This is a genomic window from Ancylobacter defluvii (genome assembly GCF_018390605.1).
GTDB classification, from domain to species: domain Bacteria; phylum Pseudomonadota; class Alphaproteobacteria; order Rhizobiales; family Xanthobacteraceae; genus Ancylobacter; species Ancylobacter defluvii.
The window spans coordinates 1-55,797 of the sequence record NZ_JAHBGD010000028.1; the positions used below are offsets into that span (position 1 = coordinate 1).

A 55,797-nucleotide genomic window follows, 5' to 3' on the forward strand; every position below is an offset into this window, starting at 1 on the left:
TCGTTCATCTCGCTGGCGCCATGATCTGGCTCAAATGAATGTCGATCCGACCTAAGCGAATCGCGCTTGATACACTCGCGCTTGGTTGGACATTCATGCCTCTCCACCGGATGGACGACAGTCCATCCTAGGGGTTCGCAAGAACCCTCCATTCTCGGGGGTCAGCCGCTGCTGCATGGTTCGCCGTGCCCGCGCCCGACCGCCGCGATAGGCGCGTCTCGAAAGGCTCGAGACGCGCTGGGGCACTTAGAGGTCCTTCCGTTCGAGATGTCCTTTCTCAAAGGCACCGCTGTCAGAAGCCGGAATTTTCCGGTCAGATTAGTCGGTGAGAAAGGAAAAGATCATGTCGACAACGACTGATCCCCCGAGCGACGAACGGAAGTATGCCGGTTTCTGGAAGCGGATGCGAGGCTTCGGCCGCAAATTCGTGAATAGAAAGACGTTCATTGCTGCGCTCCAGATCGTTCTTTTGATGACGAGGATCGCAAAGGCCTTGAAGCAGTTGGTCGGAGACCTCTAAGTCATTTCCCCTCTAAGGAAAATCACGCAAGCCGATGTATCATCGAGCACTAAAACTAATTCGGCAATACCATCGGCTTTCGCAGGTCGATTTGGCTAACGGTATAGGTTTGTCGAGATCGTTTATTTCTGAAATTGAGAAAGATGGTGGAAAGAGACCTAGTGTCGACGTTCTCGAACGATATGCAGCGTATTTTTCAATTCCTCTTTCATCGTTGTTGATTTTTGCCGAACAAACTGAGTCTAACGATCTAGGAGAACGTTCCAGAGTATATGCCGCAACTAAGGTGCTTCGAATGCTGGAGTGGCTGGAGGAGACCACAAGGGTGAATGATTCGACGGATGCAGCCTAATGGCACCTAAAAATAAGGCTTCTTTGAGAATTGAAGATTGCTGGCTCTTCGCCGTCGCGTCGAAGGAAGATTTGGCGCGCCGTCTGTCTACAGACAGGCAAAAAATTTCTGTCTCAGATTTGGAACGACTCTCTGCCGACGCTGGCAATTATAGGCTATTCAGCATACGCCAAGGTACTAAAGAGCGACCTGTTCAGGAACCCAAGCGAGAGCTTCAACAAATACACGCCCGCATACATCGACTCTTATCAAGAGTTGTTGTGCCTGAATATCTGCATTCTGCCGTAAAAGGTAAATCTTATCTGACAAATGCTAGAGAGCATGGTCACGGTATTTCTATTATTAAGATAGATGTGAAGAAATTTTTTCCGTCCGTGCCTCGTTTTCGTGTTTTCACATTCTTTAAAATTGTCATGAAATGTCGGAAAGATGTATCTGGTCTTCTTGCTGATCTGATTACGTTTGACCAACGGCTTCCCACCGGAAGCAGCGCAAGCCCAATAATCGCTTACTACGCATTCAAGCCGATGTTCGATGAAATATCGCGATTCGCTGAGAGTGCTGGACTTAAGATGAGTTGTTACGTGGATGACATGACTTTTAGTGGATCCAATGCAAATAGATTTAATCTTTACGAGATTCACAAAATTATATCAAAGTATGGATTGAAATCTCATAAAATGAAATATTTTGTGGATCAAGAACCTAAAATTATTACGGGTGTGTGTAACACACCCAGCGGCGAGCGCGTGCCGAACAAATTGCATCTTAAGATAAGTATTGGCTTCGAGGAACTTCGCGCCGCAAAATCTCATACTTCGGCGGTCAAGTTATTGCGCCCACTCTTGGGACGCCTTGACGCCGCAGGGCAAATTGATCCTCGCTTTCGAGCGAGAGCGCTAACATTGCGTTCGACATTCAAAACTAAGAGCCGCATCTCGAATGGCGCTATCAAGGGTCGCGTCTGACAGGCTCCCTTCCCTCCCTTGCCTCCCAACCTCTTTGGCGCTATATGCACGCGCATCCGGGTGTCCCTTCAACGGGCGGTTCCGGGGTGGGCCGGCGATGCGGGAACCGTGTCGTCGTGCGCAGGAGGCTCGCCCGCCCTCACCGTGCGTCGGACGCCCGTCCAGAGACCTGACCCGAGCGCGCTCAATGCCGCGCCAGGGCAAATGTCTCGCCCCTTCTGACGAAGATCTCGATCGCCACGGCCAATGCGCCGGGCCTTGACGTGGAAACGTCGGGGCTGCGCCGGAATGCCAGCTTCCGGTGCCCGTGGACATCGAGAGACCCTCAACCCCGTACCGGCGCTTTTGGCACCAGGAGCTTTTATGTCCGCTACTCAAACCGCACTTGCGTCCCGCGACGATTTCGCCGCGATGCTCGAGGAGAGCTTCTCCGTCGCCGAGCCCGCCGAAGGCTCGGTCGTCAAGGGCATCGTCGTCGCCATCGAAAAGGACCTCGCCATCATCGACATCGGTCTCAAGACCGAAGGTCGCGTGGCGCTGCGTGAATTTGCCGGCCCCGGCCGCGACCAGCAGATCCAGGTCGGCGACGAGGTCGAGGTCTATCTGGAGCGCGTCGAGAACGCGCTCGGCGAAGCCGTCCTCTCGCGCGACAAGGCGCGCCGCGAAGAGAGCTGGGTCCGCCTCGAGAAGGCCTTCAACGACCAGCTGAAGGTCACCGGCGTGATCTTCAACCAGGTGAAGGGCGGCTTCACCGTCGATCTCGACGGCGCCGTGGCCTTCCTGCCGCGCTCGCAGGTCGACATCCGTCCGATCCGCGACGTCGGCCCGCTGATGCACAACCCGCAGCCGTTCCAGATCCTGAAGATGGACCGTCGCCGCGGCAACATCGTGGTCTCGCGCCGCACGGTTCTCGAAGAGACCCGCGCCGAGCAGCGCCACGAGCTGGTGCAGAACCTCGAAGAGGGTCAAGTCATCGACGGCGTGGTGAAGAACATCACCGATTACGGTGCGTTCGTCGACCTCGGCGGCATTGACGGCCTGCTGCACGTCACCGACATCGCCTGGCGCCGCGTGAACCACCCGACCGAAGTGCTGAACATCGGCCAGACGGTCAAGGTGAAGATCATCAAGATCAACCACGAGACCCACCGCATCTCGCTCGGCATGAAGCAGCTGCTCGGCGATCCGTGGGAGGGCATCGAGGCCAAGTACCCGGTGGAGGCCCGCTTCAAGGGTCGCGTCACCAACATCACCGACTACGGCGCGTTCGTCGAGCTGGAGCCGGGGATCGAGGGCCTCATCCACGTCTCCGAGATGAGCTGGACCAAGAAGAACGTCCACCCCGGCAAGATCGTCGCCACTTCGCAGGAAGTGGAAGTGGCGATCCTCGAGGTGGATCCGGTCAAGCGCCGCATCTCGCTCGGTCTCAAGCAGACCCTGCAGAACCCCTGGGACGCCTTCGCCGAGAAGTATCCGGCCGGCGCCGTGGTGGAAGGCGAGGTCAAGAACAAGACCGAGTTCGGCCTGTTCCTCGGCCTCGACGGCGACGTCGACGGCATGGTGCATCTGTCGGACCTGGACTGGAACCGTCCGGGCGAGCAGGTCATCGACGAGTTCAAGAAGGGCGACGTGATCAAGGCGGTCGTCCTCGACGTGGACGTCGACAAGGAGCGCATCTCGCTCGGCGTGAAGCAGCTGGCCGGCGACCCCTTCGCCGATGCCGGCGAGCTGAAGAAGGGCGCGATCGTCACCTGCGAAGTCATCGACGTGAAGGATGGCGGCGTCGAGGTGAAGATCATCGGCTCCGACATGACCACCTTCGTGAAGCGCTCGGAACTGGCCCGCGACCGCGGCGACCAGCGTCCGGACCGCTTCGCCGTCGGCGAGAAGTTCGATGCCCGCGTCACCCTGTTCGACCGCAAGGCGCGCAAGGTGCAGGTCTCGATCAAGGCGCTCGAGATCGCCGAAGAGAAGGAAGCCGTGGCGCAGTTCGGCTCGCAGGATTCCGGCGCTTCGCTGGGCGACATCCTCGGCGCCGCGCTGAAGAAGGCCAACGAGAAGGCCGACTGAGCGACCTCCGCTCGATCGCCTGATCGATGAAAACGGGACGGCCTCCCGTCTTGCTTTTTGGGCAACGTCGCGGGGCACCGGCCGCGCCCGGCGTCAGATCGCGGGCGGCGGCTCGATCTCCGGCGGCAGGCTGTCGGGCGGCAGCTCCTGCGGGATGTCGCCGGGGCGGATATCCGGCTCGCCGCGGCCGGGCGGGGGAATATCGGGGCCGGGATCGGGCGGATTGGGATCCTCGACCGGCGCCGGCGGGCTGTCGGGGTTGTCGGCCGGGACGGGAATGTCCGGCCCGCCGGGCTGCGGGGTGCGCGGCGGCTCCGGCAGATCCGGGGCCGGCGGCGTCGGGATGTCGGGATCGGCCATGCTCTGTCCTCCTCGGCTGCGAGGAGAACGGGCGCCGGCGTCTTGTGGTTCCGGTCGTCTTGCCGTGGCTCGCCGCGTCAGGCCGACAGATGGTGCCGCGCCGTCACGACGACCTCGCGGGTGAGCGCCGCCAGCCGATCGGCGACCAGGCGGTTGATCTGCCAGTAGAGGGGAATGTCCAGCGCGGTATCGGGGATCAGCTCCACCAGCCGGCCGGATTGCAGATGCGGCCGCACCAGCTGGATGGGGTTCATCCCCCATCCCATGCCGGACAGGCTGGCCTCGATGAAGCTCTGCGTCGATGGCAGCCAATGGGTGGGATAGCCGAGATCGACGCCGAGCGCCTGCCGCAGCCAGCGGTCCTGCAGCCCGTCCTTCTGGTTGAAGGTCAGCGCCGGGGCGTCGAGGATCGCCTCCGGGGTCACGCCGTCGGCAAAATGCCGGGCGATGAAGTCGGGGCTCGCCGTCGCAACATAGCGCAGCGCGCCGAGCGACGTCCGGCGGCAGCCCTGGATCGGCTTTTCCACGCTGGTGACGGCGGCGATCACCCGCCCGCGCTGCAGCCAGTCGGCGGTGTGATCCTGATCGTCGACGGCGATGTTCAGAAGATAGGGCGAGTGCCGGGCGAAGGCCGACATCGCCGCCACGAACCATGTGCCGAGGCTGTCGGCATTGGTGGCGATGTGCAGCGTCACCCTTTGCCTGGTCGCGGCCGGGTCGATCAGCGCCGGCAGATGCGCGAGCAATTCGCCTTCGAGCATGCCGACCGTCTCCATGTGCCGGCACAGCCAGTCCCCGGTCTCGGTCGCGGTGCAGGGGCTGCCGCGCGCGATCAGCACCACGCCCAGACGCTCCTCCAGCTGCTTCACCCGCTGCGAGACGGCGGAAGAGGTGACACCGAGCTGGCGCGCCGCCCTGTCGAAACTTCCGGTCTGGACCACCGCCGCGACGGCGCGGAGCGCGGAATAATCGAGCATGGATCAGTTCTGCTTAATTGGGGCCAGCAAGATTAACTCGTCTGAACCCGATCGTCGCGCTATCGCACGCGCATCTCATCGGGAAAGCGCCGCGCCTGACATGAATGTTTCGGTTTTTGTAACAGGCCTGCTGATGGGGCTGAGCCTGATCGTCGCCATCGGCGCGCAGAATGCCTTCGTCCTGCGCCAGGGACTGCGCCGCGAGCATGTGTTCGCCGTCTGCCTCGCCTGCGCCCTGTCCGATGCCGTGCTGATCGTGCTGGGCGTCACCAGCTTCCGGCAGATCGCCGCGCTGCTGCCCTGGCTCGATCCGGTGATGCGCTATGGCGGCGCGGCATTCCTGATCCTCTATGGCGCCCGGAGCTTCCGCTCCGCCCTGCTCTCCTCCGGAACGCTGGCCGCCGCCGAGGCGAACCCGTCGAGCTTTCGCCGAACGCTTGCCACCTGCCTCGCGCTGACCTGGCTCAATCCGCATGTCTATCTCGATACCGTCATGCTGCTCGGCACCGTCTCGACCCGCTTCCCCGGGGGCGAGGCGTCGTTTGCGGCCGGCGCGGCGAGCGGCTCCTTCCTGTTCTTCTTCGCGCTCGGCTATGGCGCGGGCGGGTTGCGGCCGATTTTCGCCAATCCGTCGGCCTGGCGGGTGCTGGAGGCGCTGATCGCCGTTACCATGTGGATGATCGCCTACCGGCTGGTAAGCGGGGCGTGACCGGCAGCGGCGGTATGGCTGCCGTTGCCGCCCTGTCGAACGATGTGAGGAGCCTCTCGTGCAGTTGTTTCGCGGCCTATCCGGTTTTTCGCTCACCCCGACCGATGCGGAGGGGCGGGTGCAGGCCGACCTGCTCGGCCGCCTGCTGCAACGCATCCAGGCGGCGGGGGTGGATTCGCTCGGGCTGCTGGGCAGCACCGGCGGCTATGCCTATCTCGCGCTCGCCGAGCGGCAGCGCGCCGTTCGGGCGGCGGTGGAGGCCGTCGGCGGACAGATGCCGATCATCGTCGGCGTCGGCGCGCTCAGAACCGACGAGGCGCTGGCTCTCGCCCGCGACGCCCGCAAGGCCGGAGCCGATGGGCTGCTGCTGGCCCCGGTCTCCTATACGCCGCTGACCCAGGAGGAGGCGTTTCAGCACATTGCCGCCGTTGCCGAAGCCGGCGAGCTGCCGCTGTGCATCTACAACAATCCCGGCACCACCAAATTCATCTTCGGCGAGGATCTGATCGCCCGGCTGGCGTTGGTGCCGAACATTGCCGCCATCAAGATGCCGCTGCCCGCCGATGGCGACTTCGCCGGCGAGCTGGCGCGGCTGCGCGCGCGCACGCCGGACGGTTTTGCCATCGGCTATAGCGGGGACTGGGGCGCGGCGGAGGCCCTGCTGGCCGGCGGCGACGCCTGGTACAGCGTGGTGGCCGGGCTGTTGCCGGTGCCGGCGCTGAAACTGCTACGCGCCGCCCAGGCCGGGGATGCGGCGGAGGTCCGGCGCCTCGACGCCGCCTTCCAGCCGCTCTGGCACCTGTTCCGGGAGTTCGGCAGCTTCCGCGTGATGTACGTCATCGCGGAACTGCTCGGCCTCTGCCAGCTCGAGCCGCCGCGGCCGATCCTGCCGCTTGCCGGCGAGGTCCGGCCGCGCGTGGAGGCGGCATTGCAGGGGCTCTGAGGGCGAGGCGCCCTATCGCGGGCGCTGCGTCGTCTGAACTCGGCGGGCGTCGGCCCTAGTCCCGCACCCGCGCCGGATTGCCGACCGCCTTGGCGCCGGCGGGGATGTCCTTGGTCACCACCGCGCCGGCGCCGATCAGCGCGTCGTCGCCGATGGTGACGCCGGGCAGGATGATCGCCCCGGCGCCGATCCAGGCATTGCGCCCGATCGTCACCTTGCGGCCGAATTCGAGGCCGCCGCGCCGTTCGTCCGGGTCGCGCGGATGGTCGGCGGTGAGGATCTGCACGCCGGGCCCGATCTGGGTGCCGTCGCCGATGCGCACCTCGACCACGTCGAGGATCACGCAGTTGAAATTGAGGAACACCCCGGCGCCGAGCCGGATGTTGAAGCCGTAATCGCAATGGAATGGCGGGCGCACCACCGTGCCGGCGCCCACCTTGCCGAGCCGCTGGCGCAGCAGATCGCCGCGCGCCGCCTCGGAAAGCCCGAGCGAGGCATTGTAGCGCGCCATCCACGCGAAGGCGGCGGCGGCGCAGGCCTGGATCTCGGGATCGGCGGCGCTGTAAAGCTCGCCGGCCAGCATCTTCTCGAATTCGCTCGGGGGCATGGTGTCGTCGTACAGCTTGAACGCGGTCTGCGCCATCGGGATCGTCCATCGTGAGGACGTCCGACTAGCGGAGAACCGCGATAGCCGGAAGCAACGGCGCCATCACGTTTCGCGACGCTCTGAATCGTGGGGATGACGGGGATGGGTGGCGGATTTCCACGCAATGGCCGCGATCCGGTGCCGGCGTCAGAATTCGACGTCGAGTTCTTCCATCTCGTCCGGCTCCACCCGCGCCGCCTCGCTCCATTCCTGCATGGCGGGAAAGCCCAGCATGGTGGCGCAATAGGCGGCGCTGATCGGGTCGAGCGGCACGTCATAGGTGGTGAAGCGCGAGCAGACCGGCGCATACATCGCATCCGCCATGGTGGGGGCGGCGCCGAACAGATAGGGCCCGCCATGCGCGGTGAGGCATTCGTTCCAGATGGCGACGATGCGGGCGATGTCGGCCTGCGCCCCGGTCCATATCTTGAAGCCGGGATGATGCGCCTTGATGTTCATCGGCAGTGCCGAGCGCAGATTGGCGAAGCCGGAATGCATCTCGCCGCAGATCGAGCGGCAATGCGCCCGCGCGGCCCGATCCTTGGGCAGCAGCCCGGCCTCTGGCGCGATTTCATGCAGATATTCGCCGATGGCGAGGGTGTCCCAGATGCGCAGCCCGGCATGGTCCAGCCGCGGAACCAAGAAGGAGGAGGCCTGCAGCAGCAGCTCGGCGCGGATCGAGGGATCGTCGGCGGAAAGCTGGGCCTCGGCGAAATCCAGCCCGGCCATGCGGCACAGCAGGAAGCCGCGCAGCGACCATGAGGAATAGTTCTTGCTACTGATGGTGAGGATGGTCTTCGGACGGTGAGTGGGGCGCTGGGTGGATTCGGGGCTGGACGAGGCTGATTTGCGGGAGGGCGCCGGTTTGCCGGCCGGTGCTTTGGCGGGTGCTTTTGCCGGGGCCTTGGCGGTTTCGTTGCCGGGGACCGCGCCTTGCCGCGTCGCGGCGGCCTCGGCATGCGAGGGAACGGATGTCCGCGACGGACGGCGTTTCGGGGCGGCCGGGGCGGGCATGTCAGCTGGTCCTGTGTTGACGCAACGGGGTTTGGGCGGACTGCATGTAATCACACTTCGTGCCATCGCGAATGACGTGCGCGATCTGCCGCAGCGTCAAGACCCTTCGTCGTATCGTGCCAGGCCCGGCTTTGCTCTAGCGTGCGGGATGGACCGGGCAGCGGCGCTCCGCCCCGCCGCGCACCGGGCCGGTCAGCCGTGCCGTCCGGGAGCCCGCCGCGCATGATCTACGCCGCCTATCAGGCCCAGGCCGACCTGCTCGACCCGTTGCGTACCATGGCGCGGCTGTCGCGCCGGATGATCGAGACCGCCATGGGCGGCAGCGCCATGGCCGGGCCGCCGCTGGCGGGCCTCGCGGCGGCGGGGCCGGGTGCCGGGGCGATGATGCGCAACATGGTCGCGGCGCTGGAGATGTTCGAGCGCTTCAGCCTCAGCCATCAGCGCCCGGCCTTCGGCATCGACACCGTGACGGTTGGCAATCGCGAGGTGGCGGTGACCGAGGAGGTGACGGCCAGCCTGCCCTTCGGCTCGCTGCTGCATTTCAAGAAGGATGTCGAGCAGCCGCAGCCGCGCGTGCTGGTGGTGGCGCCGCTCTCCGGCCATTTCGCCACCCTGCTGCACGGCACGGTGAAGACGCTGCTGCCGGAGAACGACGTCTACGTCACCGACTGGCATAATGCCCGCGACGTGCCGCTCAGCGCCGGGCCGTTCGGCTTCGACGACTATGTCGAGCACGTGATCCGCTTCCTGGAGATCGTCGGGCCGGGCGCGCACGCGCTGGCGGTGTGCCAGCCCTGCGTGCAGGTGCTGGTGGCCACCGCGGTGATGAGCCAGCAGGACAATCCGGCGACGCCGCATTCCATCACCCTGATGGCCGGGCCGGTCGACACCCGCGTCAACCCGACCAAGGTCAACGAACTCGCCACCTCCAAGCCGATGGACTGGTTCGAGAAGAACCTGATCTCCACCGTGCCGGCCGGCTTTCCCGGCGCCGGGCGGCGGGTCTATCCCGGCTTCGTGCAGGTCGGCGCCTTCATGGCGATGAACATGGACCGGCATGTGAAGGCGCATGTCGAGCTGTTCGAGAACCTCGCCATGGGCGAGCACGAGAAGGCGGCGACCTCGAAGAACTTCTACGACGAATATTTCGCCGTGCTCGACCTTGCCGCCGAATTCTATCTCGAGACCATCCGCATCGTGTTCCAGGAGCACGAGCTGCCGCGCGGGGTGCTGACCTATCGCGGCGACACGGTGGATCTGCGCGCCATCCGCCGCACCGCGCTGCTCACCGTGGAGGGCGAGCGCGACGACATCTGCGCCGTCGGCCAGACGGTGGCGGCGCAGGATCTGTGCTCCAGCCTGCGCCCGCACCGCAAGCGCCACCACATGCAGGCCGGCGTCGGCCATTATGGGGTGTTCTCCGGGCGGCGCTGGCAGTCGCAGGTCTACCCGCTGGTGCGCAACCACATTCTCGCGGCGGATTGAGCCGGGCCCGCGCAACCGGCCGGCTCCGTCCGCGCCGGGGTGGAATCCGAAATAGATGCCTGATTTGCGGCGGCAGGATCCGTGGAGCCTGCTAGATTCGCCGCATGCTGTTCGATCTGCCCGACCACGACACGCTTTATCGCGCGCTCATCGACCGCGACGACCGCTATGAGGGTCGCGCCTTCGTCTGCGTCGCCACCACCGGCGTGTTCTGCCGGCTGACCTGCCCGGCCCGCAAGCCACTGGCCGGCAATTGCAGCTTCCACGCCACCATCGGCGAATGCATCGAGGCGGGATTCCGCCCCTGCAAGCGCTGCCATCCGCTGCAACCGGCCGCCGCGGCCGACCCGGTGATCGCGGCGCTGCTGGCCGCGCTCGACGAGCGGCCGGAGCGGCGCTGGAGCGAGGGCGACGTGGCGCGCCTAGGCTTCGACCTCTCCACGGTGCGGCGCAGCTTCAAGCGGCATTTCGGCATGACCTTCATCGAGATGGCGCGGCAGCGCCGCCTGCGCGAGGGTTTCGAGACGCTGGCGCTGGGCGGCTCGGTGATCGCTGCGCAGCAGGAGGCCGGATTCGAATCCGCCAGTGCCTTCCGCGCCGCCTTCGCCCGGTTGATCGGCCGCGCGCCGGGCGAGCTCACCGGGCGCGGGCTGCTGCTGGCCGACTGGATCGCCACCCCGATCGGCGACATGCTCTCTTTGTCGAGCGCCTCGCAGCTGCATCTGCTCGAATTCATCGATCGCCGGGCGCTGCCGACCGAACTCGGCAAGCTCGCCGCGCTGGCCAAGGGCGAGATCGGCATCGGCTCTTATGCGCCGACCGAGCAGATCCGCGCCGAGCTCGGGCGATTCTTTGCCGGCAAATCGGCGGAATTTGCCACACCGCTGGCCTTGCACGGCAGCGCCTTCACCCGCGCGGTGTGGGCGGAGCTGCGGCAGATCCCGCCCGGCGAGACCCGCTCCTATGGCGAGATCGCCCGCCGCATCGGCCAGCCGGCGGCGGTGCGCGCGGTGGCGCGGGCGAACGGCGCCAACCAGCTCGCCTTGATCATCCCCTGCCACCGGGTGATCGGCGCCGACGGCGCGCTCACCGGCTATGGCGGCGGGCTGTGGCGCAAGCAGAAGCTGCTCGACATCGAGCAGCAATTCGCCCGCGCCGCGCCGGCGGCGTGAGGAGGACGGTGATTGTGTTTTGCCCCCTCTCCCCATTGGAGAAAGGGGTAGGGCGAGGGGCTCTACGGCTCCGCAATGGTGTCGCCCCTCACCGACCCGCTGCGCGGGCCACCTCTCCCCAATGGGGAGAGGAAAGAAAGAGACGTCACCAAGCGCAGCGATAGGCGCCCGCCGAAAGACCGGGAGCCATGCCCCGTCATCCGGCACGGCCGAAGGCCGAAGCGGGAGCGCAGCGACATTGGCTGATGATCCCGGCTCTCCGCTACGCTCCGGGGATGACGAGAACCGGAGGCGTTCGGCCGCCCGGGTGCAATCTCACCCCAGATCGGCCCAGCCGGCGAGCTCGCGGCGGATCACCGCCTCCAGCACATCCAGCCCCGGCTCGCTGTCGTTGAGGCAGGGGATGAAGTGGAACTGCTCGCCGCCATTGTGATGGAAGATCTCGGCATTCTCGCCGGCGATCTCCTCCAGCGTCTCCAGGCAATCGGCGACGAAGCCGGGCGTGATCACCGCCAGCCGCTTCACGCCGGATTTGGCCAGCGCCTCCACCGTCTTGTCGGTATAGGGCTGTAGCCATTCCGCCTTGCCGAAGCGCGACTGGAAGGTGAGGCGGAGCTTGTCCTCCGGCCAGCCGAGGCGCTCGCGCACCAGCCGCGCGGTCTTGTAGCAATAGCAGTGATAGGGATCGCCCTTCTCGAAATATTCCTTCGGAATGCCGTGGAAGGAGGCGAGCACCAGCTCCGGCTCCCAGTCGAGTCCGGCGAGGGACTTTTCGATGGATGAGGCGATGGCCTCGATATAGGCCGGCTCGTCCGGCCATGGGGGCGCGACGCGCAGCACCGGCTGCCAGCGCATTTTCTTCAGGGCGTCAAAGGCGGCATCGCAGACGGTAGCCGAGGTCGCCGCCGCATATTGCGGATAGAGCGGCACCAGGAGAATGCGGTCGCAGCCCTGCTTTTGCAGGGCGTCCAGCCGCGAGGCGACCGACGGATTGCCGTAGCGCATCGCCCAATCGAAGACCAGGCGGGCGTCCTTGCCGCCGAGGCGGGCCGCCAGCTTGTCCGACTGCGCGCGGGTGATGGTGCGCAGCGGGCCCTCGTTCAGCTGCTTGTTCCAGATCGTCTCGTAATCCTTGCCCTTGGCCTGCGGGCGCTTCGACAGGATGACGACGTTGAGCAGGAACCACCACAGGACCCGGTTGACCTCGATCACCCGGCGGTCGGAGAGGAATTCCCCGAGATAGCGCCGCATCGACCAGTAATCGGTGCCGTCCGGCGTGCCGAGATTGACGATGAGCACGCCGATCCTGCCGGATTTCACCGGCGGATGGTCCTTGGGCAGCGGCGCGGCGGCCGCGCCCGGCGGCGTCACGGTCTGGTTCATCGCAGGTCCTTGTCGTTCTCGCCCGCTTATAGGCGAAATCGGCGGCGCTGCCACCACGCCGGGTCGGGCGCGGCGGCGCGTCGCATCGAGGAGCGGGGGCCTTGTCAGGGCATGCGGATTAAGGGCGCAGCCTCACGGGCGCGGCGGGATCTCGATGCCGCGCTGCACCGCCGGACGCGCGAGCCCGCGCTCCAGCCAGGCCGGCACGTTCTTCAGCTCGTCATAGCCGACCAGTTCGCCGGCGCCGTAGAAGCCGATGAGGTTGCGCACCCAGCCGAGCGAGGCGATGTCGGCGATGGTGTAGTCGTCGCCCATGATCCAGTCGCGGCCCTCGAGCCGGCTCTCCAGCACCCGGATCAGCCGGGCGCTTTCCTTGGCGTAGCGGTCGCGCGGGCGCTTGTCCTCATATTCGCGGCCGGCGAATTTATGGAAGAAGCCGAGCTGGCCGAACATCGGCCCCAGCCCGCCCATCTGCCACATCACCCACTGCACGGTCTCGTAGCGCCCGGCCGGGTCCCTGGGCAGCAGCTGGCCGGTCTTCTCGGCGAGATAGAGCAGGATGGCGCCGGATTCGAACAGGGCGAGCGGCTTGCCGCCGGGGCCGTCGGGATCGAGGATCGCCGGGATCTTGCCGTTGGGGTTGAGCGACAGGAATTCCGGCGTCCAGCTCTCGTCCTTGCCGATATTGACGGCGTGCGCCTCATAGGGCAGGCCGGTTTCCTCCAGCATGATCGACACCTTCACCCCGTTGGGGGTGGGCACCGAGTAGAGCTGAAGGCGGTCGGGATGTTTGGCGGGCCAGCGGGCGGTGATCGGGAAGGTGGACAGATCGGTCACGCAGGAGCTCCTCGACGGCTGCGATGGTGGCGCGGCGGGCGGATGCGCGCCGGGTTGGCCTCTAGCTAGGCACGCCAAGGCCGACATGCCATGCTCCGGCGGCATTTCCTGCGAGGTTTTGCGTTCCATCGCGGCGGGATCGGCGGGGCCGCCGGATCGGGGGACGGCATGGGCGGCGAAAGGCTGGGGCTGGTCGGCTGCGGTCAATTGGGCGGAGCGATCGGCCGGGCGCTGCTGCGTTCCGGCGCTTTCGCTCCCGCGCCGCTGCTGATCTGCAACCGTTCCGGCCCGGCGGCCGGTTTTTCCGACGTCGCCGATATCGCCTGGACCACCGACCCGCAGGAGGTGGCGGATCGCTGTACGGTCGTGCTGCTGGCGCTGCCGCCGGCGGCGGGGCGGGCGCTACGCATCCGTGCACCGGACCGGCTGGTGGTCTCGGTGATGGCCGGGGTCACGGCGGCGCAGCTCGGCGGCATCAGCGGGTCGGCGCGGGTGGTGCGCGGCATGTCGAATCCGGCGGCCGAGATCGGCATGGCCTATTCGCCGTGGTTCGCCGCACCGGGGGTGACGGCGGCGGACCGCGCCACGGTGCGGGCGCTGTTCGCGGCCTGCGGCAGCACCGACGAGGTGCCGGACGAGGGCCAGATCGACGTGTTTACCGCGATCACCGGGCCGGTGCCGGGCTTCGTCGCCTATTTCGCCCAATGCGTGCAGGATTATGCCCAGGGACAGGGCGTCGAAGCGGATGTGGCGCGGCGGGCGGTGGCGCAGCTGTTCCATGCCGCCGGGCGGATGCTGGCCGCCACCGATCGCCCGGCCGCCGATTTCGTGCAGGAGATGATCGACTATGCCGGCACCACCGCGGCCGGGCTCAACGCCATGAAGGCGTCGCCGCTCGCCGAAGCGGTGGCGACCGGGCTGGAGGCGGCGCGGCGGCGGTGCCTCACCATCGGCCAGCCGCAAGGCTGAACGGAAACGCCGCCGGGCGCGGCCGGCGGCGTTCAGGCGATCACGATTCGCGCTGCGGGAGCGGGCCGTCCGTCCGACTCACCGCACCAGCACGTTGCGGAACTGCCAGGGGTCGCTCTCGTCGATGTCCTCGGGGAACAGGCCGGGACGGCCGTCCAGCGGCGTCCAGTCGGTGTAGTAGCCCTTCAGCGTGCCGAGATAGGGCCGCTGGATCTCGAGGCAGCGCTTGTAGTCCATCTCGTCGGTCTCGACGATGCCGGCCTCGGGGTTCTCCAGTGCCCACACCATGCCGGCGAGGATGGCGGAGGTCACCTGAAGGCCGGTCGCGGTCTGGTAGGGCGCGAGGTCGCGGGTTTCCTCGATGGTGAGCTGCGAGCCGTACCAGTAGGCGTTCTTGGCATGGCCGAACAGCAGCACGCCGAGCTCGTCGCGCCCGTCGACGATCTCGTGCTCGCTCAGGATGGTCCATTCGCCCTGGAACTTGCCCTCATTGCCGAACATCTCGTGCCACGACAGCACTGCGTCGTTGCAGGGGTGATAGGCGTAGTGGCAGGTCGGGCGGTAGGCGACCGAAGCGCCTTCGCGCACGGTGAAGTAGTCGGCGATCGAGATCGATTCGTTGTGCGTGACGAGGAAGCCATGCTGGGCGCCGAGCGAGGGGCACCAGGTGCGCACCTTGGTGGCGGCGCCGGGCTGCATCAGGTAGATCGCCGCGCCCGAGCCCTGATTGTGCGAGCGGGCGGTCTCCGGCTGCCAGGTCTCGTGGGTGCCCCAGCCGAGCTCGGCCGGCTGCAGGCCCTCGGAGACGAAGCCCTCCACCGACCAGGTGTTGATGAAGTGGCCGAAGGGGCGCGGGGCGCTCGCGCGCTGGGTGTCGCGCTCGGCGATGTGGATGCCCTTGACGCCGAGCGTCTGGGCAAGGCGCGCCCAGCCCTCGCGGCTGGTCGGCTCCTCGAAGGCGGTACCGGTATCGGTGGCGATGTCGACCAGCGCCTGCTTGACGAACCACGACACCATGCCCGGATTGGCGCCGCAGCAGGAGACCGCGGTCGGCCCGCCCGGATTGGCGCGCTTGGCGGCCAGCATGCTCTCGCGCAGCGCATAGTTGGAGCGGCTCGCCGGGGTGGCGTTCTTGTCGAAATAGAAGCCGAGCCAGGGCTCCACCACGGTGTCGATATAGAGCGCGCCCAGCTCGCGGGCGAGCGTCATCATGTCGACCGAGCCGGTATCGACCGAGAGGTTGATCACGAAGCCGCGGCCGCCAGTGGTCAGCAGCGGCGTCAGGATTTCGCGGTAGTTCTCCTTGGTGATCGCCAGCTGCAGAAAGGTGATGCCGCGCTCGTCGAGGAGGGCGCGGTTGTCGTCGACCGGATCGATGACGGTGAGACGGTCCTTGTCGAAGTCGAAATGCCGTTCGAGGAGCGGCAGGGTACCACGCCCGATCGAGCCGAAGCCGATCATCACGATGGGACCGTCGATTTTTCCATAGACCGGCCAGACCGACATTCTCAGGGACACTCCTTTGTTGGCCTCAATACTTTTAGGTGGGGGCACCATGGTGGGGCGGGGATGCAACGTCAATAGCGACGCCGCCCAGGGTGGGGCAAGCCTGCCGCGCCGGTGATGACGCGCGCGTGACGTCGCGGCGAAAGGCGGCGGACGCCGCCCCGGGGGACCGCATGCGAACGGTCTGCGCACCGGGGCGGCGCCGGAGCATGTTCCGCGCCGGCCGCGCCACGAAGGCCCGGCCGTCGGAACATGCGTCAACCCGTCGAACCGAAAGCGCCTCCCTGCCGGTCGGACCTTAGTCCGAGGGGAAGGCGCTCATGCCTCACGCCGAGCGCTTGAGCGCGGCGGGCACGGATTCGCGGGCGATCAGCTCGCTGAGGCTGGGGGCGGCGAGGAAATCGCCGGTGGGGCTGACGAGGCCGCGCGCGCCCTTCAGCGCGCCGGACCGCAGCTCCAGGCCGAGGAAACGCGCGCGCTCGAAGGCGCCGGGCAGCCACAACCCATCGGTGAGCCCGCGCTCGAAGCCGAAGCGGGCGTAATAAGGCGCGTCGCCGACCAGCAGGATGGCGCCATGGCCGAGGCGGGTCGCCTCGTTGATGGCGGTGACCATCATCGCCTTGCCGAGGCCGCGGTCGCGGAACCACGGATGCACCGCCAGCGGGCCGAGCAGCAGCGCCGGCCGCGCCGGGCCCGCCGTGACGTGCCACATCCTGAGCGTGCCGACCACCCGGCCATCGGCGCCATGGGCGGCGAAGGCGAGGCCGTCCGCCGGCATGCGGCCCTCGCGCAGGCGCTCGCTCGTCTTGGCCAGACGCGCGGCGCGGCCGAAGGCGAGGTCGAGCAGCGCCTCGCGCTGGGCAATGTCGGCCGCGCGCTCCAGCGAGATCGCCGGCGCGGGACCGGCGAAATCGACCGGCGCGGGGGCGGCGGCGTTGACCAGAGCGGACTGGACCAGAGCAGCGTGGGCGAGATCGGCGACGGCACGTTCCATGACGGCCTCCAACACCCGGACCACCGGGCAAAAGAGGTGAAAAGGAATTGTGAAAGGCCCGGTGCGGCGGGATGGTTCCGCTGCGGCGGCGCGAGGACCGCCCGACACGACGCCCCGGGATGACGCCCGGAGAGCTCCGTTCCGCCGCGCCGGCATGCCGCGCAGCAGCGTTGCCACCGCCGAAGCGGCGGCCGCGGGGAGCGTCCCGAACCAGGTGTTTTCCGGTTCGGGCCTTCGAAGGTGAGCCGGCTTGCGCCCGGCTCAGATCACATATGAGCGCAGCGGGTCGAAGCCGTTGAACGCCACCGCCGAATAGGTGGTGGTGTAGGCGCCGGTGGCCTCGATCAGCACCTTGTCGCCGATGGCGAGCGAGATCGGCAGCTCGATCGGGGTCTTCTCGTAGAGCACGTCGGCCGAATCGCAGGTCGGGCCGGCCAGCACGCAGGGCTCGGTCGCCTCGCCGTCCCGCGCGGTGCGGATCGGGTAGCGGATCGCCTCGTCCATCGTCTCGGCGAGGCCGCCGAACTTGCCGATGTCGAGATAGACCCAGCGCATGGTGTCGGTGTCGGCCTTCTTCGAGATCAGCACCACCTCGGCTTCGATCAGGCCGGCGGCGCCGACCATGCCGCGGCCCGGCTCGATGATGGTCTGCGGGATGGCGTTGCCGAAGTGCCGCGACAAAGCGCGGAAGATCGCCTCGCCATAGGCCTCGGCGGCCGGCACGTCCTGCAGGTACTTAGCCGGGAAGCCGCCGCCGAGATTGACCAGCGACAAGGTGAAGCCGCGCTCGGCGCACTCGGCGAAGATCTTCGAGGCGGACGCGAGAGCGGCGTCCCAGGCCTCGACGTTCTTCTGCTGCGAGCCGACATGGAACGAGACGCCATACGCCTCGAGGCCGAGGCGATGGGCGTGCTCCAGCACGTCGACCGCCATTTCCGGCTCGCAGCCGAACTTGCGCGACAGCGGCCATTCGGCGCCGGCGCCGTCGCACAGGATGCGGCAGAACACCTTGGCGCCGGCGGCGGCGCGGGCGACCTTCTCGACTTCCGCCTGGCAATCGACCGAGAACAGGCGCACGCCCAATTCGAAGGCACGGGCGATGTCGCGCTCCTTCTTGATGGTGTTGCCATAGGAGACGCGGTCCGGCGTGGCGCCGGCGGCGAGCGCCATCTCGATCTCGGCGACCGAGGCGCAATCGAAGCAGGAGCCCAGCTCGGCGAGCAGGGAAAGGATTTCCGGCGCCGGGTTGGCCTTCACCGCATAGAAGACACGGGTGTCCGGCAACGCATGGGCGAAGGCGCCGTAATTGGCGCGCACGACGTCGAGATCGACGACGACGCAGGGACCATCCTCTCGTCGATTGCGGAGGAACTCGCGAATACGGTCGGTCATGGCGCTCTCCCACTGACCCGAAGCTGCGACCCGTGGAGACGATCCCTCGCCCGCGCGGCGCCAATGTGCCGCGTCGGTGGCGAGAATGCGCCTCCGTTCGCCGTCCGCACGGTTTTTGCCGCTTGGCCGGAAGAAGTGGAGCCGTGGCAGCGATGCGTTCGGCGCGCATGTGGAGAGCGCGACCGTTCGATCGATGCCTTCGCTTGGTACGGGAAACCCGACCGCACGCCCGGCAAGAAGTAGTGCCTCTTCAGTTTCCCGACCTTTGGAGGGCCGACAGAGACCAAAAAAGCCCGCTACGTCGTTGCTTCAAGTCACGTTCCCAGCTGAGAGCTGAGTGCGCCGGTTTCGCCTCCGGCTACCGATCTTCCTGGCGACTTTCCGGCCTCTTGTCCGGACTTCCGCCGACCGGCACGCGACCACAGGCACGTGCGAATATTGGGCGAGGGGTGATGTAGGGACATTCGCCGTCACATGCAAGCGGGTTTTTGCAGGAATTTGCCACCCCGCCGAACCATGGCCGAATCGACAGCCGCGGCGGAGCTCTGCCCGACAGGCCGCTCCCGGCCGGAGCCGGTGCTTGTCAGGGGCGGGGGAGTGTGTTCTGTTTTCGTTCCAGTTCGGTCGAGGAGGCGGCGATGGCGGTTCAGCCCGCTCTGCATATCGGCATCGGCATTGCGCGGCCCTATGAGAAGGTGCGGGCGTATCTTTGCGAGCCGGCGAATTTTCCGGCGTGGGCGGAAGGGCTCGGCAAAGGATTCGCGCCGCTCGGCGGCACCGACTGGCAGGTGGAGACGCCGCTCGGGCCGATGCGGGTGCGTTTCACGCCGCCGAACCAGCATGGCGTGCTCGACCACACGCTGATCCCCGAGAACGGCGCGCCGATGTACAACCCGATGCGGGTGGTCGCCAATGGCGACGGCAGCGAGGTGGTGTTCAGCCTGTTCCGGCGCCCGGGCGTAAGCGAGGCGGCGTTCGCCGCCGATGCCGACTGGGTGCGCCGCGATCTCGCGCGGCTGAAGGCGCTGCTGGAAACAGGGCCGGCGCCGGATCGCGGGTGAGGGCGGCCGAGCGTTCCCAGGCCATTGCGGCGCGTGCCGGCCCGGCCGTCGGGAACGATGGCCGGGTGGGGGATCTCGCGTCGCCGGCGCGCTGCGACGGGAGGCAGGGTGCGCCGCCGGAGGGCGCTCAGCCCTCGACGAAGGGCTCGACGCTCTTGGCCTTCATGATGAAGCGGTAGATGCCGTAGGTGGCGAGCAGGCCGAAGGCGACCTCGAAGATCAGCTCGGTCACCCAGCCGGCATTGAACAGCGCCGCCACCGCCCAGCCGGCGGCGAGGCCGGCGCCGATGAGCTCGGCTCCCAGCAGAATGGCGGCGCTCACCACCGTGCTGACATGGTCCCAGCGGATGCGACGGCCCGTGCTCATCAGTCTTCCTAGCCTTGGCTTCTTGCCTTAATCGACGGCGCGCAACCTGCTATGCCCGGCCGCGCCGGTCAAGTCGCCGCACGCGAGCGTGATTCGGCGCCGCGCGGGAGGTTGGGGGCACGGGAGGTCGGGGACATGGATCGCTTCACCGCACATGAGAGCCGCCACGGCGGCCGCGGCGTGATCGCCACGCCGCACCGGCTGGCCTCGCTCGCCGGCCGCGCGGTGCTGGAAGAGGGCGGCAACGCCGTCGAGGCCATGCTCGCCGCCGCCGCCGCCATCGCGGTGGTCTATCCTCATATGAACCAGATGGGCGGCGACGGCTTCTGGCTGATCCGCGGCCCGTCCGGCCGGGTGGCCTATATCGAGGCGGCCGGGTTCGCCGGCGCCCGGGCGACGCGGGCCTTCTACCGCGATGCCGGCCATGACGCCGTGCCCGCGCGCGGCCCGCTCGCCGCGCTCACCGTGCCCGGACAGGTCGGCGGCTGGATGCTGGCGCTGGAGATGGCGCGGGGGCTGGGCGGAAAGATGCCGCTGAAGCGGCTGTTGGAGAGCGCGATCGCCCATGCGCGCGAAGGCACGCCGGTCTCGGCCTCGCAGGCGCGGCTGACGACCGAGAAGCTCGGCGAGCTGAAGGACGTGCCGGGCTTCGCCGGCGCCTATCTCGCCGAGGGCAAGCCGCCGGAGGCGGGGACGCTGCAGCGCGCCGGGCGGCTCGCCGACACGCTGGAGCATCTCGCCGGCGCCGGCCTCGACGATTATTACCGCGGCGATGTCGGGCGCGAGCTCGCCGCCGATCTCGAGCGCGTCGGCTCGCCGGTGACCCGCGCCGACCTTCAGGCCTATCGCGCCGTCGAGCGCAAGCCGCTGGCCGCGACCTTGCGCGGGATGAAGCTGTGGGGATCGCAGCCGCCGACGCAGGGGCTGGCCAGCCTGATGATCCTCGGCATCTTCGAGCGGCTGGGCGTTGTCGAGCCCGAGGGCTTCGCCCATGTCCACGGTCTGGTCGAGGCGACCAAGCGCGCCTTCCTGGTCCGCGACAAGGTGGTGACCGACTATGCGCGCCTGACCGCCGATCCGGCCTCCTTCCTCACCCCGGCGACGCTGGAGCGCGAGGCGGCGGCGATCGACGGGCGCCGCGCCCTGCCCTGGCCGCAAAAGGCCGCACGCGGCGACACCGTGTGGCTGGGCGCCACCGACAAGAGCGGCGTCTCGGTCTCCTACATCCAGTCGATCTACTGGGAGTTCGGTTCCGGCGTCGTCTCGCCGGCGACCGGCGTGCTGTTGCAGAATCGCGGCGCCTCCTTCTCGCTCGACCCCAAGGCGGTGAACCCGCTGGAGCCGGGGAGGCGGCCCTTCCACACGCTCAACCCCTGCATGGCCGAGCTGGCGGACGGGCGCGTGGTCGCCTTCGGTTGCATGGGTGGCGAAGGCCAGCCGCAGAGCAATGCGGCGGTGATGAGCCGCTACGGGATGTTCGGCGTGCCGCTCGGCCAGGCGGTGGCGCGGCCGCGCTGGCTGCTCGGGCGCACCTGGGGCGACGACACCATCGGGCTCCGGGTCGAGGGCGCCTTCGATTCGCGCGTCGCCGACGACCTGTCGCGCGCCGGCCATGAGCTGAGCGTGCTGCCGGAGGCCTATAGCGACACGATGGGCCATGCCGGGGCGGTGGTATGGCACCCGAAGGGGAATGTCGAAGGCACGCACGATCCGCGTTCCGACGGCGACGCCGAGGCGGTGTGAGTCGAGAAAGGCCGGCGCGGCAACGGTTTCGCGCGGGTTCATCGAATGGTCACGGCAACATGCGAGACGCGCGGCCCATGGAAACGATTCTCACCAATGCCCGAATCGTCCTCGATGACGCCGTCGTCGCGGGCACGCTGGTCGTGGAACGCGGCGACATCCGCGCCGTCGACGAGGGGCGCTCGCATCTCGCCCAGGCGATCGACTGCGCCGGCGCCTATCTGGCGCCCGGCCTGATCGACCTGCACACCGATGCGCTGGAAAGCCATTTCGTGCCGCGCCCGAAGGTGATCTGGCCGGATGCCCGCGCCGCGGCGCTGGCGCATGACGCGCAAATGGCCGGCTCCGGCGTCACCACCGTCTACGACGCCATCTGCGCCGGCGGCTTCGACCAATCCAAGGCCGACCGCCGGGCGCTCTACACGGTGATGCTCGACGCCGTCGACGAGGGCACGGCGCGCGGCATGTTCCGCGTCGAGCACCGGCTGCACCTGCGCTGCGAACTCACCGACCCGACGCTGGAAGAGCTGGTGGCGCAGGCCTCGGGCCGGCCGACGCTGGCGCTGGCCTCGCTGATGGACCACACGCCCGGCGCCCGGCAGTGGCGCAATGTCGAACACCTCAAGACCTATCTCTCCGGCATCGGCAAGACCGCCGAGGAGATGGACCGCGAGCTCAATGAGCGCGCCGCGCGCGGACGGGCGGCGGTGCCGGGCAATTTCGCCAAGATGGTCGGGCTGTTCGCCGGCTCCGGCATCGTGCTGGCGAGCCATGACGACACCACGCCCGAGCATGTCGCCGACGCCAAGGCGGCGGGCTGCACCATTTCCGAATTCCCCACCACGCCGGAAGCGGCGAAGGCGGCGCGGCAGGCGGGCCTCGCCACCATTGGCGGGGCGCCGAACGCGGTGCGCGGCGGCTCGCATTCCGGCGGCGTCTCGATGCGGGTGCTGGCGGCGCAGGGGCTGATCGACGCGCTCGCCTCCGACTATGTGCCGGCGAGCCTGTTGCAGGCGGCGCTGGCGCTGACCCGCGATCCCGGCCTGACGCTGCCGGCGGCGCTGGCGCTGGTGACCTCGCGGCCGGCGGCGCTGGCCGGGCTGGCCGACCGCGGCCGGCTGGCGTCGGGGCTGCGGGCCGATGTGCTGGCCTTTCATGTGATCGACGACACGCCGGTGGTGCGGGAGGTCTTCCTCGCCGGCCGGCGCATCTTCTGAACGACGGGACTTCGCGCGCGAAGCTGTTCTCGGGAGGACGCATGACGACGATACTTGGTGATGCGCGGCCGCATGATTTCCGGCTGAGCGATTTCCGGCCGGCCGACGCGCCGTCCATCGACCTCAAGGCCGCCGCCGAGGCCGACCCGCGCCCGGCCGAGGCCCGGCCGGCCGACCGGCGCTATGCGATCTATTTCGCGCCGCCGGCCAAGAGCCCGCTGTGGCGCTTCGGCTCCTCGGTGATCGGCTACGACGCCGAGAGCGGGCGCGAATTGCCGCAGCCGTCCCTGTCGCGTTTCGCGCCGGAGCGCTGGCGCGACATCACCTCCGAGCCGCGCCGCTACGGCTTCCACGGCACGCTGAAGGCGCCGTTCCGCCTGGCGCCGGACAAGGACGAGGCGAGCCTGCGCGCGGTGTGCGCCCGCTTCGCCGCCGACCGGGCGAGCTTCGCCTGCGCCGGGGTGATGCTGGCCTCCATCGGCCGCTTCTTCGCGCTGAAGACGGTATCGACCTGTTCGGCGCTGAACCGGCTTGCCGCCGGCGCGGTGGCGGCCTTCGACGATTTCCGCGCCCCGATGACCGAGGCCGAGCGCGAGCGCCGGCTGCGGGCGCCGCTGACCGAGCGGCAGAAGGATTATCTGGCGCGCTGGGGCTATCCCTATGTGCTGGACGATTTCCGCTTTCACATGACGCTGACCGGCCCGCTCGACGACGACGCCGACCGCGCGGCGGCGGCGGAGGAACTGGCCGAGCTGTTCGCGCGGAGCGGGGCGGACGGGCCGCTGATCGTCGGCGGCATCGCGCTGTACCGCCAGGAGGCGCGGCAGGACGGCGCCGGCGGCGAGCGCTTCCGGCTGATCGAACGCTTCAGCTTCGGGAGCTGAGGCGTGACCCAGCCGCCCACCCGGCTCGGGCCGGAGCCCGTCATCGATGCCAGCGCCGAGCTCAACGCCTCGACGCTCGGCCGCTACACCGAGGTCGGCGAGCGCACGCGGCTGGTCGAGGTCGAGCTCGGCGACTATTCCTACGTGGTGAACGACAGCGACATCGCCTACACCACCATCGGCAAGTTCACCTCCATCGCCGCGATGACCCGCATCAATCCCGGCAACCACCCGATGGAACGGGCCAGCCAGTCGCACTTCACCTATCGCGCCGGCGATTATTTCGCCGGCGAATCCAACGAGGCGAGCTTCTTCGACCGCCGCCGCGCCCAATGGGTGACGATCGGCCATGACGTCTGGATCGGCCACGGCGCCATCGTGCTGCCGGGCCGCCGCATCGGCGACGGCGCGGTGGTGGCGGCCGGGGCGGTCGTCACCAAGGACGTGGCGCCCTACAGCATCGTCGGCGGCAATCCGGCGCGACCGATCCGCGCGCGCTTTCCCGCCGCAATTGGCGAAAGGCTGCAGGCGCTCGGCTGGTGGCACTGGGAGCATGCGCGGCTTCAGGCCGCGCTCGCCGATTTCCGCGCGCTGCCGGTCGAGGCCTTCCTGGAGAAGCACGGCGGCTGAACGCCGCGCCGTGGCCGTATGGCCTCCGGCGCGGCGACCTGACAGCCTTGCGCCCGCCACGCTTGGGCTCTACGTCAGGGGCTCGGCTTTGAAGACGGAGCGGCCCGGAACCGATGCTCGGCACTGCAATGGACGTCGATTCCCTGCTGGAGCGCCGGCGGCTGCGCCGCAAGCTCACCTTCTGGCGCGTGGCGCTGCTGCTGGTCATCGCCGGCGCCGCGGCGCTGGCGGCGGTGTGGTGGACCGATGGCGGCTTCACCCCGCGCTCGGCGCCGCACGTGGCGCGGGTGTCCATCGGCGGCATCATCCGCAACGACCGTGAGCGGCTGGAGATGTTCGACGACATCGCCCGCTCCGGCGCCCGCGCGGTGATCATCGCCATCGATTCGCCCGGCGGCACCGTGGTCGGCTCGCAGCAGCTCTATGACGGGCTGCGGCGGCTGGCGGAGAAGCTGCCTGTGGTGGCGGTGGTCGACGGCATGGCGGCGTCGGGCGCCTATATCGCCGCCATGGGCGCCGATCACATCGTGGCGCCGCGCAACGCCATGGTCGGCTCGATCGGCGTGATCTTCCAGTACCCGAACTTCACCGATCTGATGAAGACCGTGGGCGTCGCCTACGAGACCATCAAGTCGAGCCCGCTCAAGGCGGTGCCGAACGGCTTCGAGCCGACCAGCCTCGAGGCGCGGGCGGCGGTGATGTCGCTGGTGACCGACAGCTATGACTGGTTCCGCGGCCTGGTCGCCGAGCGGCGGACCATCGCCGGCGAAAAGCTTGACCTCGTCGCCGACGGCCGGGTGTTCACCGCGCATCAGGGCCTGCCGCTGAACCTCGTCGACGAACTCGGCGACGAGCGCACAGCGCGGGCCTACCTCGCCCGCGAGCGCGACGTGGCCGAAAGCCTGCCGGTGCGCGTCTGGCGTACCGGGCGCTCCGGCGAGGAATTCGGCTGGCTGCGGGCGGCGGGGGTGCGGCTGATGTCGCTGTTCGGGCTCGGGGACGTGGCCTCGGTGCTGATCGGCCCGGCTTTCGACGCCGCGACTCAGTCTCGCCTTGACGGTCTGTTGGCCCTCTGGCACCCTCGCGATTAAGCTTTCGGGGGGAGCCAACAGTTTCGAGAATAAAGTGTTTTCGGATTTACGACGAGCCGAAGACGAACTAAGGGGCCGGGGCGTCGATGATCAAGTCGGAACTAGTCCAGCGTATCGCGGAAGCCAATCCGCATCTCTATCAGCGCGACGTCGAGAATATCGTGAATGCGATACTCGACGAGATCGTCGGAGCTCTTGCCCGCGGAGACCGGGTGGAGCTGCGCGGCTTCGGTGCCTTCTCGGTGAAGGCGCGGCCGGCGCGCACCGGGCGCAACCCGCGCACCGGCGCCCATGTGGCGGTCGACGGCAAGGCGGTGCCGTATTTCAAGACCGGCAAGGAGATGCGCGAACGCCTGAATGGCGGGGTGGATCTCGAATAGCCGGACGTGCCAAGCAGGAGTGTCAAGGCGTGCTGCGTCGCATCCTATCGATCGTGCTGATCCTGCCGATCTCCATCGGCCTCATCATGCTGGCGGTGGCCAACCGCCATCCGGTGGCGCTGGTGCTCGATCCCTTTGCCGGCGTCCTGTCGGTGGATCTGCCGCTGTTCGTGGTGGTGCTGGCAAGCCTCATCATCGGCGTGGCGCTGGGCGGGGTCACGGTGTGGCTGCGGCAGGGACGCTATCGCCGGGCGGCGCGCAGCGCCGGCCGCGATGCGCGCCGGGCCAATGCGCAGGTGGATAATTTGCGCGCCGCGATGTCGGAGCGGGCGCCGCGCGGGCCGATGGCGCCGGGCGGCGGCATGGGGCCGATCGCCCCGGTGGCCCTGCCGGGCCGGCGCGACGCGGCATAAGCGCCGCGCCTTCCGGCACGACGCGAGGCGCACAGCCGGAGCGCGACCTGATGCCGGGTGACGGCGCGGCTCGGCTCTGCGGCTCACGGCTGTTCAGCAATGAGGAATTAAGGCGTTCGCCCGGCCGCGCCGGCATGCGATAGCGCTCGCGCGCGAGGTCAGCATCGCGATGAGGCGCGCGGCGTCGTATTGTTTCATCCAGCAAATGGCCGCGACGGACGACGTCATGCCCGGCACAGGCCGGGGCATGACGCTTCTGCCGGTGCGGAGGCCGCCGGTCACTCGACGGCGAGTTCGACCGGAATGTTGCCGCGCGTCGCCTTGGAGTACGGGCACATCTGGTGCGCGGCCTCGATCACCTCCTGCGCTTGCTCCTTTGAGAGCGCCGGCGCCTTCAGGGTGAGCTTCACCGCCAGGCTGAAGCCGCTGTCGCTCTTCTGCAGCGAGGCGGCCACCGTGACCGAGGCGTCGGAAACGTCGAGCTTCTTCTGGCCGCCGACCGCTTCCACCGCCGAGCCGAAGCAGGCGGCATAGCCGGTGGCGAACAGATGCTCGGGCGTGGTCTTGCCGGGCTCCAGCACGCCGTTCTTCGGCATGCCGAGATCGACGGAGACCGAGCCGTCGCTGGTGGCGGAATGGCCGTGGCGGCCGCCCTTGGCGGTGGCGGTGCCGGTGAAGAGCGTGGTCGCGGTCATGAAAAATGCTCCTTGGCGCTTTCAGATGTTGCCGATCATCGACGGGCGCCATGAAGATAGGGCGACGGTGCCGCCCGGCAACGTCGATGGTCGCCGTTCCGCCTTCGCACGCGTGCGAAGCCGACAGTCCCGCTACCCGTCCCGCGGCGTTGTCGCAAAGCCGGAGGGCCGTGGCCGGGCGGCACAGGCAGCCGCGCCGCGAACGGGGCGGGAGCCTGCCATGCCGGGGGCGGCCTTGTGCCGTGGCGGCGGACATGGCAGTTGGACCCGTGGGTTCCGCCGTTCCCGCATCGTTGCCGGCGTGATCCTTGCCGGCGTTATCGTTGCCGCCTTCCGCCCTGCACGCTCCCAGCCGACGAGGTCGCCTTGCCCATGTCGTCTACGTCCACGCCGCTCCCCTCCGCCGCTGTGCCGCCGATTCCCGTCCTGCCCTTCGCCGAGCTGGCGCCGCGCTACGACGTGATCCTGTGCGACGTCTGGGGGGTGCTGCACAACGGCGCCAATGCCTTTGCCGCGGCCTCGGACGCATTGACGCGGGCACGCGCGGCTGGCCGCACGGTGATCCTGGTCTCCAACGCCCCGCGGCCGAACGCCGATGTCGGCATCATCCTCGACCGCTTCGGGGTGCCGCGCACCGCCTATGACGCCATCGTCACCTCCGGCGACGTCACCACCGGCCTGCTGCGCCAGGGCGGCATCGGCAAGGTCTGGCATCTGGGACCGGAGCGCGACCTCGGCATCTACCAGGGCGCCGGCGTCGAACTGGTAGCGATGGAAGCGTGCGAGCGGGTGGTCTGCACCGGCCTGTTCGACGACACCACCGAGACACCCGATACCTATCGCGACACGCTGGCGGCGATGCACACGCGCGGGCTCACCATGATCTGCGCCAATCCCGATATCGTGGTGGAGCGCGGCGGCGAGCTGATCTGGTGCGCCGGCGCGCTCGCCGAGGCCTATCAGCAGATCGGCGGCGCGGCGATCTGGTGCGGCAAGCCGCACCGCCCGATCTACGAGGCGGCGTTCGCCAAGGCGGTGGAGCTGCGTGGCGTGCCGGCCGAGCCCGGCCGCGTGCTCGCCATCGGCGACGCGTTGCGCACCGATCTCGCCGGCGCGCTCGGGGTCGGCATCGACTGCCTGTTCATCGCCGGCGGCATCCATGCCGGCGAGCTCGGGCTGGAGCGCTCGGGCACCATCGACCCGCGCGCACTCGCCCGGCTGATCGAGGACGGGCCCGGCCGGCCGGTCGCCGCCGCGCCGCAGCTGGTCTGGTAGCGTCCCGCACGCCAAGCCGCTCGCGTCACGCCGCTCACGCCGAGCCAAGGCGCAGCCTGTCGAACTGATAGCTTATTCGTATCGGCCGGCCGGTTTCGCGGGGCGCGGAAAGCGGCTAGGGGTTTGCCGGGTTGACGCGCCGGCTGCGCATCCGCAGTTTTGCGCGCGATCCGTTACGCAGGTTCCGACGGTGTTGCCCCGATGAGTGCTTCCCCCGCTTCCCGACCCTTCATCGTGCTGCGCGGCGGCGACGCCGTGCCGGCGTCCCTCGCCGATCCGGTGGTGGCGATCGGCAATTTCGACGGCGTGCATCGCGGCCACCGGGCGGTGATCGGCGCGGCGGTGCGGCGGGCGCATGCCGCCGGCAAGCCGGCGCTGGCACTGACCTTCGAGCCGCATCCGCGCGCCTATTTTCGCCCCAACGAGCCGATGTTCCGCCTCACCCCGGAACCGCTGAAGCTTGCCATGCTCGCGGCCACCGGGCTCGACGGCGCGGCGGTGCTCGCCTTCGACGCGCTGCTGGCGGCAAAGGACGCCGAGAGCTTCGTCACCGAGATCCTGGTCGAATGGCTGGGGGTGGGCTGCGTGGTGGCCGGCTTCGACTTCCATTTCGGCCGCGCCCGCGGCGGCTCGCCGGCCTTCCTGCGCGAGGCCGGCGCGCGCCATGGCTTCGCGGTGGAGATCGTGCCGCCGCTGCTCGACGACGGCGCGCAGATTTCCTCCAGCGCCATCCGCGCGGCGCTGGCGCAGGGCCGGGTCGAGCAGGCCGCCCACATGCTGGGGGCGCCGTTCACCGTCGAGGCCGAGGTGATCCATGGCGACAAGCGCGGCCGCGAACTCGGCTACCCCACCGCCAATATGCGGCTGGATCCTGCCACCGAGCTTGCGCATGGCATTTACGCGGTGAGCGTGGAGATCGACGGGGTGGAGCGGCCGGCGGTGGCGAGCTTCGGCCGGCGGCCGACCTTCGACGACGGCGCGCCGCGGCTGGAGACCTTCGTCTTCGACTGGTCGGGCGACCTCTATGGCCGGCGGCTGAAGGTGGCGTTCCACGCCTATCTCCGGCCGGAGCTGAAGTTCGCCGGCATCGAGCCGCTGATCACCCAGATGGACGAGGACAGCCGCCGGGCGCGGGCGATCCTCGGTGCCCGGCTCAGTGAGGGCTGACGCGCCGACCCCTTCAAACCCTTGCACGGCCTCGCCGCTGCGCTTACACCGTGCCCGATAGCGTAGGGAGCCGGTCAATGACGAACCGAAACAGCGATGGTCGCGAGCCGAAGACCCCCGATACCGAGGGTGGCGAGGCGCACGACTATTCGGCGACGCTGTTCCTGCCGCAGACCGAATTCCCGATGCGCGCCGGCCTGCCGCAGCGCGAGCCGGAATTCCTCGCCCGCTGGGAACAGATCGGCCTCTACCAGCGCCAGCGCGAGGCCGGCGCGGGCAAGCCGCGCTTCGTGCTGCATGACGGCCCGCCCTATGCCAATGGCAACATCCATATCGGCCACGCGCTCAACAAGATCCTGAAGGACGTGGTGGTGCGCTCGCAGGGCGCGCTCGGCCACGACTCGAATTATGTGCCGGGCTGGGACTGCCACGGCCTGCCGATCGAGTGGAAGATCGAGGAGCAGTACCGCGCCAAGGGCCGCAACAAGGACGAGGTGCCGGTCGTCGAGTTCCGCCAGGAATGCCGCGCCTTCGCCCAGGGCTGGATCGACGTACAGCGCGCCGAGTTCAAGCGGCTCGGCGTCGGCGGCGACTGGGACCATCCCTATGTGACGATGAGCTTCGACGCCGAGGCGCAGATCGCCCGCGAAATCATGAAGTTCGCCGCCAACGGTCTGCTCTATCGCGGCTCCAAGCCGGTGATGTGGTCGGTGGTCGAGCGCACCGCGCTGGCCGAGGCGGAGGTCGAGTATCACGACCACCAGTCGACCACGATCTTCGTGAAGTTCCCGGTCACCGGCTATCGCAAGAGCGCGGCGACCGCCGGCGGCCTGCCCAAGGGGCTCGACCCGGCCGCCGCCGCCGCCGACATCCACTTGTTCCCGTCCTATGAGGGCGCCTCCGTCGTCATCTGGACGACGACGCCCTGGACCATCCCCGGCAACCGCGCCATCGCCTTCGCCGAGAACGTCACCTATGCCGTCTACGAGGTGACCGAGGCGGCGGCCGACAACTGGGCCAAGGTCGGCGAGCATTTCATCATCGCCGACAAGCTGGCGGCCGACGTGTTCAAGGCCGCGCGCGTCACCGGCTATGAGCGCCATAAAGAGGTGGACCCGACCCATCTGGTCTGCGCGCATCCGCTCGCCGGCGTTGCCGGCACCAAGGGCTATTTCGACTTCGCCGTGCCGGTGGTGGCCGGCGATTTCGTCACCGACGACACCGGCACCGGCTTCGTGCATATCGCTCCCGGCCACGGCGCCGACGACTTCAACCTCTATGTCGCCGAGCGCCTCGGCGAGGTGCCGCATACCGTCGGGCCGGACGGGCGCTATTACGATCATGTGCCGCTGTTCGCCGGCCATCGGGTGATGGACGACAAGGGCAAGGACGGCGATGCCAACGACGCCGTCATCAAGGCGCTGATGGCGGCCGACCGGATCATCGCCCGCGGCCGGCTGAAGCATCAGTACCCGCATAGCTGGCGCTCCAAGGCGCCGATCATCTTCCGCAACACGCCGCAATGGTTCATCGCGATGGACAAGGACATCGCGGCGGCGGACGGCTCCTCGACGGTCGGCGACACGCTGCGGGCGCGGGCGCTCGGCGGCATTGCCGGCGTCGACTGGGTGCCGGCCTCGGGCCAGAACCGCATCAACGGCATGATCGAGAACCGCCCGGACTGGGTGGTGTCGCGCCAGCGCGCCTGGGGCGTGCCGATCGCGGTGTTCGTGAAGGACAAGGGCGATGGCACCGTCGAAATCCTGCACGACGACGCGGTGAATGCGCGCATCGCCGAGGCCTTCGCCACCGAAGGGGCGGACGCCTGGTACAAGGAGGGCGCCGCGCAGCGTTTCCTCGGCACCGATTACAGCGCCAATGAATGGCACAAGGTCGACGACATCCTCGACGTCTGGTTCGATTCGGGCTCCACGCATGCCTTCACGCTGGAGGTGCGCGAGGACCTGAAGGTCGACCGCGCCTTCAATGGCGGGCCGGACCGGGTGATGTATCTCGAAGGATCGGACCAGCATCGCGGCTGGTTCCACTCCTCGCTGCTGGAGAGCTGCGGCACCCGCGCGCGGCCGCCTTATGACGTGGTGCTGACCCACGGCTTCGTGCTCGACGAGCAGGGCCGCAAGATGTCGAAGTCGATCGGCAACGTCGTGGCTCCGCAGGAGGTGATCAAGGCCTCCGGCGCCGACATATTGCGCCTGTGGGTGTGCGCTTCCGACTATTCCGACGATCTGCGCATCGGGGCGGAGATCCTCAAGACCACGGTCGAGACCTATCGCAAGCTGCGCAACACGCTGCGCTGGCTGCTCGGCTCGCTGCACCATTACCGCGAGAGCGAGCGCATCGCCTATGCCGACATGCCGGCGCTGGAGCGCATGGTGCTGCACCGGCTGGCCGAACTCGACAAGGTGGTGCGCGAATCCTACGCCAGCTTCGACTTCAAGCGGGTGAACGCGGCGCTGACCCAGTTCATGACCGCCGAGCTGTCGGCGTTCTATTTCGACGTGCGCAAGGACGCGCTCTATTGCGACCCGATCTCCTCGGTGACGCGCCGCGCCTGCCTGACCGTGCTCGACGAGGTGTTCCGCCGGCTGGTGATCTGGCTGGCGCCGATCCTGCCGTTCACCGCGGAGGAGACCTGGCTGGCGCGGTTCCCGTCCGCCGACGGCTCGGTGCATCTGGAGACCTTCCCCGACACCCCGGCGAAGTGGCGCGACGAGACGCTGGCCGACGAATGGCGCAAGATCCGCCTCGTCCGCCGCGTGGTGCTCGGCGCGCTGGAGCTGGAGCGCGCCGCCAAGCGCATCGGCTCCAGCCTGGAGGCGGCGCCGGTCATCCATGTCTCGGATCCGAACCTGTTCGCGGCGGTGAGCGCGGTCGACCTCGCCGAGGTGTGCATCACCTCCGACGCGCATCTGATGCCGGACGAGGGGCCGAAGGACGCCTTCCGCCTCGACGACGTGCCGGGCGTCAGCGTGGTGCCGTCGCGGGCGGAGGGGCATAAATGCGCCCGCTCGTGGAAGATCTCGCCGCTGGTCGGCACCGATCCGGACTATCCGGATGTCACCCCGCGCGACGCCCAGGCGCTGCGCGAGCGCGCGAGCGCCCGGCGGGCCGCCGAATGAGGCTGAGCCTCACCGGCCCGTTCACCGGGCTCGGCGCGCGCTTCGCGCTGCTGGCGCTGGTCGTCGACCAGGCGTCGAAGCTGGCGGTGCTGCACGGCGTCGATTTCGGCGACGACGGCAAGGTGACGGTGCTGCCGTTCTTCGACCTGGTACGGGCGTGGAACACCGGCATCAGCTACGGCATGTTCTCCGGCGGCGCCGATGGCTGGTGGCTGCTCGGCGGGCTGAAAATCGCTGCCGCGGTGCTGTTCTGGTTCTGGCTGGCGCGCACCGGGCGGCGCATCGAGGCGATCGCTCTCGGGCTTTTGATCGGCGGGGCGCTGGGCAATGCCATCGACCGCGTGGCCTATGGTGCGGTGTTCGACTTCATTTCGCTGCACGCCTTGGGCTTCTACTGGTACGTCTTCAATCTGTCGGACGTCGCCATTGTTGCCGGCGTGGCCTTGCTTTTGTATGACTCCTTCTTCGGCGGCGCCGTAAAAACGCCGTCCTGAGGTGAAAACTGCGTTCGAGCCCTGCGTGTCCGACCTTCCTGCGTCGGCCGCAGGCCGGCAGGAGACGACCGGATGACGACATCGACCTTTGCGCCGCGCCATTTCCTCGCGCGCGGTCTTGCCATCGCCGCGTTCGCGTCGGGCCTGATGGCCCTGACGCTGTTCAGTGCCGCACCCGCCGCCGCCCAGGAAGACAATTTCACCGAGCAGGTGCTGACCAGCCTCGGCCTGGTGGCGCCGCAGGGTCCCGAGATCGATTATCGCGAGCGCGCGCCCATCGTGGTGCCGCCGTCGGGCGACGTGCTGCCGCCGCCGCGCGACGGCGCCGCCATCACCCAGAACCCGGCCTGGCCGAAGGACTATGACGACGAGCGCAAGAAGAAGGAGGCGGCGGCAGCGGCGAAGGTGAAGGTCTTCACCAACGACAACGCCCAGACCCGTGCGCTCGGCCCGGCCGAGATGGCCAGCACCCGCACCAACATTCCTTCCAACAACCGGGCCCAGGGTCGCAACGCCGCGGCGCGCGAGGATTGGCTGAAGCCTACCGGCTACGGCCTGTTCAGCCTCGGCCAGAAGCAGGAAGAGAAGCCGATGGTGTTTGCCGGGGAGCCGGAGCGCCAGTCGCTCACCGAACCGCCGCCGGGCTTCCAGACCCCGGCTCCCGGCGCCGCCTTCGGCGTGGTCGCCGACCGGCCGGAGGACAAGGCCTGGAACCCGCTGAGCTGGTTCGATCAGACCCAGCGCAACAAGGACCGCAACTGAGCGCGTCTTCTTCAAGGCCGGCGATTGCCGGCCTTTCGCTTTCAGTGCCTGTCGCTTTGATGGCCTTCGCTTTCGGGCCATGCGCGGCGTGTTCACGGGGGATTGAAGCCGCCGGCGGTCCAGCCGCGGCTGGTTCCGTGCCACCCTTACGCCGATTTAATCAACCAGAGCATGTTCTTGTCGCCGAACTCGTGCGACGGTCGCGGAACGTGCTCAGGGCACGCCCGATGCGCTGCCGCCTGTCGGACTCGCCGCGCGGGGACTCTTGCCGCGTGGGGATGCGCCGGCGGCGCGGCGTGCCCATATGACCCAACCGGATGCCGCTATGTCGACTGGAAAGCTCATGCCCGCTCTGTTGCTTGCCGCCGCCACCGGGGCCGCGGCCCTTGCCGCCCCCCGCCCCGCCGATGCCGCCGACGTGGCGCAGTACACGCTCGACAACGGCATGCAGGTGGTGGTGGTGCCCGATCATCGTGCCCCGGTGGTCACCCATATGGTGTGGTACCGCGTCGGCTCGGCCGACGAGCAGCCCGGCAAGTCCGGCATCGCGCATTTCCTCGAGCACCTGATGTTCAAGGGCACGGCCAGCCACCCGGCCGGCGAGTTCTCGCAGGTGGTGTCGAAGATCGGCGGGCAGGAGAACGCCTTCACCTCCAACGACTACACCGCCTATTTCCAGCGCGTCGCCAAGGAGCACCTGAAGACGGTGATGGGCTTCGAGGCCGACCGCATGACCGGGCTGGTGCTCACCGACGAGGTGGTGCTGCCCGAGCGCGACGTGGTGCTGGAAGAGCGCCGCATGCGCACCGACAACGACCCCGGCTCGCAGCTCTCGGAAGCGGCGCAGGCGGCGATGTACACCAACCACCCCTACGGCCATCCGATCATCGGCTGGGAAGACGAGATCCGTCAGCTCAACCGCGAGGACGCGCTCGCCTTCTACAAGCGCTTCTACACGCCGAACAATGCCATCCTGGTGGTGGCCGGCGACGTCGAGCCGGAAGCGGTGAGGGCGCTGGCGCAGGAGACCTACGGCAAGGTCGCCCGCCGCGCCGAGACCGCCGAGCGCGAGCGCCCGAAGGAGCCGATCCCGCGCGCCGAGCGCCGCCTGGTGCTGGCGGATGCCCGCGTCGGCCAGCCCAGCCTGTCGCGTGCCTATCTGGTGCCGGCCTATCGCAACGAGAAGAAGGACAGCGTGGCGCTCGACGTGCTGGCGCAGATTCTCGGCGGCGGCTCGACCGGCCGGCTCTACCGCGAGCTGGTGGTGGCGCAGGGCCTCGCCGCCGGTGCCGGCGCCTGGTACCAGAGCACGGCGCTGGACGACACCCGCTTCGGGGTGTCCGCCTCGCCGCGCCCGGATGTCGACATGGCCAGGCTGGAGGCGGCGCTGGACGCGGTGATCGCCAAGCTGGCCGCCGACGGGCCGGAGGCCGGCGAGCTGGAGCGCGCCAAGACCCGGCTGGTCGCCGAAGCGATCTATGCCCAGGACAACCAGGCGACGCTGGCGCGCATCTACGGCGCCGCGCTTGCCACCGGCACCACCGTCGAGGACGTGAAGAACTGGCCCGACGAGGTGAAGCAGGTGACCGCCGACGAGGTGAAGGAGGTGGCGCGGCGCTATCTCGTTCCCGCGCGGGCGGTGACCAGCCAGCTGCTGCCGGCGCGCGACGCTAGCGCGGCACCGGCCGCGCCGGAGAAGCGCTCGTGAGCCGCTTGATGAGCGCCTTGTCGAGCGGCTTCGCCGCCATGCATCCCTCTGCCCGTAACCTCGCCGCAGGCCTTATCGCCATGACCGCCCTCGTTTCCCTCGCCCCGACCTCGCCCGCCCAGTCGCAGACCACCCGCATCCAGAAGGTGGTGAGCCCCGGCGGCATCGAAGCCTGGCTGGTCCACGACACCACCCTGCCGCTGGTGGCGATGGAGATCGCCTTCGTCGGCGGCGGCGCCCAGGACCCCGCCGGCAAGCCGGGCGTCGCCAGCCTCGCCGCCTCGCTGCTTGACGAAGGTGCCGGCGATCTCGATGCCCGCGCCTTCCAGGACGCGATGGCGGAGAAGGCGATCGAGGTGCACTTCGACGCCTCGCGCGACATGGTCGGCGGCTCGCTGCGCACCTTGTCGGAGAATGTCGAGCCTGCCTTCGAGCTGATGCGGCTCGCAGTGACCGCGCCGCGCTTCGATGACGAGGCGGTGGAGCGCATCCGCCAGGGCCAGCTCGCCAATCTGCGCCGTCGCGCCAACGACCCCTCGACCCAGGCCAGCCTCGCCTGGTCGGCGCGCGCCTTCCCGAACCACCCCTATGGCCGCCCGCTGTCCGGCACGCTGGAGAGCGTGCCCGCCATCACCCGCGGCGATCTGGCCGGCTTCGCCAAGCGCACGCTCGCCCGCGACAATCTCAAGATCGCGGTGGTGGGCGACATCACCCCGGAGGCGCTCGGCCCGGCGCTGGACAAGATGTTCGGCGCCCTGCCGGCCAAGGCCGAGCTGACGCCGGTGCCCGACGTGGTGCCGCAGGGCCTCGGCGCGGTGGAGGTGAAGACGCTCGACGTGCCGCAGACCTCGATGGTGTTCGGCGGCATCGGGCTGAAGCGCAACGATCCCGATTTCATCCCCGCCTTCGTGCTCAACCACATGCTGGGCGGCTCGGCCTTCTCCTCGCGGCTGTTCCGGGAGGTGCGCGAGAAGCGCGGCCTCGCCTATTCGGTCTACAGCCATCTCGCCCCGCTCGACCATGCCGGGCTGATCCTCGGCGGCACCGCCACCAAGAACGAGCGCGCCGGCGAGACGGTGGATCTGATCCGCGCCGAATATATGAAGCTGTTGACCGACGGCCCGAGTGAGGAAGAGCTCGCCGACGCCAAGAGCTATCTGATCGGCTCGTTTGCGCTGCGCTTCGACAGCTCCGCCAAGGTGGCCTCGCAGCTGCTGCAGATCCAGATCGACGATCTCGGCATCGACTATATCGACCGCCGCAACGAACTGGTGGCGGCGGTGAGCCTCGACGACATCAAGCGCGTCGCCGGCCGGTTCCGCGAGAATCCGGCGCTGCTGTTCAGCCTGGTCGGCAAGCCCGAAGGCCTCGCCGCCGCCGGTGCCACCCCGGCCAACGGCGCCGCCAGCGGCAACTCGGGCGGCTGAACGCATCCTCCCCTGTTCCCCCCGGCGGCGATGCTTTGCTATAAGAGCCGCCGCCCCGGAGTGCCACCGATCGCGCCATGCTGTGCGATCTGTGGAAAAGTGCTCTGGATTCAATGAACTGGGGCATGTTCTCGCCGCAAAGGCCGTTCAGCCTTCGCCGAACATGCATTCAAGGGATCGGCGGATGACGTGGATGAGCGCAAAGCCGCGCCGTAACGGCGTCGTTTCGCGCGTTGGGGATGGGCGTCATGCCGCGAGGAATGGGGAACGTGCCTATGCGTGAAGGCGTTTTCGGCATCGGGGGGATGACCGGTTCGGCACGCCGCTTGATCATGGTTCCGGCACTCGGCCTGTTGCTGGCGGGGTGCGCCGGCGGCCTCGGCGGCGGCGGCAATGAAGGACCGATGGGCGGCGGCAATACCGATGGCCAGGGCGGCTTCGGCTCGACCATGGAAACCACCACCGTCGCGCCGACCGCCGGCGCGTCTTCCGGGCCGACCGCGGTGGGCCGGGCAGCTCCCGCCGCGCCGGCGCTGCCGGCACCGGTGACCGCCGTTACCGGCTCCCGCTCCTCCAGCCAGACCGTGGTTGCCGGTGACGGCGGCCTCGGGGCCAATTCCACCACCGGCGTCAATCCCGACGACTATACCTGCCCCGGCGTGCAGGTGCGCGGCGGCGCGGCCACCTGGCAGGTCACCGACGGCGCCGAGGGCGGCATACGCTACCAGGCCAATCTCGGCACCTTCTCGCGCGAGTGCCATTTCGCCCGTCCGGACATGAACATGCGCGTCGGCATCCAGGGCCGGGTGCTGCTCGGCGCCAAGGGCGGTCCCGGCCGGGTGACGGTGCCGCTGCGTCTCGCCGTGGTTGAGGAAGGGCCGACGCCGAAGCCGATCTGGACCAAGCTCTATACGGTGCCGGTGGAGATCGGCCAGGGGGTGATGCAGGTCGATTTCGGCCTCGTCGCCGACGATGTGACCTTCCCGCTGCCGACCCCGGAGGCGCTTGAGCGTTACGTCGTCTATGTCGGCTTCGATTCGCAGGCCGGCGCGGCCGAGGCGCGGCGCACCACCCGCCCGCGTCCGGCGGCGCAGTCCCGGCCGGCGCAGGAGCCGGCACAGCCGCGTCCGGCGCGGACCACGCCGCCGGCCAGCGCGCCCGCGGCGGCCGCCACGGCACCGGTGCAGGCCACCCCTGCCGCTCCGGTTCGGGCCGCTCCCGCGACCCCCGCGCCGGCGGCCTCGGCGCCGATGAGCGGCGCGCCGGAGACCAGCACCGCGCCGGCGGCCTCGTCGTCGGCCAGCGGAAACAACCAGTGGATCGGTGCTCCGGCGCCTTCCACCGGCGGCTTCTCGCAATAGGCGGGGGCCGTCTCCGGCCCTCGTTGCATCCGGTTTTCAATAGGATCGAGGCCCGTCGCGGGTGACTGCGGCGGGCCTCGGCTTTTCCGGAGTGGGCTTACGCGGCCGACTTTGGTGGCCACCTGGGCGGCCACCCGGGTGCCGGGGCGCGGGCGCGAGGCGGCGCGCTAGATCTCGTCGAAATGGCCCCGGCGGATGCGCCGCACCACCATCCAGATCGCCAGCACTACGAAAGGCACGGCGAGCGCGGTGGCGATGCCGACGTCGTAATGCAGGCCGGCGTGCTCGGCGGCGGCGTGCAGCCCTTCTAGGGCGTAATGCAGCAGACTGATCACGTAATAGGAGATCGCCGCCACCGACAGCCCCTCGACGGTCTGCTGCAGGCGCAGCTGCATGCGGGCGCGCTTGTTCATCGAGGAGAGCAGGTCGCGGTTCTGCTGCTCCAGCTCGACATCGACGCGGGTGCGCAGCAGGTTGGCGGCGCTGGTGAGCTTCAGCGACAGATTGGCCTGGCGCTGCTCGGTGCTCTGGCAGGTGCGCATCGCCGGCAGCAGGCGGCGGGCGAGGAATTGCTGCCAGGTTGGGAAGCCGGCGATCGGCCGCTCGCCGATGGTGCGCAGCCGCAGGCCGACGATCTCGTCATAGGCGCGGCTGGCGCCGAAGCGGAACAGCGAGGCGGCGGCATCCGCCTCCACCTCGGCGGCGAGCGAGGTGAGCTCGTCAAGCAGCTTGTGGTTGGCGGCCAGCCCCTGGCTGTCCTTCATCTCGGTGGTGAGGGCGCGCAGCCGCTCCTCGATGCGCGCCACTCCCGGGGCGATGCGCATCGCCTCCGGCAGCCCGAGCAAGGCGAGGGTGCGGTAGGTCTCGATCTCCAGCACCCGCTGGATCAGGGCGCCGGCGGCGTCGGGCGTCATGCCGCGGTCGCGCACCAGGATGCGCACGAAGCCGGAGACGTCGGGCTGGAAATCGGTGGCGATCTCGGCGAAGCCGTCCTCGACATCGGAGCGGGCAAGGCTGGAGCGGTCGAACAGCCGGTCGAGGGGCAGCGAATCGGCGGTGTCGGTGGTCAGATGCAGGTCGACCGCCACCAGCAGCAGGCCGGGTTGCGGGATCTGCGCCAGCGACGCCATCAGGCTCGCCGAGGAGGGATGGAACGGCAGGCCGCCGGTGACGATGTCCTCGGCCGGCAGCTCCCAGCTATAGGTGGTGAATTCGGCATGGCGCTCCCAGCGCACATTCACCCCGCCAAAGGCGGCGTGGTGCTGCTTGGCCTGGCGCGACGGCACCGGCTGGCCGCGCGCGGCGCACAGCGCGGCGAAGGCGTCGCGGTCGGCGGAAGCCTCCTCGCGATTGACCAGGAAGGCGAGATGCAGCAGCCGCGCCGGCGTCGAGACCGGCACGAAGGGGCGCGCGTGCAGTTCGGCCAGCACCCCGGCGCGCAGCGGATGATCGCGGAACGGCGTGAGCCCGAGCGGCGCCGGCGGCAGCGGCGCGGCGGCCGCATTGGCGGAAGCGCCGGATGCATCGGCACCGGATGCGGTGACATCGGGCATGGCGGGCCTCCCTGGCGCGCCGCGGCATGGCGGCGCGGTCGCGGAACTTTACACCGTGCGCAGCGGTTGCACGGTGAGGACGGCAAGGCAAGGCCGATACGGCGCGGCGGCGTGCGAAACCGCGTCGCGCCGGGCGGAGTTGTGGTGCATTTGCATTAACCATCGCGCAATGCCGTCGCGGTTAAAAATTCGATTGCATTGCCGATTGTGGCGGATGCATGAACGTTGCCAGGGTAGGTTTGGGAATCTGACCATGACATTGCTTGCGCGTATCTGGGGCCTGTGCGTCGTCCTCATCCTCGCTCTTGCAGTGTCCTCGCCGGCCGATGCCCGAAGCGCAGCGTCGAGCGACGCCAAGCCGCGCGTCTACCTGCTGCGCGGACTCGCCAACATCTTCTCGCTCGGCATGGACGACCTCGCCACCAAGCTGAATGCGCGCGGCATCAAGGCGACCGTGCACTCCTATGCCGACTGGCAGACGGTTTCGGCGGCTGCGGTGGCCGAGGCCAAGCGCGGCAAGCGCCGTCCCTCGCCGGTGATCATCGTCGGCCATTCGCTGGGCGCCGACGCGGCGGTCTATATGGGCAACAAGGTGAGCGGCGAGGGCGTCCCGGTGCCGCTGGTGGTGACCTTCGATCCGGTGACGCCCACCACCGCTTCCGCCAACATCGGCAAGGTGGTGAACTATTACGTGGCATCGGGCTCCGGCAAGCCGGTCGCCGGCCCGAAGGTGCAGAACATCAACATGGGTGGCGGCGATTCCAAGGTCGGCCACTTCAACATCGACAAGCTGGCGCAGCTGCACGAGCAGGTCATCGGCATGATCGACCGTCCGGCGGTGCGTCCGCGGCGGACCCGCCCGGCGGCACCGCCGACGGCCCGCGCTCCCGCCGCGCTCCCGGCCGCCGCCCAGCCGGCCGCACCCACCACCGAGACCGCCGCCGTGCCGGCTGCTGCTGCGGCAAGCGTGCCGGCCGCCATCCGCGCGCCTAATTGAGCTCGACCGACACCACCCTGAACGTGTGCATCTCGCCGTCCTCGTCGCGCAGCGAGACATATTCGCCCGGCGCGAAGGCGTGGTCGCCGAAGCGATAGCCGGCCTCGTCATCCTCCGCCGCGCCCTTGTCGTAGTCGAACACCCAGGTGGCGCCATTGGTGCCGCCGGCCCGGTGCACCAGCATGCCGTCTTCCGGCGGCTCGCCGCTCCAGAAGCGGTGCACGGTGCACAGCTCGCGGGCGAGGCGCCAGGCGGCGAGATCGATATGGCCGGCGGCGTCGAGCGGGGCGACGAACTCGTAGCCGTGCCGGGCACTGCCGTCCGGAAACTGCTTCGAGCGGGCGAGGTTCAGGCGGATGCGCTTTAGCACCACGGCATCGGCGGACGGGCTGGCGGTCATTGGACGTTTCTCCCTTCTTCGCGGCATGGATCCGGCATGCAGCCTTATCCCCATTCGAGGTGAGCACCGCCTTGATCGGGCGCAAGGCCGCGACCGTATCGACGCGGCGAATTGATCGGGCTCGACCAACAGATAATCCTCGGTGGTCTAGATTTTTTACCAAGGGCGGTGCATTGGTTCTCTAGAACGGGTCGAATGACCGTAGGGGAGGAGCGCCATGTCACACGAGGCCATATCTGCGGCTCCGTCTGCGGCCCTGTCGCAGGGAGCCGTGCCGGGCGCGGGCGAGCCGGGCGAGGTCCCGCACGCGCTGGTGATGCCGGAACCCAAGCGTGAGGTGCTGGCGCGGCGAGGCGAGATCGTCGCCGATCTGCGCGCCATCGTGCCGGGCGAAGGGGTGATCGACACCGAGATCGAGATGCGCCCCTATGAGAGCGACGGGCTGACCGCCTATCGCCAGCTCCCCCTCGCCGTGGTGCTGCCCTCGACCACGGCGCAGGTATCGAAGGTGCTGGCCTATTGCCACGCCCATGGCATCCGGGTGGTGCCGCGTGGGGCGGGCACCTCGCTGTCCGGCGGCGCGTTGCCGCTGGAGGACGCGATCCTGCTCGGCATGGGCAAGTTCAACCGCATCCTCGACATCGACTTCGACAACCGTACCGTCACCGCCCAGCCGGGCGTGACCAATCTCGGCATCACCAATGCGGTGGTGCATGAGGGCTTCTATTACGCGCCCGACCCCTCCTCGCAGATCGCCTGCACCATCGGCGGCAATGTCGCGGAGAATTCCGGCGGCGTGCACTGCCTGAAATACGGCCTCACCACCAACAACGTCATGGGCGTCGAGATGGTGCTGATCACCGGCGAGGTGATCCGGCTCGGCGGCCAGCATCTCGATTCCGGCGGGCTCGACCTCCTTGGCCTGATCGTCGGCTCGGAAGGGCTGCTGGGGGTAGTGACGGAAGTCACCGTGCGCATCCTCAAGAAGCCGGAGACGGCGCGGGCGGTGCTGGTCGGCTTTCCTTCCTCCGAGGCGGCGGGCGAATGCGTGGCCTCCATCATCGCCGCCGGCATCATTCCCGGCGGCATGGAGATGATGGACAAGCTCGCCATCGAGGCGGCCGAGGCCTTCGTCAAGGTCGGCTATCCGCTCGATGTCGAGGCGCTGCTGATCGTCGAACTCGACGGGCCGGAAGCCGAGGTGAACCACCTGATCGGACGGGTGTCGGAGATCGCCTCCGGGCTCGGCTGCATGACGCTGCGCGCCTCCACCAGCGAGGAGGAGCGCATGGCGTTCTGGGCCGGGCGCAAGGCGGCGTTCCCGGCGGTGGGGCGTATCTCGCCGGATTATTACTGCATGGACGGCACCATTCCGCGCAAGGCGCTGCCGCGCGTGCTGTCCGGCATGACCGAGATGTCGGAGAAATACGGCCTCGCCTGCGCCAACGTGTTCCATGCCGGCGACGGCAACCTGCATCCGCTGATCCTCTACGATGCCAACAAGCCGGGCGAGCTGGAGCGCGCCGAGGCGTTCGGCCGAGACATCCTGCTGCTCTGCGTCGAGGTGGGCGGCGTGCTCACTGGCGAACACGGGGTCGGCGTCGAGAAGCGCGACCTGATGCCCTCAATGTTCAATGAGGTCGATCTGGCGCATCAGCAGCGGCTGAAATGCGCCTTCGATCCGGAATCGCTGCTCAACCCCGGCAAGATGTTCCCGCAGCTGCACCGCTGCGCCGAGCTTGGGCGCATGCATATCAGCGGCGGGCAGCTGCCGTTCCCGGACATTCCGCGGTTCTGAGCGAGGTCAGGAGACATGGCGACGCTGCTCGCGAAAAACGCCGACATCCTCGTCACCATGGACGGTGCGCGCCGGGAGATTGCCGGCGGCGGGATTTTCGCGCGCGACGGCATGATCGAAGCGGTGGGGCTAAGCGAGACGCTGCCGGCCAGTGCCGACCGGGTGATCGACCTTTCCGGCCACGTGGTGCTGCCGGGGCTGGTGAACTGCCATCACCATCTCGACCAGACGCTGACCCGTAATCTGCCGGCGGCGCAGAACACCAATTTGTTCCGCTGGCTGAAGGCGCATTACCGCATCTGGGGCGCCCGCACGCCGGAGGCGAGCCGCACCGCGACGCTGGTCGGCCTCGCCGAACTGGCGCTGTCCGGCTGCACCACCGCCTTCGACCACGCTTATGTGTTCCGCAATGGCTGCAGGGTCGATGACCAGATCGCCGCCGCCCGCGAGATCGGCATGCGCTTCATGGTCTCGCGCGGCTCGATGTCGCTGGGCGAAAGCCGTGGCGGCCTGCCGCCGGACAGCTGCGTCGAGCTTGAGGACGATATCCTCGCCGACAGCGAGCGGGTGATCGGCGCCTATCACGATGCCGCTCCCGGCTCGATGCTGCAGATCGCGCTGGCGCCCTGCTCGCCCTTCTCGGTCTCGGCGGAGCTGATGCGCGAGAGCGCGACCATCGCCCGCCGGCACAAGGTGCGGCTGCACACCCATCTCGCCGAGACCATCGACGAGGAGCGCTACACGCTGGAGCGCTTCGGCAAGCGGCCGGTGGCCTATATGGAGGAGCTCGGCTGGCTCGGCGATGACGTCTGGTTCGCCCATGCGGTGCACGTCAAAGACCATGAGATCGGCTGCTTTGCCGGTTCAGGAGTCGGCGTGTGCCATTGCCCGTCCTCGAATATGCGGCTCGCTTCCGGCATCGCCCCGGTCAAGGCCTATCGCCGTGCCGGCGTGAAGGTGGGGCTTGGCGTCGACGGCTCGGCCTCCAACGACGGCAACCACATGCTCGGCGAGGCGCGGCAGGCGATGCTGCTGGCGCGCCTCCAGATTTCGCTGCGTCCGCCCGAGGGGCCGGACACCGCGCTCTCCACCTCCGATCCCTCGCGCGATCCGGAATGGATGACCGCGCGCGAGGCGCTGGAACTGGCGACGCTGGGCGGCGCCTCGGTGCTGGGCCGCGACGATATCGGCGCGCTCGAGCCCGGCAAATGCGCCGACTTCACCGCCTTCCGCCTCGACGACCTCGCCTTTGCCGGCGGGCTCTCCGATCCGGTCGCCGCCTGCCTGTTCACCGGCCCGCACCGCGCCGGCTGGACCGTGGTGCACGGCAAGCCGGTGGTGGAGCGCGGCGCGATCATCACCATCGACCTGCCGGCGGTGATCGCCGAGCACAACCGGCATGCGGCGCGCCTCGCCGCCCTTTCCTCTTGAAGACCGCCTGCGAGTGAACCGCATATGAGCGCACCCTCCACCGACCGCCTCCGCCCGCGCGACGAAGCCGAAGCCGCCGCGATCGTCCGCTGGGCGGTGTCCGAAAGCCGCACGCTCGATGTCGCCGGCACCGGCACCAAGCAGGGCCTCGGCCGTCACATCCAGACCGATGCCACGCTCGACCTCTCGGCACTGAGCGGGGTGACGCTCTACGAGCCCGCCGAGCTGGTGCTGAGCGCCCGCGCCGGCACGCCGGTGGCCGAGATCGAGGCGCTGCTGGCGGCCTCGAACCAGATGATGGCCTTCGAGCCGATGGATTTCGGCCCGCTGCTCGGCCGCCCCAGGGGCGGCGGCACGCTGGGCGGGCTGATGGCGACCAATCTCGCCGGCCCGCGCCGCCCCAGCGCCGGCGCCGCCCGCGACCACGCGCTCGGCCTGCGCGCGGTGTCCGGCCGCGGCGAGGCGTTCAAGGCCGGTGGCCGGGTGGTGAAGAACGTCACCGGCTACGACCTGCCGCGCGGCCTCGCCGGCTCCTATGGCACGCTCGCCGCCTTCACCGAGCTGACCATCAAGGTGCTGCCGCGCCCGGAGACACTGGAGACGCTGCTGATCTACGGCCTCGACGACGCCACCGCCGCCAAGGCGATGAGCGCGGCGGTCGGTTCTTATTACGACGTCTCCGGCGCCGCCCATGTGCCTTTCGTCCTTGCCGGGCGGATTCCCGCGTTGGCGCTCGCCGGAACCTCGGTCACGGCGCTGCGGCTGGAAGGCGTGCCGCCATCGATCCGCCATCGCCGCGAGAAGCTCGAAGGCCTGCTCGGCGGCTTCGGCGCGCTCGGCCATCTGGAGGCGGAGGCGTCGAGCACGCTGTGGGCGGCGCTGCGCGATGTCGAGCCGTTCGGCGAGGACCTATCGCGCGCGGTGTGGCGGGTCTCGACCGCGCCGATGCAGGCGGCCGCCATCGGCGCTGCGGTCGAGGCGGCGGGCGGCACCTGCTTCTACGACTGGGCCGGCGGGCTGATCTGGATCGAGATGCCGGACGCCGATCCGCGCCCCGGGCTGGTGCGCGACGCGGTCACTGTCGCGGGCGGACACGCCACGCTGATCCGTGCCGCCGTCGCCGCTCGCGCCGCGCTCGAGGTGTTCCAGCCGCTCGACGCCGTGACCGGGGCGCTGGTGAAGCGGATGAAGGACGGTTTCGATCCCAGCCGGGTGCTCAGCCCCGGCCGCATGTATGCGGGAGTGTGAGGCGCCATGCAGACCCATTTCTCCCTCGCCCAGCTGGCGGATCCGCAGGTCGCGCGGTCGGAGCAGATCCTCCGCGCCTGCGTGCATTGCGGCTTCTGCACCGCCACCTGCCCGACCTACGCCCTGCTCGGCGACGAGCTCGATTCACCGCGCGGGCGCATCTACCTCATCAAGGACATGCTGGAGAACGACCGGCCGGCGACCGCTGAGGTCGCCAAGCATATCGACCGCTGCCTCTCCTGCCTGTCCTGCATGACCACCTGCCCGTCCGGGGTGCATTACATGCACCTCGTCGACCATGCCCGCGACCACATCGAGAAGACTTACAAGCGCCCCTTGCTCGACCGCACGCTGCGCGCGGTACTGGCCAAGGTGCTGCCGAGCCGCTCGCTGTTCCGCCTGTCGCTGGCCGGCGCCATGCTGGCGCGGCCCTTCGCCGGGATGATCGGCCAGGTGCCGGGCCTCGCCCCGGTGGCCGCCATGCTGAAGCTGGCCCCGGCCCGGCCGGCGACCCGCTCGGCCAGCGAGACTGTCCGCAAGTTCCCGGCGCTCGGCGCCCGCCGCGCCCGCGTCGCGCTGCTCGACGGCTGCGCCCAGCCGGTGCTGCGGCCGGAGATCGACGAGGCGGCGATCCGCCTGCTCACCCGCATGGGGGTGGAAGTGGTGCGCCCGGTCGGCGGCGGCTGCTGCGGCTCGCTCACCCATCACATGGGCAAGGAGGAGCCGGCGCTCGCCAATGCCCGCGCCAATGTCGACGCCTGGTGGCGGGAGATCGAGGGCGAGGGGCTCGACGCCATTCTCGTCACCACCTCCGGCTGCGGCACCACGATCAAGGATTACGGCCACATGCTGCGCCTCGAGCCGGCCTATGCCGAGAAGGCGGCCAAGGTCTCGGCGCTGGCCAAGGATGTCAGCGAGTTCCTGGCGGCGCGCGAGCTTCCCGCTCCGGTGATCGCGGCCGGGATGCGCGTCGCCTATCATTCCGCCTGCTCGCTTCAACATGGGCAGAAGGTGAAGACGGCGCCGAAGGAACTGCTTCAGCGGGCCGGCTTCACCGTGCTGGAGCCGGCCGAAGGGCATCTGTGCTGCGGCTCGGCCGGCACCTACAACATTCTCCAGCCGGAGATCGCCGGTCGGCTGCGCGACCGCAAGGTGGCGAATATCGAGGCCACCCGGCCGCAGGTGATCGCCGCCGGTAATATCGGTTGCCTGACCCAGATCGGCGGCGGCACCGCCATTCCCGCCGTGCATACGGTCGAGCTGCTTGACTGGGCGACCGGCGGGCCCAGCCCGTTGCCGGAGCCGTTCGCCGTCGCGGCAGAGTGATCGGCTGGCAGATATGAGGGGAGCGCATCGATGATTGCCGTCATCTTCGAGGTCTGGCCGGCGGAGGGCCAGCGCCAGCATTATCTCGACCTTGCCGCCGCGTTGAAGGCCGATCTCCAGGGGCGCGACGGCTTTATCTCGGTGGAGCGCTTCGAGAGCCTCACCGAGCCGGGAAAGCTGCTCTCGCTGTCGATCTGGCGCGACGAAGAGGCGGTGCGCGCCTGGCGCTGCCTGCCCTCGCACCGGGTCGCGCAGGGTGAGGGGCGCGGCAAGGGCGGGCGGGGCAAGGACGGGCGTGGCGGCGTGTTCCGCGACTACCGGCTGCGGGTGGCGAGCATCCTGCGCGACTATGGCCTGGAGCAGCGTGACGAGGCGCCGGACGACAGCCGCGCGGTGCATCCGCCGGTGGTGTGAGGATCATTTCAGGGCCTCGCCACATCGGAAAGCGGCCGCGCGCGGATCTCGCCGGGGGACGTGGTTCATGTGGCGGAAAACGGCGCCCGCAATCGCCGGTGAATGCGCATGGGGAGGTGCTATCCCCGATGGCGAGAAAGCCGCAAGCGACAGGGCGGGGGCTGGCCGGTATAAAAGCCGGACATTGAAGGCTTTGGAGCGTCCATGTCCGCTGCCACCACTCCCGCTACCACCACTCCCGCTGCTCACCCGGCGAAGCCCCCCCGCCTGCTCGCTTTGTCGCTGGGCGGCACCATCACCATGACCGCCACGGCCGGCGGCGGCATCGCCCCGACGCTGGGCGCCGCCGATCTGGTGGCGGCGGTGCCGGGGCTGGGCGAGGTGGCCGACATCGAGGCGCGTTCGCCGTTCCGGCTCGGCAGCTCCTCGCTGACCCTCGCGAATATCGCCGCCGTCGCCGCCGAGATCCGCGCCGCCTTCGCGGAGGGCTTCGACGCGGCATTGGTGATCCAGGGCACCGACACCATCGAGGAAACCGCCTTCGCGCTCGACCTGCTGGTCGGCGACGAGCGGCCGGTGGTGGTGATCGGCGCCATGCGCGGGCCGCAGCAACCCGGCGCCGACGGCCCGGCGAACCTGCTCGCCGGCGCCCTCGTCGCCGTCAGCGCCGAGGCGCGCGGGATGGGCACGCTGGTGGTGCTGAACGACGAGATCCATGCCGCGCGTTATGTGCGCAAGGCGCACACGGCGCTCACCTCGGCCTTCGTCTCGGCGAATGGCGGCCCGCTCGGGCTGGTGGCCGAGGGGCGGGCGCGGTTTTTCAGCCGGGTCGCGCCGCCCGCCGTGCCGGTGCTGCTGCCGGGAGCCGGCGAATTGCCGCCGGTGGCGCTGGTCAAGATCGGCATGGGCGATGACGGGCGGCTGCTGCCGGCGCTGGCCGGCCTCGGCTATGCCGGTGCGGTCATCGAGGGTGCCGGCGCCGGCCATGTCCCCGGCGTGATGGCGGAGGCGGTCGGCGAGCTGGCGGCGCAGATGCCGGTGGTGCTGGCCAGCCGGACGCTCGGTGGCCCGGTATTCGAGCGCAGCTATGGCTATCCGGGCTCGGAAATCGACCTGATCGCCCGCGGCGCTATTCCCGCCGGGCTGCTGCCGGCGCTGAAGGCGCGGCTGCTGCTGGTGCTTGCGCTCAAGGCGGGGTTTTCGCGCGAGCGGATCGCGGCGGCGCTGGCGGCCTTCGGCTGAAGCGTCCGCCCGCGACGCCGGCGACACGCCCGGGTGTCAGGCCGTACGCTTCCAGTGATCGAAGGCGCGCCCATAGGTGAGGCGGAACGGCCAGAAGGAGATCGACAGCTCGCGGGCGAGAGAGAGGGCGAGCGGGCGTTGCGTGATCCGGTCATAGGTCAACAGGCCGAGCCGGTGGCGTCCTCCAGCGTGTCAGCCTACATCAGCTCGATTTCCATGGTCCCCGGCTCGTGCTCGATCTTGTAGCCACCGACGCGCCAGCGCCGATCGGTGCCGAAGCCGATGGATTTCTGCTCCTCGTCCCCGATGTAGCTCTGACCCACCCCGGCAGCAGTGCCGCTCTCACTGCTGCCGGTCCAGCTGCCCTTGAACTGCAGCGGCGACGATTTCGGCGTGATGGGCGCGCGGGCAATGAGCTGCCCGGCTTGCGCCGCATCGAAGGTGTCGCCATCGCCCACAAGCTCGTCCACCAGCGCATGTGAGGCGGGCGGGAGCGCCGAAACGAAAACGGGGCGCCCGAAGGCGCCCCGTTCGATCAATCATCGACCGTGAGGTCGCGGCCGATCACTCGGCAGCGTGATCCTCGCCTTCGGCCTTGGCCTTGGCCTCGAGGTCGTCGCCGGTCGCCTGGTCGACGACCTTCATCGACAGGCGGGTCTTGCCGCGCTCGTCGAAGCCGAGCAGCTTCACCTTCACCTTGTCGCCTTCCTTGACGACGTCGGAGGGCTTGGACACCCGCTCCTTGGCGAGCTGCGAGACGTGCACCAGGCCGTCCTTGGCGCCGAAGAAGTTCACGAAGGCGCCGAAATCGACCACCTTCACCACGGTGCCTTCATAGATCTGACCGATCTCCGGCTCGGAGGCGATCGACTTGATCCAGTTCAGCGCCGCCTTGATCGACTCGCCGGACGCCGAGGCCACCTTCACGGTGCCGTCGTCCTCGATGTTGATCTTGGCGCCGGTCTTCTCGACGATCTCGCGGATCACCTTGCCGCCCGACCCGATCACTTCGCGGATCTTGTCGACCGGGATCTGGATCACCTCGATGCGCGGGGCATGCTCGCCGAGCTCGGCGCGGGCGCCGGACAGCGCCTTGCCCATCTCGCCGAGGATGTGCAGACGACCGTCCTTGGCCTGGCCGAGGGCGACCTTCATGATCTCTTCGGTGATGCCGGCGATCTTGATGTCCATCTGCAGGGCGGTGACGCCCTTGTCGGTGCCGGCCACCTTGAAGTCCATGTCGCCAAGGTGATCCTCGTCGCCGAGGATGTCGGTGAGCACGGCGAACTTCTCACCCTCGAGGATGAGGCCCATGGCGATGCCGGCCACCGGACGGCGCAGCGGCACGCCGGCATCCATCAGCGCCAGCGAGGTGCCGCAGACGGTCGCCATCGAGGACGAGCCGTTGGATTCGAGGATCTCCGACACCGCGCGCAGCGTGTAGGGGAATTCGTGCTGCGGCGGCAGGATCGGGCGGATGGCGCGCCAGGCGAGCTTGCCGTGGCCGATTTCGCGGCGGCCGGGCGAACCCATGCGGCCGGTCTCGCCGACCGAGAAGGGCGGGAAGTTGTAGTGCAGCAGGAAGCGCTCCTTGTAGGTGCCTTCCAGGCTGTCGATGTACTGCTCGTCCTCGCCGGTACCCAGCGTGGCGACGACCAGCGCCTGCGTCTCGCCGCGGGTGAACAGCGCCGAGCCGTGGGTGCGCGGCAGGATGCCGGCTTCCGCGACGATCGGGCGGACGGTCTTGGTGTCGCGGCCGTCGATGCGCACGCCTTCGTCGAGGATGGTCCAGCGGACGATCTTCGCCTCGAGCTCCTTCAGAACCTCGCCGAGGGTCTGGGCGTCGGGGATCTCCTTGCCTTCGGCGGCGAGGGCGGCGTAGTGCGCCTTGGCCTTGGCCTTGGCGGCGCCGACCGCGTCATAGCGATCCTGCTTGCGGGCGATCTTGTAGGCGTCGCGCAGTTCGGCCTCGATCAGGCCGCGCAGCTCGGCCTCGAGCGCCGAATGATCGGGAGCGGCGAAGTCGCGCGGCTCCTTGGCGGCCTTCTCGGCGAGGCGGATGATCGCCTCGATCACCGGCTGGAAGTGGCGGTGACCGAACATCACCGAGCCGAGCATGACCTCTTCGGACAGCTCCTTGGCTTCGGATTCCACCATCAGCACGGCGTCGGCGGTGCCGGCGACCACGAGGTCGAGTGCCGAATCCTTCAGCTCGTCGACCGAGGGGTTCAGCACGTATTCATTGTCGATGAAGCCGACACGGGCGCCGCCGATCGGGCCCATGAACGGCACGCCGGAGAGGGTCAGCGCCGCCGAGGCGGCGACCAGCGACACGATGTCCGGATCGTTCTCGAGATCGTGCGACAGCACGGTGATGACGACCTGGGTGTCGTTCTTGTAGCCATCGGCGAAGAGCGGGCGGATCGGGCGGTCGATCAGGCGGGAGACCAGCGTCTCCTTCTCGGACGGACGGCCTTCGCGCTTGAAATAGCCACCGGGAATGCGGCCGGCTGCATAGGCCTTTTCCTGGTAGTTGACGGTGAGCGGGAAGAAGTCCTGGCCCGGCTTGGGCGACTTGGCGGAGACCACGGTGGCGAGCACGGTGGTGTCGCCGTATTTCGCGAGCACGGCGCCGTCGGCCTGACGCGCCATCTTGCCGGTCTCGAGGGTGAGCGTGCGCCCGCCCCAGTCGAGTTCCTCGCGGTGAATATCGAACATGTCTGTCTCTGGCTTTCCGAAGAGGGGCCATGGGCAAGACGGCGGGAGGCTGAATTCCCAGCAGGATCCGATCCCTATCGCAAAAGTCGGGCGACTTTCGTGGAACCGGCTCTGCTCTCAGCCTCCGGCGATCCTGCCATGGCCGCCGCTTCTGTCGGACGCGGCGAGCCCCATGCCCGCCGCTCTTGCGTGTTCCGGAGCCTGCTCCTCAGGCTCCGGTTCCTTGGTTTGGAGCACCTTGCGGTCGATCGGGGTGTCCTGATCGGGAAGGGCGCCGGCGCCGCGGCTAGATCCGCAACGCGTGGTCTCGATAGCGGACGAGGCCCGCACCGGGCGGTGCGAGCCTCGTCAAACGATCAGCGGCGGATGCCAAGCCGCTGGATCAGGGACTTGTAGCGGGTTTCCTCGGTCTTCTTGAGATAGTCGAGGAGACCACGGCGCGCGGACACCATCTTGAGAAGGCCGCGACGGGAATGGTTGTCCTTCGCGTGGCTCTTGAAGTGGCCGGTCAGGTTGGTGATGCGCTCGGTGAGGATCGCAACCTGCACTTCCGCCGAACCGGTATCACCCGGCTTGGTGGCATATTCGGTGATGAGCGCCTGCTTGCGCTCTGGCGTGATCGACATCGGGTATCCTTTCTGGTTTTCGATAGAGAAGATGGCGGCCGCCGCAGAATCTGCCTTGGCGGGCGCGCCGGCTTCGCGGATCGGCCGGGCCGGGATGTCGTCCAGCGCGGTCGAAGAGCGAAGAGCTCGCGCGGACCTCTCGGTCCGCAACGCGGGCGCACCATACACGAAAACGCCTGCAACGCCAGTCGCATCTTTGCGCCCGGCCAGCCGTGGAACTCGTGTGGCGGCACGCTTTGGGAGGGGCCGGCGCAAGGCCGGCCGTCCTATGCTCAGGCCGCCGGGGCCGAGTGGAAGATGCGCCGGGGGAAGATCTCCGCCCCTTCGGCATCGCCCAGCGCCACCAGCCGGCCGCCGGCGGTGATGGCGACTGGGCCTTCGATGATCGGCGCGTCACGTCCGCGCAGGATGATCGACTGGCCGCGCGCCAGCCGCGCCGCGTCCGCCGGGCTCACCCGCAGCGAGGGCAGGCTGTCGAGACCGATCTCCACCGGGCGCAGCGCTGCGAAGGGCGGGGTCTCACCGTTCGCCTCGTGCATGGCGCGCAGCGTGTCGAGCGGGACCAGCTCCTCCTCGGCGAAGGTGCCGACCACGCTGCGGCGGAGCGCGACAATATGGCCGTGGGTGCCAAGCTGGCGGCCGAAATCGCGGGCGAGCGAGCGCACATAGGTGCCCTTGCCGCATTCGGCCTCGAATACCGCGTGGTCGGCATCCGGCATGTCGACGAGGTCGAGCCGGTGGATGATGACGGTGCGGGCGGCGAGCTCGACGGCGATGCCGTCGCGCGCCAGATCATAGGCGCGCTCGCCATTGATCTTCAGCGCCGAGAACGCCGGCGGTACCTGCTCGATCTCGCCGCGGAACCCCGGCAGGAGCGCGAGGATGGCGTCGCGGGCCGGCCGCACCTCCGACTGCGCGACCGGCTGGCCCTCGCTGTCGTCGGTATCGGTCTCGATGCCCCAACGCACGGTGAAGCGGTAGACCTTGCGGCTGTCCATGACGAAGGGCACGGTCTTGGTGGCCTCGCCCAGCGCGATCGGCAGGCAGCCGGAGGCCAGCGGGTCGAGCGTGCCGGCATGGCCGGCCTTCTTGGCCTGGAACAGCCATTTCACCGCGCCGACCGCCTGGGTGGAGGTCATGCCGATCGGCTTGTCGAGCAGGACCCAGCCGTCGACGTCCTTCTTCGGACGGCGGGCGGAACGTTCGCGGCGGTCGCCCTTCGGCCCGCGCGGGCGGGCGTCTGTCGAGGTGGCATCGGCCGGGGGCGTGTCGGCCGGCGGCGCGGCAATGGTATCGTCGATGGTGTCGACCGCAAGGGCGGCGGCCTCGATCATGGGGCCGGTGATCATGGGGGCGGTCATGCCTGATCGTCCTTGTCGTTCTCGTTGTTGTCGTCATGGTCGAGATCGCGCGCCACGTCAGGCGAACGCAGCAGCGCGTCGATGCGCGCCCCTTCCTCGAAGGAAGTATCGATGCGGAAGCGCAGCTCCGGGACGAATTTGAGTTCCAGCCGGCGGGCGATCTCGCCGCGCAACGGCTTGGCGTTGGTCGCCAGCGCGTCGATGGCCGCCTTGGTGTCCTTGCCGCCGAGCGGCATGACGAAGCAGGTGGCGATCTTCAGATCCGGGCTCATCCGCACTTCCGGCACCGTGATCAGCACCTTGGCGAGCGCCGGATCGGGGATGTCGCCCCGCGACAGGACGTCGGACAGGGCGTGTCGCACCAACTCGCCGACGCGCAGCTGGCGCTGGCTCGGGCCGGTGCCCGAGCTCGCTTTGGTCTTCATGACGTTCAACAATCCTCAACGCCCGCACCGGCTTGGCCGGCAGGCGGGACGGCTTCGACCGGAGCCGACGGATTCGGACCGTCCGGCTCCCGCGGTAAGTCTCAGGCGGCCGGGCGGAGAACCGTCCGGCCGTCAGGCGGCGCGATGATCACAGCGTACGCTGGACCACCTCGACGCGGTAGCATTCGATGACGTCACCGGCGCGCATGTCCTGGTAGTTCTCGAAGGACATGCCGCACTCCTGGCCGGACTGCACCACGTTGACCGCATCCTTGTAGCGGTTGAGCGTGGCGAGCTTGCCCTCGTGGATGACGACGTTGTCGCGGATGAGGCGGACGTGCTGGCCGCGCTCGACGATGCCATCGGTGACCAGGCAGCCGGCGACCTTGCCCACCTTGGAGACCGCGAAGATCTCCTTAATGAGCGCGTTGCCGAGCATGGTCTCGCGATTGATCGGGGCGAGCAGGCCACCCATCGCCGCCTTCACGTCATCCACAAGGTCGTAGATGATGTTGTACTGGCGGATTTCGATGCCGGCACGCTCGGCCGCCTCGCGGGCTTCCTTGTTGGCGCGCACGTTGAAGGCGATGATCACCGCGCCGGCGGTCTCCGCCAGCGTGACGTCGCTTTCGTTCACGCCGCCGGCGCCGGAGTGGATGATGCGGGCCTGCACCTCATCGGTGCCGAGCTTCTCCAGCGAGGTGATGATCGCTTCCACCGAACCGGACACGTCGCCCTTGATGATCAGCGGGAATTCCTTGCGGCCCGCCGTCTTCGCCTGGCTCATCATCTGTTCCAGAGAGCCGCGGACGGTGGCGGAACGCGCCGCCGCCTTCTCGCGCTTCTGGTTCTTGCGGTAGTCGGTGATCTCGCGGGCGCGGGCCTCGCTTTCGACCACGGCGAGGCGGTCTCCCGCCTCCGGCGTGCCGTTGAAGCCGAGCACTTCGACCGGCATGGACGGCTCGGCCGAAGCGAGCTGGGTGCCCTTGTCGGAAATCAGCGCCCGCACGCGGCCCATCTCGGCACCGGCGACGACGATGTCGCCGACATGCAGGGTCCCGCGCTGCACCAGCACGGTGGCCACCGGGCCGCGGCCGCGGTCGAGCTTGGCCTCGATGACGGTGCCCTCGGCCTCGCGGTCGGGGTTCGCCTTGAGGTCGAGTACTTCCGCCTGCAGGCTGATCAGCTCCAGCAGCTTGTCGAGATTGGTGTGGGCCTTGGCCGACACCTCCACCTCGAGCGTGTCGCCGCCCAGGCTTTCGACCTGCACCTCGTACTGGAGCAACTCGGAGCGCACGCGCTCGGGCTTGGCGTCCGGCTTGTCGATCTTGTTGATCGCCACGATCAGCGGCACCTTGGCGGCGCGGGCGTGATTGATCGCCTCGACCGTCTGCGGCATGACGCCGTCATCGGCCGCCACCACCAGCACCACAATGTCCGTCACCTTGGCGCCGCGGGCGCGCATGGCGGTGAACGCCGCGTGGCCGGGCGTGTCGATGAAGGTGATCTTGCCGCCGAGCGGCGAGGTCACCTGATAGGCGCCGATGTGCTGGGTGATGCCGCCGGCTTCGCCGGAGACGACATTGGCCGAGCGCAGGGCGTCGAGAAGCGAGGTCTTGCCGTGGTCGACATGGCCCATGATGGTGACGACCGGCGGGCGCGGCAGCAGGTTCTCAGGCGCATCCGGCGTGTCGAACAGGCCTTCCTCGACGTCGGATTCGGCGACGCGCCGCACGCTGTGACCGAGTTCCTCGGCGATCAGCTGGGCGGTGTCGGCGTCGATCACGTCGGTGATCTTCACCATCTGGCCCTGCTTCATCAGCAGGCGGATGACGTCGACGGCACGCTCGGCCATGCGGTTGGCGAGTTCCTGGATGGAAATCGTCTCCGGGACCGTGACCTCGCGGGCGATCTTTTCCTTGGTCTCCACATGGCGGTGGCCGCTCATGCGCTGGGTGCGGCGGCGGAACGCCGCGACCGAACGCTGGCGCTCTTCGTCACCGGACTGTGCCGTTACCAGGGTGAGGCGGCCGCGGCTCTTCTCGCCACCGGCGGGCCGGGTCGGCTTCTGCGGCGGCGGAGCGGGACGCGCGGGTGCGCCGCCGGGACCGCGGCGCACCGGACGGCGCTCCTCGTCCTCGGACTC

Annotated in this window: 51 protein-coding genes (1 of these 51 only partly in view); 31 read left to right on the forward strand and 20 right to left on the reverse strand. The window is 68.7% G+C overall.

The features are described from left to right. The first annotated feature begins 554 nt into the window (after positions 1–554). The 3 genes from KHC24_RS25695 (at position 555) to rpsA (ending at position 3,910) form a co-directional block, all read left to right on the forward strand. Positions 555–872: a helix-turn-helix domain-containing protein gene (locus tag KHC24_RS25695; RefSeq protein ID WP_213366596.1), complete on the forward strand. Its 318-nt coding sequence runs from the start codon at positions 555–557 to the stop codon at positions 870–872. Continuing rightward, positions 872–1,840: a reverse transcriptase family protein gene (locus tag KHC24_RS23405; RefSeq protein WP_213366597.1), complete on the forward strand. Its 969-nt coding sequence runs from the start codon at positions 872–874 to the stop codon at positions 1,838–1,840. Before KHC24_RS25695 ends, KHC24_RS23405 begins: the two co-directional genes overlap by 1 nt. Before the next feature lie 363 nt (positions 1,841–2,203). Beyond that, positions 2,204–3,910 (forward strand): 30S ribosomal protein S1, encoded by a 1,707-nt coding sequence (rpsA, locus tag KHC24_RS23410; protein WP_213366599.1) that lies wholly within the window; start codon positions 2,204–2,206, stop codon positions 3,908–3,910. 93 nt (positions 3,911–4,003) lie between these two features. Here rpsA and KHC24_RS23415 read toward each other — a convergent pair whose 3' ends face one another. Both KHC24_RS23415 and KHC24_RS23420 read right to left on the reverse strand, forming a co-directional pair. Continuing rightward, a complete protein-coding gene (locus tag KHC24_RS23415; protein ID WP_213366601.1) occupies positions 4,004–4,270 on the reverse strand; it encodes a hypothetical protein in 267 nt (88 codons plus the stop codon). A gap of 77 nt (positions 4,271–4,347) precedes the next feature. Then, positions 4,348–5,247: a LysR family transcriptional regulator ArgP gene (locus tag KHC24_RS23420; protein WP_213366603.1), complete on the reverse strand. Its 900-nt coding sequence runs from the start codon at positions 5,245–5,247 to the stop codon at positions 4,348–4,350. A gap of 100 nt (positions 5,248–5,347) precedes the next feature. Between KHC24_RS23420 and KHC24_RS23425 the strand changes: the two genes are divergently transcribed. Beyond that, positions 5,348–5,956: a LysE/ArgO family amino acid transporter gene (locus KHC24_RS23425; protein WP_213366605.1), complete on the forward strand. Its 609-nt coding sequence runs from the start codon at positions 5,348–5,350 to the stop codon at positions 5,954–5,956. Positions 5,957–6,014: 58 nt separating this feature from the next. Further along, entirely contained in the window at positions 6,015–6,899 is an 885-nt protein-coding gene (locus tag KHC24_RS23430) for a dihydrodipicolinate synthase family protein (RefSeq protein WP_213366607.1), read from the forward strand. Between the two features lie 55 nt (positions 6,900–6,954). Here the strand turns inward: KHC24_RS23430 and KHC24_RS23435 are convergent, their stop codons facing one another. Together KHC24_RS23435 and KHC24_RS23440 are read right to left on the reverse strand one after the other, a co-directional pair. After that, complete coding sequence (locus KHC24_RS23435; RefSeq protein ID WP_213367088.1) at positions 6,955–7,506, reverse strand: sugar O-acetyltransferase; 552 nt, start codon at positions 7,504–7,506, stop codon at positions 6,955–6,957. A gap of 186 nt (positions 7,507–7,692) precedes the next feature. After that, positions 7,693–8,337, reverse strand: coding sequence for a glutathione S-transferase (locus KHC24_RS23440; RefSeq protein ID WP_271180541.1), 645 nt, complete (start codon positions 8,335–8,337; stop codon positions 7,693–7,695). A gap of 444 nt (positions 8,338–8,781) precedes the next feature. On the opposite strand from KHC24_RS23440, the gene KHC24_RS23445 reads away from it, so the two are divergent. Then, positions 8,782–10,044 (forward strand): polyhydroxyalkanoate depolymerase, encoded by a 1,263-nt coding sequence (locus KHC24_RS23445; protein WP_213366609.1) that lies wholly within the window; start codon positions 8,782–8,784, stop codon positions 10,042–10,044. A gap of 104 nt (positions 10,045–10,148) precedes the next feature. Next, positions 10,149–11,216: a bifunctional transcriptional activator/DNA repair enzyme AdaA gene (locus KHC24_RS23450; protein ID WP_213366611.1), complete on the forward strand. Its 1,068-nt coding sequence runs from the start codon at positions 10,149–10,151 to the stop codon at positions 11,214–11,216. Positions 11,217–11,531: 315 nt separating this feature from the next. Here KHC24_RS23450 and hemH read toward each other — a convergent pair whose 3' ends face one another. After that, entirely contained in the window at positions 11,532–12,599 is a 1,068-nt protein-coding gene (gene hemH, locus KHC24_RS23455) for a ferrochelatase (protein WP_213366613.1), read from the reverse strand. Positions 12,600–12,731: 132 nt separating this feature from the next. Then, a complete protein-coding gene (locus KHC24_RS23460) occupies positions 12,732–13,436 on the reverse strand; it encodes a glutathione S-transferase N-terminal domain-containing protein (protein WP_213366615.1) in 705 nt (234 codons plus the stop codon). A gap of 168 nt (positions 13,437–13,604) precedes the next feature. Between KHC24_RS23460 and KHC24_RS23465 the strand changes: the two genes are divergently transcribed. Beyond that, positions 13,605–14,405 carry a pyrroline-5-carboxylate reductase family protein gene (locus KHC24_RS23465; RefSeq protein WP_213366617.1) on the forward strand — a complete coding sequence of 267 codons (801 nt, stop codon included), beginning with the start codon at positions 13,605–13,607 and terminating at the stop codon, positions 14,403–14,405. 78 nt (positions 14,406–14,483) lie between these two features. On the opposite strand, the gene KHC24_RS23470 is transcribed toward KHC24_RS23465, so the two are convergent. The 3 genes from KHC24_RS23470 to KHC24_RS23480 all read right to left on the reverse strand — a co-directional run bounded on the left by KHC24_RS23470 (position 14,484) and on the right by KHC24_RS23480 (position 18,297). Continuing rightward, the gene (locus KHC24_RS23470; RefSeq protein WP_213366619.1) at positions 14,484–15,911 is read right to left on the reverse strand and encodes a homospermidine synthase; all 1,428 of its coding nucleotides are present in this window, start codon (positions 15,909–15,911) and stop codon (positions 14,484–14,486) included. A 325-nt stretch (positions 15,912–16,236) separates the two neighbouring features. Next, positions 16,237–16,905: a GNAT family N-acetyltransferase gene (locus tag KHC24_RS23475; RefSeq protein WP_213366621.1), complete on the reverse strand. Its 669-nt coding sequence runs from the start codon at positions 16,903–16,905 to the stop codon at positions 16,237–16,239. A 261-nt stretch (positions 16,906–17,166) separates the two neighbouring features. Beyond that, positions 17,167–18,297 (reverse strand): type III PLP-dependent enzyme, encoded by a 1,131-nt coding sequence (locus KHC24_RS23480; RefSeq protein WP_213366623.1) that lies wholly within the window; start codon positions 18,295–18,297, stop codon positions 17,167–17,169. 638 nt (positions 18,298–18,935) lie between these two features. Here KHC24_RS23480 and KHC24_RS23485 point away from each other — a divergent pair. Then, positions 18,936–19,358, forward strand: a complete 423-nt coding sequence (locus KHC24_RS23485) for an SRPBCC family protein (RefSeq protein WP_213366625.1) — start codon at positions 18,936–18,938, stop codon at positions 19,356–19,358. Positions 19,359–19,485: 127 nt separating this feature from the next. Here the strand turns inward: KHC24_RS23485 and KHC24_RS23490 are convergent, their stop codons facing one another. After that, the gene (locus KHC24_RS23490) at positions 19,486–19,725 is read right to left on the reverse strand and encodes a hypothetical protein (protein WP_213366627.1); all 240 of its coding nucleotides are present in this window, start codon (positions 19,723–19,725) and stop codon (positions 19,486–19,488) included. A gap of 135 nt (positions 19,726–19,860) precedes the next feature. On the opposite strand from KHC24_RS23490, the gene KHC24_RS23495 reads away from it, so the two are divergent. From KHC24_RS23495 to KHC24_RS23525, 7 genes are all read left to right on the forward strand, one after another. Continuing rightward, the gene (locus KHC24_RS23495; protein ID WP_213366629.1) at positions 19,861–21,468 is read left to right on the forward strand and encodes a gamma-glutamyltransferase family protein; all 1,608 of its coding nucleotides are present in this window, start codon (positions 19,861–19,863) and stop codon (positions 21,466–21,468) included. 77 nt (positions 21,469–21,545) lie between these two features. Continuing rightward, positions 21,546–22,685, forward strand: coding sequence for an alpha-D-ribose 1-methylphosphonate 5-triphosphate diphosphatase (locus KHC24_RS23500; protein WP_213366631.1), 1,140 nt, complete (start codon positions 21,546–21,548; stop codon positions 22,683–22,685). 41 nt (positions 22,686–22,726) lie between these two features. After that, entirely contained in the window at positions 22,727–23,569 is an 843-nt protein-coding gene (locus tag KHC24_RS23505) for a DUF1045 domain-containing protein (protein WP_213366633.1), read from the forward strand. A 3-nt stretch (positions 23,570–23,572) separates the two neighbouring features. Then, positions 23,573–24,199, forward strand: a complete 627-nt coding sequence (locus tag KHC24_RS23510) for a DapH/DapD/GlmU-related protein (protein WP_213366635.1) — start codon at positions 23,573–23,575, stop codon at positions 24,197–24,199. A gap of 113 nt (positions 24,200–24,312) precedes the next feature. After that, on the forward strand, positions 24,313–25,290 hold the full coding sequence (sppA, locus tag KHC24_RS23515; RefSeq protein ID WP_213366637.1) for a signal peptide peptidase SppA: 978 nt from the start codon (positions 24,313–24,315) through the stop codon (positions 25,288–25,290). An 86-nt stretch (positions 25,291–25,376) separates the two neighbouring features. After that, positions 25,377–25,670: an integration host factor subunit beta gene (gene ihfB / locus KHC24_RS23520; protein ID WP_213353364.1), complete on the forward strand. Its 294-nt coding sequence runs from the start codon at positions 25,377–25,379 to the stop codon at positions 25,668–25,670. A gap of 29 nt (positions 25,671–25,699) precedes the next feature. Further along, positions 25,700–26,083 carry a lipopolysaccharide assembly protein LapA domain-containing protein gene (locus tag KHC24_RS23525; RefSeq protein ID WP_213366639.1) on the forward strand — a complete coding sequence of 128 codons (384 nt, stop codon included), beginning with the start codon at positions 25,700–25,702 and terminating at the stop codon, positions 26,081–26,083. A 278-nt stretch (positions 26,084–26,361) separates the two neighbouring features. Here KHC24_RS23525 and KHC24_RS23530 read toward each other — a convergent pair whose 3' ends face one another. Further along, positions 26,362–26,778, reverse strand: coding sequence for an Ohr family peroxiredoxin (locus tag KHC24_RS23530; RefSeq protein ID WP_213366640.1), 417 nt, complete (start codon positions 26,776–26,778; stop codon positions 26,362–26,364). Positions 26,779–27,150: 372 nt separating this feature from the next. On the opposite strand from KHC24_RS23530, the gene KHC24_RS23535 reads away from it, so the two are divergent. From KHC24_RS23535 to KHC24_RS23570, 8 genes are all read left to right on the forward strand, one after another. After that, positions 27,151–28,053 carry a TIGR01459 family HAD-type hydrolase gene (locus KHC24_RS23535; protein ID WP_213366642.1) on the forward strand — a complete coding sequence of 301 codons (903 nt, stop codon included), beginning with the start codon at positions 27,151–27,153 and terminating at the stop codon, positions 28,051–28,053. Positions 28,054–28,254: 201 nt separating this feature from the next. Beyond that, positions 28,255–29,220 carry a bifunctional riboflavin kinase/FAD synthetase gene (locus KHC24_RS23540; protein WP_213366644.1) on the forward strand — a complete coding sequence of 322 codons (966 nt, stop codon included), beginning with the start codon at positions 28,255–28,257 and terminating at the stop codon, positions 29,218–29,220. A 77-nt stretch (positions 29,221–29,297) separates the two neighbouring features. Continuing rightward, the gene (gene ileS, locus KHC24_RS23545) at positions 29,298–32,360 is read left to right on the forward strand and encodes an isoleucine--tRNA ligase (RefSeq protein WP_213366646.1); all 3,063 of its coding nucleotides are present in this window, start codon (positions 29,298–29,300) and stop codon (positions 32,358–32,360) included. Then, a complete protein-coding gene (gene lspA / locus KHC24_RS23550; RefSeq protein ID WP_213366648.1) occupies positions 32,357–32,854 on the forward strand; it encodes a signal peptidase II in 498 nt (165 codons plus the stop codon). The genes ileS and lspA overlap by 4 nt, the downstream gene beginning before the upstream one ends. 72 nt (positions 32,855–32,926) lie before the next feature. Next, a complete protein-coding gene (locus KHC24_RS23555) occupies positions 32,927–33,616 on the forward strand; it encodes a hypothetical protein (RefSeq protein ID WP_213366650.1) in 690 nt (229 codons plus the stop codon). Between the two features lie 343 nt (positions 33,617–33,959). Next, a complete protein-coding gene (locus KHC24_RS23560; RefSeq protein ID WP_213366652.1) occupies positions 33,960–35,324 on the forward strand; it encodes a M16 family metallopeptidase in 1,365 nt (454 codons plus the stop codon). Between the two features lie 38 nt (positions 35,325–35,362). After that, on the forward strand, positions 35,363–36,751 hold the full coding sequence (locus KHC24_RS23565; protein ID WP_246547658.1) for a M16 family metallopeptidase: 1,389 nt from the start codon (positions 35,363–35,365) through the stop codon (positions 36,749–36,751). Positions 36,752–37,026: 275 nt separating this feature from the next. After that, positions 37,027–38,112 (forward strand): hypothetical protein, encoded by a 1,086-nt coding sequence (locus KHC24_RS23570; RefSeq protein ID WP_213366653.1) that lies wholly within the window; start codon positions 37,027–37,029, stop codon positions 38,110–38,112. A gap of 167 nt (positions 38,113–38,279) precedes the next feature. Here KHC24_RS23570 and KHC24_RS23575 read toward each other — a convergent pair whose 3' ends face one another. Beyond that, positions 38,280–39,665, reverse strand: coding sequence for a DUF3422 family protein (locus KHC24_RS23575; protein WP_213366655.1), 1,386 nt, complete (start codon positions 39,663–39,665; stop codon positions 38,280–38,282). Positions 39,666–39,918: 253 nt separating this feature from the next. Between KHC24_RS23575 and KHC24_RS23580 the strand changes: the two genes are divergently transcribed. After that, on the forward strand, positions 39,919–40,662 hold the full coding sequence (locus KHC24_RS23580; RefSeq protein ID WP_213366657.1) for a hypothetical protein: 744 nt from the start codon (positions 39,919–39,921) through the stop codon (positions 40,660–40,662). On the opposite strand, the gene KHC24_RS23585 is transcribed toward KHC24_RS23580, so the two are convergent. After that, a complete protein-coding gene (locus tag KHC24_RS23585) occupies positions 40,655–41,062 on the reverse strand; it encodes a sortase family protein (RefSeq protein WP_213366659.1) in 408 nt (135 codons plus the stop codon). The two genes, KHC24_RS23580 and KHC24_RS23585, sit on opposite strands and share 8 nt — an antisense overlap. Before the next feature lie 316 nt (positions 41,063–41,378). On the opposite strand from KHC24_RS23585, the gene KHC24_RS23590 reads away from it, so the two are divergent. From KHC24_RS23590 to KHC24_RS23615, 6 genes are all read left to right on the forward strand, one after another. Then, positions 41,379–42,860 carry an FAD-linked oxidase C-terminal domain-containing protein gene (locus KHC24_RS23590; protein WP_213367094.1) on the forward strand — a complete coding sequence of 494 codons (1,482 nt, stop codon included), beginning with the start codon at positions 41,379–41,381 and terminating at the stop codon, positions 42,858–42,860. Positions 42,861–42,875: 15 nt separating this feature from the next. Further along, positions 42,876–44,291, forward strand: coding sequence for an 8-oxoguanine deaminase (locus tag KHC24_RS23595; protein WP_213366661.1), 1,416 nt, complete (start codon positions 42,876–42,878; stop codon positions 44,289–44,291). Between the two features lie 24 nt (positions 44,292–44,315). Further along, a complete protein-coding gene (locus KHC24_RS23600; protein ID WP_213366663.1) occupies positions 44,316–45,539 on the forward strand; it encodes an FAD-binding protein in 1,224 nt (407 codons plus the stop codon). A gap of 6 nt (positions 45,540–45,545) precedes the next feature. Then, on the forward strand, positions 45,546–46,865 hold the full coding sequence (gene glcF, locus KHC24_RS23605; RefSeq protein ID WP_213366664.1) for a glycolate oxidase subunit GlcF: 1,320 nt from the start codon (positions 45,546–45,548) through the stop codon (positions 46,863–46,865). 30 nt (positions 46,866–46,895) lie between these two features. Then, on the forward strand, positions 46,896–47,279 hold the full coding sequence (locus tag KHC24_RS23610) for an antibiotic biosynthesis monooxygenase family protein (protein ID WP_213366666.1): 384 nt from the start codon (positions 46,896–46,898) through the stop codon (positions 47,277–47,279). A 204-nt stretch (positions 47,280–47,483) separates the two neighbouring features. Continuing rightward, positions 47,484–48,521, forward strand: coding sequence for an asparaginase (locus KHC24_RS23615; protein WP_213366668.1), 1,038 nt, complete (start codon positions 47,484–47,486; stop codon positions 48,519–48,521). A gap of 36 nt (positions 48,522–48,557) precedes the next feature. Here KHC24_RS23615 and KHC24_RS25480 read toward each other — a convergent pair whose 3' ends face one another. From KHC24_RS25480 to infB, 7 genes are all read right to left on the reverse strand, one after another. Further along, the gene (locus tag KHC24_RS25480; RefSeq protein WP_271180535.1) at positions 48,558–48,683 is read right to left on the reverse strand and encodes a hypothetical protein; all 126 of its coding nucleotides are present in this window, start codon (positions 48,681–48,683) and stop codon (positions 48,558–48,560) included. A 35-nt stretch (positions 48,684–48,718) separates the two neighbouring features. Continuing rightward, the gene (locus KHC24_RS23620) at positions 48,719–49,060 is read right to left on the reverse strand and encodes a hypothetical protein (protein WP_213366670.1); all 342 of its coding nucleotides are present in this window, start codon (positions 49,058–49,060) and stop codon (positions 48,719–48,721) included. A 25-nt stretch (positions 49,061–49,085) separates the two neighbouring features. Continuing rightward, on the reverse strand, positions 49,086–51,239 hold the full coding sequence (pnp, locus tag KHC24_RS23625) for a polyribonucleotide nucleotidyltransferase (protein WP_213366672.1): 2,154 nt from the start codon (positions 51,237–51,239) through the stop codon (positions 49,086–49,088). Positions 51,240–51,595: 356 nt separating this feature from the next. Next, positions 51,596–51,865 carry a 30S ribosomal protein S15 gene (gene rpsO, locus KHC24_RS23630; RefSeq protein ID WP_213367096.1) on the reverse strand — a complete coding sequence of 90 codons (270 nt, stop codon included), beginning with the start codon at positions 51,863–51,865 and terminating at the stop codon, positions 51,596–51,598. Between the two features lie 272 nt (positions 51,866–52,137). After that, on the reverse strand, positions 52,138–53,226 hold the full coding sequence (gene truB / locus KHC24_RS23635) for a tRNA pseudouridine(55) synthase TruB (RefSeq protein WP_246547611.1): 1,089 nt from the start codon (positions 53,224–53,226) through the stop codon (positions 52,138–52,140). Then, positions 53,223–53,651: a 30S ribosome-binding factor RbfA gene (gene rbfA, locus KHC24_RS23640; protein WP_213366674.1), complete on the reverse strand. Its 429-nt coding sequence runs from the start codon at positions 53,649–53,651 to the stop codon at positions 53,223–53,225. Before rbfA ends, truB begins: the two co-directional genes overlap by 4 nt. A gap of 148 nt (positions 53,652–53,799) precedes the next feature. Beyond that, positions 53,800–55,797, reverse strand: the 3' portion of a protein-coding gene (gene infB, locus KHC24_RS23645) for a translation initiation factor IF-2 (protein ID WP_213366676.1). The gene runs 822 nt beyond the window's last position; only the last 1,998 of its 2,820 coding nucleotides appear in the window; its start codon lies beyond the right edge, outside the window; it ends in the stop codon at positions 53,800–53,802.

What these genes read in the sequence shown, in the direction of transcription:
- KHC24_RS25695 (WP_213366596.1), top strand. Translation starts at nt 555, where the DNA reads ATGTATCATCGAGCACTAAAACTAATTCGGCAATACCATCGGCTTTCG.
- KHC24_RS23405 (WP_213366597.1), top strand. Translation starts at nt 872, where the DNA reads ATGGCACCTAAAAATAAGGCTTCTTTGAGAATTGAAGATTGCTGGCTC.
- rpsA (WP_213366599.1), top strand. Translation starts at nt 2,204, where the DNA reads ATGTCCGCTACTCAAACCGCACTTGCGTCCCGCGACGATTTCGCCGCG.
- KHC24_RS23415 (WP_213366601.1), bottom strand. Translation starts at nt 4,270, where the DNA reads ATGGCCGATCCCGACATCCCGACGCCGCCGGCCCCGGATCTGCCGGAG.
- KHC24_RS23420 (WP_213366603.1), bottom strand. Translation starts at nt 5,247, where the DNA reads ATGCTCGATTATTCCGCGCTCCGCGCCGTCGCGGCGGTGGTCCAGACC.
- KHC24_RS23425 (WP_213366605.1), top strand. Translation starts at nt 5,348, where the DNA reads ATGAATGTTTCGGTTTTTGTAACAGGCCTGCTGATGGGGCTGAGCCTG.
- KHC24_RS23435 (WP_213367088.1), bottom strand. Translation starts at nt 7,506, where the DNA reads ATGCCCCCGAGCGAATTCGAGAAGATGCTGGCCGGCGAGCTTTACAGC.
- KHC24_RS23445 (WP_213366609.1), top strand. Translation starts at nt 8,782, where the DNA reads ATGATCTACGCCGCCTATCAGGCCCAGGCCGACCTGCTCGACCCGTTG.
- KHC24_RS23450 (WP_213366611.1), top strand. Translation starts at nt 10,149, where the DNA reads ATGCTGTTCGATCTGCCCGACCACGACACGCTTTATCGCGCGCTCATC.
- hemH (WP_213366613.1), bottom strand. Translation starts at nt 12,599, where the DNA reads ATGAACCAGACCGTGACGCCGCCGGGCGCGGCCGCCGCGCCGCTGCCC.
- KHC24_RS23465 (WP_213366617.1), top strand. Translation starts at nt 13,605, where the DNA reads ATGGGCGGCGAAAGGCTGGGGCTGGTCGGCTGCGGTCAATTGGGCGGA.
- KHC24_RS23470 (WP_213366619.1), bottom strand. Translation starts at nt 15,911, where the DNA reads ATGTCGGTCTGGCCGGTCTATGGAAAAATCGACGGTCCCATCGTGATG.
- KHC24_RS23475 (WP_213366621.1), bottom strand. Translation starts at nt 16,905, where the DNA reads ATGGAACGTGCCGTCGCCGATCTCGCCCACGCTGCTCTGGTCCAGTCC.
- KHC24_RS23480 (WP_213366623.1), bottom strand. Translation starts at nt 18,297, where the DNA reads ATGACCGACCGTATTCGCGAGTTCCTCCGCAATCGACGAGAGGATGGT.
- KHC24_RS23485 (WP_213366625.1), top strand. Translation starts at nt 18,936, where the DNA reads ATGGCGGTTCAGCCCGCTCTGCATATCGGCATCGGCATTGCGCGGCCC.
- KHC24_RS23490 (WP_213366627.1), bottom strand. Translation starts at nt 19,725, where the DNA reads ATGAGCACGGGCCGTCGCATCCGCTGGGACCATGTCAGCACGGTGGTG.
- KHC24_RS23495 (WP_213366629.1), top strand. Translation starts at nt 19,861, where the DNA reads ATGGATCGCTTCACCGCACATGAGAGCCGCCACGGCGGCCGCGGCGTG.
- KHC24_RS23500 (WP_213366631.1), top strand. Translation starts at nt 21,546, where the DNA reads ATGGAAACGATTCTCACCAATGCCCGAATCGTCCTCGATGACGCCGTC.
- KHC24_RS23505 (WP_213366633.1), top strand. Translation starts at nt 22,727, where the DNA reads ATGACGACGATACTTGGTGATGCGCGGCCGCATGATTTCCGGCTGAGC.
- sppA (WP_213366637.1), top strand. Translation starts at nt 24,313, where the DNA reads ATGCTCGGCACTGCAATGGACGTCGATTCCCTGCTGGAGCGCCGGCGG.
- ihfB (WP_213353364.1), top strand. Translation starts at nt 25,377, where the DNA reads ATGATCAAGTCGGAACTAGTCCAGCGTATCGCGGAAGCCAATCCGCAT.
- KHC24_RS23530 (WP_213366640.1), bottom strand. Translation starts at nt 26,778, where the DNA reads ATGACCGCGACCACGCTCTTCACCGGCACCGCCACCGCCAAGGGCGGC.
- KHC24_RS23535 (WP_213366642.1), top strand. Translation starts at nt 27,151, where the DNA reads ATGTCGTCTACGTCCACGCCGCTCCCCTCCGCCGCTGTGCCGCCGATT.
- KHC24_RS23540 (WP_213366644.1), top strand. Translation starts at nt 28,255, where the DNA reads ATGAGTGCTTCCCCCGCTTCCCGACCCTTCATCGTGCTGCGCGGCGGC.
- ileS (WP_213366646.1), top strand. Translation starts at nt 29,298, where the DNA reads ATGACGAACCGAAACAGCGATGGTCGCGAGCCGAAGACCCCCGATACC.
- lspA (WP_213366648.1), top strand. Translation starts at nt 32,357, where the DNA reads ATGAGGCTGAGCCTCACCGGCCCGTTCACCGGGCTCGGCGCGCGCTTC.
- KHC24_RS23555 (WP_213366650.1), top strand. Translation starts at nt 32,927, where the DNA reads ATGACGACATCGACCTTTGCGCCGCGCCATTTCCTCGCGCGCGGTCTT.
- KHC24_RS23560 (WP_213366652.1), top strand. Translation starts at nt 33,960, where the DNA reads ATGCCCGCTCTGTTGCTTGCCGCCGCCACCGGGGCCGCGGCCCTTGCC.
- KHC24_RS23565 (WP_246547658.1), top strand. Translation starts at nt 35,363, where the DNA reads ATGCATCCCTCTGCCCGTAACCTCGCCGCAGGCCTTATCGCCATGACC.
- KHC24_RS23570 (WP_213366653.1), top strand. Translation starts at nt 37,027, where the DNA reads ATGCGTGAAGGCGTTTTCGGCATCGGGGGGATGACCGGTTCGGCACGC.
- KHC24_RS23575 (WP_213366655.1), bottom strand. Translation starts at nt 39,665, where the DNA reads ATGCCCGATGTCACCGCATCCGGTGCCGATGCATCCGGCGCTTCCGCC.
- KHC24_RS23580 (WP_213366657.1), top strand. Translation starts at nt 39,919, where the DNA reads ATGACATTGCTTGCGCGTATCTGGGGCCTGTGCGTCGTCCTCATCCTC.
- KHC24_RS23585 (WP_213366659.1), bottom strand. Translation starts at nt 41,062, where the DNA reads ATGACCGCCAGCCCGTCCGCCGATGCCGTGGTGCTAAAGCGCATCCGC.
- KHC24_RS23590 (WP_213367094.1), top strand. Translation starts at nt 41,379, where the DNA reads ATGCCGGAACCCAAGCGTGAGGTGCTGGCGCGGCGAGGCGAGATCGTC.
- KHC24_RS23595 (WP_213366661.1), top strand. Translation starts at nt 42,876, where the DNA reads ATGGCGACGCTGCTCGCGAAAAACGCCGACATCCTCGTCACCATGGAC.
- KHC24_RS23600 (WP_213366663.1), top strand. Translation starts at nt 44,316, where the DNA reads ATGAGCGCACCCTCCACCGACCGCCTCCGCCCGCGCGACGAAGCCGAA.
- glcF (WP_213366664.1), top strand. Translation starts at nt 45,546, where the DNA reads ATGCAGACCCATTTCTCCCTCGCCCAGCTGGCGGATCCGCAGGTCGCG.
- KHC24_RS23610 (WP_213366666.1), top strand. Translation starts at nt 46,896, where the DNA reads ATGATTGCCGTCATCTTCGAGGTCTGGCCGGCGGAGGGCCAGCGCCAG.
- KHC24_RS23615 (WP_213366668.1), top strand. Translation starts at nt 47,484, where the DNA reads ATGTCCGCTGCCACCACTCCCGCTACCACCACTCCCGCTGCTCACCCG.
- pnp (WP_213366672.1), bottom strand. Translation starts at nt 51,239, where the DNA reads ATGTTCGATATTCACCGCGAGGAACTCGACTGGGGCGGGCGCACGCTC.
- rpsO (WP_213367096.1), bottom strand. Translation starts at nt 51,865, where the DNA reads ATGTCGATCACGCCAGAGCGCAAGCAGGCGCTCATCACCGAATATGCC.
- truB (WP_246547611.1), bottom strand. Translation starts at nt 53,226, where the DNA reads ATGACCGCCCCCATGATCACCGGCCCCATGATCGAGGCCGCCGCCCTT.
- rbfA (WP_213366674.1), bottom strand. Translation starts at nt 53,651, where the DNA reads ATGAAGACCAAAGCGAGCTCGGGCACCGGCCCGAGCCAGCGCCAGCTG.